This is a genomic window from Streptomyces sp. NBC_01142 (assembly GCF_026341125.1).
Classification (GTDB): Bacteria; Actinomycetota; Actinomycetes; order Streptomycetales; family Streptomycetaceae; genus Streptomyces.
Genome location: NZ_JAPEOR010000003.1, coordinates 1308375 through 1366045, shown reverse-complemented (window position 1 = coordinate 1366045; position 57671 = coordinate 1308375). Strand labels below are relative to the sequence as shown.

Below are 57671 nucleotides of genomic sequence, written 5' to 3'. Positions count from 1 at the left end.
GGTTGCGGCGGACCAGGAGCTGGTGGTGGCCGGGGCGGTCCTCGGCGATGTGGACCACGGCCCAGTCGTAGAAGCGATGTCCCTTCGCCCCGGTCCCGGCCGAGAGCTTCTGCCAGGCTCGCTTGGGCATCTTCTTGACCAGGGCGTCCGCTCGCATGCTTCCTCCCTTCGTGACGATCTGGTGGGCGCAGGCGACCGCGAGAACGTAGCCGACCTCGCGCTGTTCCAGCGCGGTCCGAAGAGTCGGGTTGCCGCCGTAGACCTCGTCGCCGGCGACCCATCGTGCGGGGACGCCGCAGTCCAGGGCGCGGGCGATCATCTGTGCGGCCAGGGCGGGCTTGGTGGCGAAGCCGACATGGTCGGGGATGCCGGCCGATGCACACCGTCGACGGTCCTCGGCCCAGGAACGCGGGACGTACAACTCCCGGTCGATGGCGGCGTGTCCGGCCTGCGCGGAGTAGACGAGGAAGACCGCGACCTGGGCGTTCTCGATCCTGCCCGCGGTGCCGGTGTACTGACGCTGGACTCCGACCGTCGCGATGCCCTTCTTCAGGTCGCCGGTCTCGTCCACGACGAGGACTGCCTCCTCGTCGGGCAGGTGGTCCACCACGTACGTGCGGATGTCGTCGCGGACTGCCTCAGCGTCCCACTTGGCACGGCCCAGTAGGTGCTGCATCCCGTGCGGGGTGGTGTCCCCGGCATGTTCGGCGATCGTCCAGCAGTTCTTGCGCGGCAGGTCCGACAGCAGACCCAGCACCAGCGAGCGGGCCCGGCGGCGGGGTTCCACCCGGGCGAACCGACCTGCGACACGTTCCATCAGGCGCTCGAACATCGCCTGCCATTGCTCAACACCTACGCTGTGACCTGCGGCCACCGCTTGATCCTTCGTTGTCTTCACAAACCACGATGATCTTCGGTGGCCGCGCCTTTGCCCAGACGGGCAGCTCACGACTCCCATCCCCGGATCGCCGGGCTCCGCCCGAGGATGGAGAGCCCCGAGGAATGGCTACGAGTTGAACGTGCGCGAAAGCCTTGGGGGTATCGGCATCGAGGCGGACGGCGGGACGACGGACCCCACCGCCTGGGAGCACCGGATGAAGCGCGCGCGTTCGGTCGTCGATGGCGCAGAGGACCAGGCAGGTCGGTCGGCGGGATATAGATCCGTCGAGCAAGTCTCCGCATCGCCATGACGAGAACACCCCGGGTTGCCCAGAGACAAGATCACGATCTACAACTGCCGTACTAGGCCCGCGCCTGGCTCGCGACAACCACACCGAACCTCGAACGAAAAGTGTCCGGCAGGCACCTGCCGGACCTTTCCTCGCTGCTTCTATGTTTCCTGGTTCAGCAGGACTTCCAGCGCAAGCTGATGGAGTCCACGTCGCCTGCTGCATGCCAGTTGACGTCGATTGTCGTACCTGCGGGTCCGGCTCGGTGGGAGTCTTCATAACGAGAGCCGTTATGAGTCCAAACACGCCAGAACGGGCACCGCCCGTCGCTCCTGTCATCCTTTACCCAGCCCCATACGTGATTTCCGCACCACGATATTTCTCCGTGGCCCTCGCGGATAGCAATACTCATGGGGCCGGTCGTGGTGCAGTCAGCTCTTTCGGCGGTCGCGCTTGCGCTAGGCGCTATGAACGCAGTCAGTGCCGCAGCCGATGCGAGCGTCATTGCGGCGAAACGTCTCGTCATGCTTTCTCCCCTTTTGGTTTGCTTGGTGGACTCAGGTTGCACCTCAATTAACCAGTGCTGGTAGCTATCTGACCTGCGGCGGCCGAAAGGTAGTAAGAAATGGCAAGAAAGAACTACTTGTCTAGCGGTCCGCGGTCCGCGGTCCGCTGTCCGTGATAAATCGTCGTTGCCGCCACGCGACGCCCTGACGTGGGCAGAGACAAAGTCGCGTGAGACGGTCGTGCCTTGAAGCCTCGCTTGATGTTGTCGGCCAGGAAACCCAGAGGTGCGGACGTGTCTCCTCCCCCGGCCAAAGCCGGGGGAGGAGACCGGCTGCCCAGGTCGACATCATCGAGCGCACCTCAGAGGCTCAAGATCAAGAAGTTGCGGCCTTTGGGCTTACCTGGGTCAACCCCTCGAGGAGTGGCGAACGATGGCCACACTCCGCCGCGAGGAAGACCCGCGGGGGCACGACGGCCCCCACCCCGGCGGACGTGGAGCCAGGTCAACTCCGTACCCCGCTGGTCCCCGAAGAAGTGCTTGCACTGGGGCTCGAAGAGGGGTCTGGCCCAAGTTGTGTGGCCCGATTACTCGTTGTAGCTGTTGATCTTTGTGGCGGGGGTTCGGAAGTCGCCTTGATTTCGCTCCTCGTATGGCTGAGGTGCTCGACATTCAGTCGCCGTGAACGAAGATCCGTCTCCAGTGCAAGAGCTGTTGTTCCCGTCGAACACGAAGGTCATGATCACGTCCGCCGAGATGGACGGCGAAGCGATACGCATCGAAGCACGATGCACCGCAAGCGACGCTTGTTGCCCGGCCTGCGGAGACTGGTCGGCTCAGATCCACGGCTCCTACCTGCGCTTCCCCGCGGACCTGGCCTGTGCCGGACGGCCGTGCGTACTCGCGCTGCGGGTCCGCCGGTTCATCTGCGCGAGCGCGGAATGCCCGCAGCGCACGTTCGTCGAACAGGTGCCGGGACTCACCCGACGCCATGGCCGGGCCACCGAGCGTCTGCGGTCCACGATGAGCAAGGTCGGGCTGGCACTGGCCGGGCGGGCCGGCGCCCGCCTCGCCGCGCACCTGGGCATCATGACCAGCCGCAATACGCTGCTGAGACGGGTGATGGACCTCCCCGACCCGCCTGCGACCCGGCCGAGGGCGGTCGGGGGCGACGACTTCGCACTGCGCCGCGGGCACGTCTACGGAACCGTGGTGATCGATGCGGAGACGCACCGGGTCCTGGACCTGCTGCCCGAACGGGACGCCGCCACCCTCGCACCGTGGCTGGCCCGGCATCCGCAGATCGAGGTCATCTGCCGCGACCGGTCCGGGGCCTACGCCGACGCGGCTCACACCGCCACACCACAGGCTCTGCAAGTCGCCGACCGCTTCCATTTGTGGCAGAACCTCGCCAACGCGGTCGAGAAGACGGTCGCCGCCCATCGCCCCTGCCTCCGTGACCTTCCCGTCCCGGCACTTCGGCCCGAACCTGAGTGGGAGACCACGGACGCGCCAGCCCCCGCGGACGACGAGCCGTCCGGAAAGTTCGCCGAACGCGCCCGGGTGCATCACGCGCTCGTCCACGACCTGCTCGCCCAGGGACTGGGGCTCCGGGAGATCGCCCGGCACCTGAGCTGGGGACGGCATACCGTCCAGCGGTACGCCCGCGCCGCCCGCTGGCAGGACATGGTCAAGGGCCGAAAGCGCCAACAGCCCAGCAAACTCGACCCGTTCAAGCCCTACCTGGCGCAACGCTGGGCCGAAACCGAAGGGAAGGTGACCATCCTCGATCTCCACCGCGAGATCACGGCCAGAGGCTTCCGCGGTCACTACTCCACCGTCCAGCTGGGGGTCCGCAAGGCCCTGCCCGCGTCGAACGGCACCCCGCCGGCGCCGGCCGCGCCGTCGATCCGCCAGGTCACCGGCTGGCTCACCCGGCACCCCGCAACTCTCACCGAAGAAGAGAAGATCCGCAGGAAGACGGTCCTGGACCAGTGCCCGGAGCTGGAGACGACCGCCCGTCTGGTCGGCTCGTTCGCCGAGATGCTCACCACGCTCGACGGCGGCCGGCTCACCGACTGGATCACCGGCGCCATGACCGCCGGCCTCCCCGGCGTCAGCACCTTCGCCGTCGGCCTGGAAGCCGACTTCGACGCAGTGACCGCCGGACTGACCACCGACTGGAACTCAGGCCCAGTGGAAGGGGCAGTGAACCGGATCAAGATGCTCAAGAGGCAGATGTTCGGCCGAGCAGGCTTCCCGCTCCTCCGGAAACGCGTCCTCCTCGCGTGACTCTGCGTAATCGGGCCACACAACTTGGGCCAGACCCTCGAAGAGGTGCTTACAAACACTTCTCTGAACTAGCCTCGCCGTTTCGCTTGAATACGGCGGCTGTTGCGGCGGAAACGCGAAAGTGCCTTCCTGACCTGGGACGATGAACCTTGCTGAGGGGTTCTGTCGGTCCAGGCGGAGGGCACTTTCTACGTGCAGGGTATCGGGTTGCGTCCCAAGATCCATGTCAGCGCCGATGGTTCGGGGGTGGTCGGTCATGCCAGGGCACGGCTGCTGGCGGATCTCGCCGATGCCATGGGGTTGACCGCCGCGTACTCCGCCGCGCTCAGGCCGCTTCGGCCGCGCGGGACGGGACATGACCCCGGTCGGATCGCCACCGACCTGGCGGTGATGCTCGCCGACGGCGGTGAGGCCATCGCGGACCTGGCCGTGCTACGGGACCAGGTAGGGGTGTTCGGCCCGATCGCCTCGACACCAACGGCCTGGCGGCTGCTCGCCGACGTCGACGAGACCGCCCTCGCCTCGCTGGCTTCTGCTCGCGCCCAGGCCCGGGAAGTCGCCTGGCTGCAGGCCGCCGAACACGGTGAGGGCATACCCGCAGTCCGCACCGCGGGGCGCTTGCTGCCCGGTCTGGTCCTGGATCTCGATGCCACACTGATCGCCTGCCACTCAGAGAAAGCGCAGGCCGCACCCACCTACAAGGGCGGCTTCGGGTTCCACCCGCTGCTGTGCTTCCTCGCCAACACCGGCGAGGCACTGTCCGGCCGGCTGCGGCCCGGGAATGCCGGCGCCAACACCGCGAGCGACCACATCACGGTGCTCGACCAGGCGCTCGGGCAGATCCCCGACGCCCACCGGCACGGCACCGACCTCCTCATCCGCACCGACGGCGCCGGATCCGCAAAAGCCTTCCTCGCTCACGTCCGCGACCTGCGCAAACGAGGAATCCGTACCTTCTTCTCGGTCGGATACGCCATCACCGAGCCGGTCCGACGCGCTATCCGGGCCATGCCCAGCCGTCTCTGGCATCCCGCCCTGGACCAGGACGGGACACTGCGTGCCGGGGCCGAGGTCGCCGAGCTGACCGGCATGGTCGACCTGGACGGCTACCCGGCCGGCACCCGCATCATCGTGCGCCGGGAGCGGCCGCACCCCGGAGCCCAGCTGTCCCTGTTCGACCAGGACGAGGGCCTGCGGCATCAGGTGTTCCTCACCGACACCCCTTCCCCCGGTGGTGGATCCGCCCAGTTCCTGGAGGTCCGTCACCGCGGCCATGCACGCGTCGAGGACCACATCCGGTGCGGCAAGACCACCGGCTTCGGCCGCTTCCCCTCCCGCGACTTCAACGTCAATGCCGCCTGGCTCGAACTCAGCCTTGCGGCGATCGACCTGCTGGCCTGGATGCGCGTCCTGCTGCTGGACGGTGAACTCGCGTCTGCCGAGCCGAAGAAGCTCCGCTACCGGCTGCTGCACGTCGCCGCACGCCTCACCCGCGGCGGTCGGCGTCTGCGCTTGCGGATATCGGCGACCTGGCCCTGGAGAGACGAACTCGCCACGGCATTCCATCGCCTCGCCGCACTGCCCCGACCCGCCGGCTGACCGGTAACCCCCAGCCCGCCCACGACCCGAAAGACCTCGGAGAACCCGACCCCCGCGCCGGGACTCCGCCATGCCCGAGCAGAGAAAACACTCGCCCACCCGACAGCTGACGATCAGCGACGCCTCATCACCCCCAACCGAAACAGCGAGGCTAGTGCCAGCGGAAGTGCTTGCAAACAGGACGGAGCTGCGGGGATAGCAGTGGGTGACGATCCGGGATGCGTGGGCGTCGCGGCGCTGATTCGCTGTTAAGGCCCACTCTCCCACCGAGATCCAGGAGTAATCATGAGCGTTGCAGGCGAATCCGGCGGCCGTGCACAGCAGATGCGCGCCAAGGCGCAGGAGATGAAGGACGCGGCCGAGCGCACCACCGACCCGGAAGAGCGCAAGCGGCTGACGGACAAGGCCCGCCGCCTGCAGGAGCAGCGAGCAGGAGAGCGGCATGGGCAGCCGCGGTATGGACCCCATGGAGTAGCAGCCCCGCCACACGCCGGCTGGTGGTCTCTTGCGCTTCTCGAGGCGTAGCAGGCCAGGGAGGGCGCGGCTTGACATCGATCGCGTGCCGGTCGTATGTGTGCCCTCGATCGTCCACGACGTACGGGATCCGTACCCCGTGCTTCTTCTTCAGCTTCGCCAACGACTTCTCCCCCACCCACCCGTGATGACCGTTCATCTGATCCTCCCCCAGCAGAACAGCCGCTCCGGTCGACTTGGCAGGGCTTCTTTCGCCATCCGAGGGCGCGGCATACCTGCTCGCCGCAGCCGAAGCGCGCCACCAGGCGCTCCCCCGCAACGCCCGGGATCAGGCGCGAGGCTGCTGCCGAGCAGGACCCCGGCCAGCGCGCCGCCGCTCAGAAACGGACCGTACGGAATCGCCGTCTTGCGACCCGCACGGCGCAGCAGAAGCAGGCCGGCCCCGTAGAGGGCGCCCAGGACCAGCCCCGCGAAGCCGCCGAAGAAGACCATGTCCCAGCCCGTACCGGGTGACGGCAGCCAGCGGCAGAGTCAGGACGTCCGGTGTTCTGCGGGCTCACGATGTTCCCGGATTTGCTCCGCCTCACCGACCTCGGTAGGCGATGCCCGACGCTCATGATGAGCTGGGCTCCTACCAGTGAGTGCGCCTGGTGAACCGGAGGTTCTCCAGATCGGGGGTCATCGTGGTGGCCGGACCGGACAAGGGCGGTTCGCGGACTCCAGTGGTCGACGGGCAGGAGCACGCGGTGAACGGGGTGTTTTTATCCAACAGTAAGAGCCGCCGCGGGAAGCTCACGAAGGACAAGCTCACGCGGTTGGCCGACCTTCGGTCTGAAATGGGCGGCGGCGTGACGTCGCCGTGCGGAGGCGGCCTCGGCCGTACTGCGTCCCGTCACGGGGACCGGGGCAGCCTATCCCGCACACTCCATTCCGGCACGGGCCGAGGGCAGCGTAGTCCGTCCGGGGAACGAAGCCCGACTCCGTCGCGGTCACGGACGGCTCGGGGCCTGGCTAAGAACGGCTAGTAACACAATGAAGTAGATCGGCTCCGAGTGCGTGCATGGTCGGGGAGTTGTGTGTGCTGTGGCTCCAGGGGGCGTCCCGTAGTAGGTACGGCAGCCTTGCGCGCAAGGTCTGCTCCTTGTGCTCGGACAGTCGGTAGGCTCCAGAGGTCAGCCTGTGAACAGGTTCTGCAGCGGAGCGTCCGGAGGTACTCGGCGGCATGCGTGGACGACCCAGCCATGAGCCCGGCACTCCTCGCATGTCGAGACATGACTGGTGGGGCGTTGTACTTGAGTCGCCCGATCCGCTGGCGCTCGCGCACTTTTACTCGGAACTGCTGGGATGGGAGATCACCAAGGAAGACTCTGATGGGGCAGCTGTCGCGCCGCCAGAAGGCGTGGGCTATATAGCCTTCCAGTTCTCGGGCGGATACGTCCCTCCGGTCTGGCCCGCCCAGGTGAACGTTCAGCGGGTCACGATGCACCTGGATTTCGAAGTCGTCGATCTGCAGGCTGCCGTGGCACACGCGCTGGAACTCGGTGCGCGGGAGTCCGAGCATCAGCCGCAGAACAACGTCAGGGTGATGCTCGACCCTGCTGGTCACCCCTTCTGCCTCTATGCGGATGGCGCCAGCTAACAGAGTGACCGAAGCTGTCGGCGGATGGCCCAGCCGCCTTCGTCACTCGCCACGCTCGGCTCGTGCCGCCCGGACGCTCGCCTCGAGGGCGGCCATCAGATGCACTGCTGGCACCGCCTCCGCTGGCGACTCGGCCAGCTCCCCGCCGCTGGCCCGGTCACCAGCCTGCCCGACCGGAACCGGGAGGAGGTTCCGTGCGACGGCTCGTTCGCCCTGTTCGAGCTGGGGGATCTGCTTCCTGGGCACCTTGCGGTCCTGGCACGAGCAGGCCGGCGCCGACGCGGCCGCGGGCATCGCTCTCGCGGTTATCCGCTTCACCGCGCAGATCCTCACCAAGGACCACGAGGACGTCGTCGACATCCTGCACCAGCTGAACGCCGTCGCCTTGGGTCAGGCGATGGAAGCGCACCCTGCACCGGCCGGTGCGCATCACAGCAGTGTAGTGCGCACCGCCGGGCGATGCACCGCACCGCGCGCATCGTGCATCTCACGAGCCGCATCGACGGACCAGAGCCGAGCCGGATGGCCGTGGGCAGGTGCGGGAGCGGGGCGGCTGCGGAATGCCTCTCCGCACCCACCCCACGATCCACGGCCCACGAAAGCCTCGCGCGAGACGGACCGCTTGGGCGAGGGCGCTGCAGCACTCGCAAGACGACGTCTGTCTCGGTCACTTACGAATGGTCCCGAAGGAAAGGCACGGACCTCCCACACCGGCCCAGCCGTGTCCGGCGTGCTGAGGGCGGATCGATGCTGGGTCTGTCGGCTCACCGGTCGCACCCGCCGGGCCGGTTCAGGTCGGCACGACGAGGAACTCGGGTCCGTAGGTCTTGGTACCGTCGCTGTCCGGCAGCGGCATCTGCATGAGTGACCGCGCGGGGGAAGCGAGCTGGTACATCTTGCCGATCGACGCACCCAGCTCTGTGGCAGACCCTGTCTCCCACGCCTTGTCGAGGTGTCCGAGCATGGTGGTGTAGGTCTGGTTGAACGTCGTGAGCAGTGCGGCCACGTCCGGAGCGGGGTCCGGCCATGAGGCTGTCGTGAGCCGGCCCATCGGGTAGGCATCGGGGAACGCGACGGGGTCGCCGTCGAACTTCCAGTCGGTTCCCGTCCACCGCAGCTTGTGCCCGTGGTAGAGCTCGCCGAAGCGGTAGTAGTGGGCCGGGGCGTCCCCGCCGCTCGGTGACTCCGGCGTGCCTTCGCCCTGTTCCTTGATCAGGGCGATGCTCTCCTCGATGACGCCGAGGTCGGTCATCGGCACGAGCTTGTTCGCCGCACCGACGTTGCTGGTCAGCTGCCTGGCGGGATCGATGGTGGGGTTGACGTGCTTGAAGGCGTCAAGGAGCGCGTCGTAGAACGCTCCGATCGTCGGCACACCCTCGCTGGTGAACGCCAGGGGGTGTTCCGGCATCTCGATCTCCATGAACACCTCCTTCACGTAGTTCTTCGTGAGGCCGGACAGGTACACGCTCAGCTGGGGCCGCACCCCGCCCGGCAGCCGGCCGGGATAGGAGATCTCCGTCGCGGCCTCGACGATGCGCGGCGTCCCACCGATCGCGGTGAGCATGTTGGAGACCAGCCCCATGTGGAACATCTCGTCGACGGCGATATGCGAAATGAGCCGAGCGGCTTCGGACGACGGTGCTGTGACCGACCAGTAGCCGCACAGGTACGGCGGGAGCGTCGAGAGTTCCAGTGCCACGGCCGCCTGCAAACCCTCCTTGAGCCACTGCAGGTCCCGTTCGGAAGTGGGGACCGTCATCAGCCGGACGATCTCGGGCGTTCCGGCAACTGTGCTGGTCATATGGTTTCCCTGCGTTGGATGTCGGGCCGATCCCGCCGTAGTGGGCAGCGGCCACGGGAACAAGCCGCTCCCGTCGCGACACTGACGCACGGACACACGCCACCGGACCGGGTCCGCACCAATCAACCGGAATGAGTGAACACCACCGCCTCCGGGCCCCGCCCGGCGCCCGGAGGCGGTGGGCTGTCGGTGCCGTTCCAGCAGGGGAGCGCAGGTGCGCGGGCCGGAGGCCGATCTGGCGGGCGGGGAGCGCCTGTACAGGCAGCAGATGGGTGACTTAATGAAGCTCCAGGGGCCCGTTCAGGTCGGGGACGTGAAGGACGGCCACGGAACCGTGCTCATCACACTCCGCTCGGGTGACGCGTACGAGTTCGCGCGCTGGGTACGTACACGGGTCGCGCGTGACGGGGCTCAGCAGACCTCGGCGCGCAGTCATGGCTGACGACTCGATCAAGGGGCCGGTCGGGTACCGCGGCAGCATCGAGACGCCAACCACCATCCGGGTCGGGGACCTGATCGTTCACGACCACGTGTACTTCGCGGTGGCAGACATGGTTTCTGCTCGCAACGGCATCAAGATCCTGCACTTCCAGGACCGCGAACCGCTCCTGGTCGAGGGCCCTACGACGATCTATCGGCGGCAGGTCGCGTACATGGTCTCGTTCGGCGAGATCGTCTACAGCCGCAGCTGCCCCACAGACTCCGCCCCTGCCGGCGGACCCCCGTTATCTTTTTCGCGGTCCTGCAATGGGGCCGCTGGCCTCCGGGCCCGGTATGACTGTGTCCCCTCTGTCGAAGTGATGACCTGGGGGGTGGTGTCGCCGGGCCCGTGGGGTGCCGTCGGAGACGCTGATGAGAGGTCCGGCCACCGCCTGGCCTGGCGCAATGCCGGGCAGTTCCCGGGCGGCAGGTCTGCATAACGTGGATGCGCGAGCACGGTGCCACCGCCGAGGCCGGCACGGTCAACCACCCGGGAGGGGTGCGATGTTAGAGGGCGTTTGATCTAGTGTCTCGTGATTCCGTCAGCGTTACTTGATCTTGTATGGCAGGGTCTTCTGGTGTGGAGCTCTCCGTGGAACAGGCCGCCGAGTTGCGGGAGTTGGTGAACAGTCGGGATGTTCCTGCGGACATGGCAACGCGGGGCCGGATCGTGCTGTGGTCGAGTGAGGGGCGTCGGCGCAAGGACATTGCCGAGCTGCTCGGGGTGTCGCTGCCGACCGTGGACCGCTGGAAGATCCGCTATGCCGAGCAGGGCCTGGCCGGGCTGGAAGGTGAGCGTCCTGGTGGCGCGCGGGAGCAGGTGCCGGCGCGGGTGCGGGCCCGGGTGATTGCGCTGACGCGCATGACGCCGCCGGACCGTACGGGGCTTTCGCACTGGTCCACGCGGGAGTTGGCGAAGTATCTGGAGCGGGCCGAGAACATCACCGTGTCCTGGCACTACATTGCGCGCGTCTGGCGGGAGGAGAGCCTGAAGCCGCACCGGTTGGGTACCTTCAAGATTTCCAAAGACCCCGCGTTCGCGGAGAAAGTGGCCGATGTGATCGGCCTGTATCTGGCTCCGCCGGGTGGCGCGGTGGTCCTCTCGATCGACGAGAAGACGCAGATCCAGGCTCTGGACCGGACCCAGCCGGTGCTGCCGGTCGCCTTCGCGGCGAGCGAGCAGCGCACCGCCGACTACGTCCGGCACGGCACCACGAACCTGTTCGCCGCCCTGAACGTGACCACCGGTGAAGTGCTCGGCGAGTGCAGGCCGACCCGGAACGGCAAGGATTTCCTGGCCTTCTTGAAGAAGGCGGTGAAACCGTACGCCGGGAAGGACATCCATGTCGTCCTGGACAACCTCTCGACGCACACCACACCCGAGGTCAAGGAGTGGCTGGTCAAGAACCGGCAAGTCCACTTCCATTTCACTCCCGTCGGTTCTTCGTGGCTGAACCAGATCGAGATCTGGTTCGGAATCCTCACCCGGCAATCCATCCGCCGCGGCACGTTCTCCAGCGTCAACGTCCTGATCAAACAGATCCGCGACTACATCAACTCCTGGAACACGACAGCGAAACCGTTCACCTGGACCGCGACCTCCGGCGAGGTCCTCGCGAAGGTCCGACTCGTCGCGACCAACGTGAAGAAACTCGTCAATAACAACTCGAACTGACATGAACAGAATCACGAGACACTAGGCAGATTGCCCTTTCTGCCCTAGTAGGTTCCTCGCCAGGTGAGGGTGGTCTCGTCCGTTATACGCTTGGCGAGGTTGTCGATCGAAGCGATATGGATCATCGCTTCGGAGCTGGCCGGGAGGGTCTCGTAGTCGCTGGCGAGGCGCCTGTGCATCATGATCCAACCCAGACTTCGCTCGACAACCCAGCGCATTTTCACGACATGAAAGCCGCGAACTCCGGGGTTTCTATTGACGACTTCGACGTCGATTCCGAGATCTGCGCCGTGCTCGACGACGGCGTTCTTGAAGCCGGTGTCGACCCAGCTCTTGGAGATGCTGGGGTAGGTCTTCTTGGCCTGGTTGAGAAGGCGTATTCCTACGGCGTTTTCCGAGAGGTTCGCGGCAGTGACGGTCACTGCGAGGATCAGGCCGATCGTGTCGGTGGCGATGCCCCGCTTCCGGCCCACGATCTTCTTGGCGACGTCCGTTCCCTGGCCGGTCAGGGGCACGTTGGTGGAGGTCTTCACGCTCTGGGTGTCGATGACGGAGGCCGTCGGTTCGGGTTTTCGGCCCTCTTTCACGCGGGCCAGTCCGGTCAGGTCGTAGTTGAGCTGGGCAAGGATTCCCTCGTCGCGCCGAGCGGCGTAGTAGGCGTAGACGGTGCCGTGGTTCGGAAAGTCGTGTGGGTGGTATTTCCAGGGGATTCCGGTGCGGTTGACGTAGAGAATCGCGTTGAACACGTCACGGAGGTCGACCTTGGCCGGCTGGCCGGTGGGCCTGCGGTCGAGCCGGGCCTTTCTCCAGGCCGTCAACGTCGGCTCGATCAAGGCCCATCGGGCGTCGGACAGGTCGCTGGGGTACGGCTTGCGCTGACTCACGTCGTAGCGTTGGCATGGACGCGGCGGACGATGTCGTTCCGCTGCCTGCTGGGCGTTTCTGCCTCATCTTCAAACCAGACGGACTTCACGCACGAGAAGCGGAGCAAACGGGTGGCCGGGTCAACGGCTCGACGGACGCGAAGGTGCACGCATGGGGCAAAAACCGTGAAAACCGTCGACCGTAGAGCTCACTTAACGACACAGACCACCTCCAAACGCCCACTCGGAGGGTGTTCGGTAGGGGATTCCACCCAACTGTCCGGTACGCGCGGTGGCGGAATGGACGTGGGTTCCATGATCTCGTAGCGGGCGCCGCTGTGGGGCTGTATTGACTATGTGGTGACTCAACGACGTGCGTATCCCTCGGACTTGAAGGACGACCAGTGGGAGCTGATCGAGCCGTTGCTGCTGGAGTGGCGTGCGGCTCGCGCTGAGGGTCGGGAGCCCACCACTGACCTGCGTGAGGTCGTCAACGCAATCCTCTATGTGGCCCGAACCGGCATCGCGTGGCGGTATCTGCCGCACGACCTGCCCCCGCACACGACGGTCTATGGCTACTTCCAGGCATGGGAGACGGACGGTACCGCCGAGGAGATCCACGACACGCTCCGTGAGCAGTTACGGAAGAAGAAGGGGCGCCGGATCCTGCCCACGGCCGCAGTGATCGACGCGCAGAGCGTCAAGGCCTCCCCGAATGCGCCGGACACCACGCAGGGCTTCGACGGCGGGAAGAAGGTCAAGGGCCGTAAGCGGCACATCGCCACCGACACCCTGGGACTGCTGCTGGTCCTGATCATCACGGCGGCCGGCGTGCAGGACACCAACGGCGGCAAACTCGTCGCCGACGAACTCGCCGCGAAGTTGCCCAGCGTGACAAAAGCCTGGGTGGACGCCGGCTACAAGAACAACCTGCCGGCACCGAGAGCATGAGGCCCGAGACGGGGCGATGTCAGAGGCTGACGATGACCAGGGCGATGTCGTCGTGAGCGCCGCCGCCGACACCGAGACGGGCCAGGACGGCGTCGGCGAGGCGCTTGGTTGCGAGTCTGCTGCACTGGGCGAGAGCGTCGGTCAGGCGGGCGAGGCCAACGCCGATGTCCTCGCCGCAGTGTCCGATCATGCCGTCGCTGTAGAGCAGGAGGGTGTAGCCGGGGGTGTAGGCCGCGCTGGCCCTGGGAATCGACGAAACGCGCTGGCCAGCACGCACACGCGGCCAATGAAGATCGCTTCCCGTGAACGTCTTGATCGTTTCCCACTGCCCAGGTGGCGCCGGTCTTCGGGCAGGCCGAGGTGACCTAGGTACGCCCCTTTTCAAGCAGGGTGGACACGCATCAGGTCGTGCGAACAAGCGGGCAGCCGTCACGGGGTCCGCGTGACGGGCAACGACTTCAGCACAGACCGTTGCTGAGCGTGGGACAGCGGGGACGTCGACAAGTGCTGCCCAAACCGGTTCAAGTGGCATGGGCGGACGCTACCGGGCCGCGCAATGCCGCATGACGGCAAAGGCTGACCTCACACGGTGAGCCGTTCCACGCCGTCGACGGCACCTCGTGTCCCGAGCATTCCTTCCATCTCACTCTCATGCTCGCCCGATCACGACGTGCCCTCGGCCGGAAGTTCCAGGCGAAGGTGGTAGCCGCCGTCGGCCGTGGGGCCGGAGGTGACGGTGCCGCCGAGGAGCGCGGCGCGCTGATGCAGGCCGACGAGGCCGTAGTGCGCGCTGGGGAGAGGGAGTGCGGGCCGTGTTGGTGCGGTATTGGTGACCGTGACACGGACGGTGCCGCCCTCGTGGGACATGCGAATCGTCGTGGTGGCGCCGGGGGCGTGTTTGCGTACGTTGGTCAGTGTTTCCTGGACGGTGTGGTAGATGGCGCGCTGGACGGTCGGGGGGAGGCCGTGGGGGAGGTCCGTCCGCAGTTCGGCCTCGATGCCGCTGTTGTCGACCAGCTGCCGCAGGTCGGCCAGGGACGGTTGCGGGGTCAGTTCCGTAAGGCGGCCGCCGGAGGCACGCAGGACGCTGACCATGTGCCGCAGTTCGTCCAGGGTCTGTACGCTCAGCCGCCGGATCGTGGCTGCGGCTTCCCTGACCTCGGCGTCCCGCGTGCCGACCTGGAGTGCTCCGGCCCGCACCGCAATCAGGCTGACCTGGTGGGAGACAACGTCATGCATCTCCCGGGCGAGCTGCGCGCGTTCCCCGGCCAGCACGGTCTGGTCGGTCAGCAGCCGCTCGTGGTCGCGCACCTCGGAGATCTCCGCGATCCGCAACGACAGATCACGCCGGGTCTGGACGAGCTGACCGAGAAAGACGGCCGCCCCCGCCGTCGCCCCTGTGTACCCCAGAGTGATCCAGGTCGACGTGTCCGAAAGGTCGAAGTTCGGAGACGGCCACGAGGTCATGTCGCCGATCGTGAACGCAATCGCGCAGACGGCCAGGAGAGTGCGGCGGGGGGTGAGGGAGGCCAGGGTGTACAGCGCGGCCAGCGCGGCGAATATCGCGTCGGAGAGCAGGACGGCGGGCAGGGTCAGCAGGTAGGTGAGCAGCGGCAGGCGACGGCGCAACAGAAGCGAGAGGGCAGCGGCCAGGGCGCAGGCCAGACGCAGCGGCTCGCCGGTATCGACATGGGCCCAGACATCGAGCAGCGCGACTCCGACGAGGGCGGCGTCCAGCACCGAGGCGGGCAGGCGGCGGGGGATCATCTCTCCTCCTGGTCCTGCGACGGCTTGAGAGGGCCGGCCCGGTCAGCGAGCAGGGCGGCCTGCACGCGGCTACCCACCTCCCCGGCGATGAGGAGGACGGTGAGTCCGTCGACGTCCGGCATCCGGATGTCCAGCAGCACGACCTCGAGACGTATCTCCTATGCCGTCCGGACCGCCTGGCCGCCGGGAACCGCCGCAACGAGGTCGATGTCGTCCGCCGCGTCGAGGCTGTGCCCGTACGGATCAGGGCCTCGTCGGCGACCGCCGTAACCCGAATCACACATGCTCCACTCGCCATCGGACCACTGTCCGATTCGTACCACGCCGAGGGACGTCCAGCGGGGGCCCGAGACCGAATCCGGCCGGGCGGCGGGGCTACACCAGTCGGTTGGCGGGGGCGTTCCGGACACCTGCCGGATGTTGGCTACCGGCAGTTTCCCCAACCCTGGGCGTATGAGGCACGACGTATCACCGGCCGTGCTGCCCGCGGCGGGCCGCTCATCGACAGGGCGCCTGATCGGCCTTGACCTGACCCGGGGCCTGGCGATCCTGGGTATGTTCGCGGCCCACGTCGGTCCCGAGCCCTCGGTGGGCGGCCCGCTGGGGTGGTTGATGGAGGTCGCCCGTGGCCGGTCCTCTGCCCTGTTCGCTGTGCTTGCCGGGTTCACCCTGGTCCTTCTTACCGGCCGGCCGCAGCCGCGGACCGGGCGCGCGGGGCGGCAGGCAGTGGTCAGGGTGCTGATCCGCGCCGCCGTTCTGATCGCCGTGGGCTACGCCCTCACCTGGCTGGACACCGATGTCGACGTGATCCTTGCCCAATTCGGCCTGCTCTTCGCCCTCGCCCTTCCGCTGTACCGGCTGCGCGCGGCCAACTTGGCCGTCATCGCCGCGGCGGCCGCGCTCGTCATGCCCCAGGTGCTGTATCTGATCCGGATCGCGGTGGAGGGCGGAAGCTGGGCCGATGCCGTCATCGCCTACGATCCGCTGGCCTGGATCACCGGCTCGGACGGTTCCGTCGAGCTGTTCGTCACCGGCCCGTACCCGGTGCTGACCTGGCTTCCCTTCATCATCGCCGGAATGGCGGTGGCCAAGCTCGACCTCGGCCGGCCCCGCGTTCTCAGCAAGCTCGCCGTGTGCGGCGGTGCGCTGGCCGTGCTCGGTTACGGAGGTTCGTGGCTGGCACTGCACCTGGTCCCGGGAGCACCGGCAGGCGTGAACGCGGCCACGGACACCTCGGCGGCGGCATCGGCGTGGTGGTCCGACGGCGTGGGCGAGGAGCCGGCCGCAGGCGTTCCCGCCTGGCTGCTGGTGGCCGCGCCGCACAGCCAAACGACCTGGTCCATCGTGGCCAACACCGGCGTCGCCCTGACGGTCATGGCTGCCTGCCTCATAGCCACCAACCGGTCGACGCGCCTGCGGTGGCTCGCCGCGCCGGTCACCGCGGTCGGCTCCATCGCCCTGACTGCGTATGTCGGCCACATCATCGCCATCAAGGTTCTGGGCACCGACGAGCTGCCGGACTCCGCCGCCCTGCAAGTGTTCATCTGCTTCGCCGTTGCGGCCATGCTGCTGGCCCTCGCCTGGACCCGATTCTTCCGCCGCGGACCGCTGGAGTACATGCTGCACGCCGCCACCACCACACCCGCCCGCCTCATCAACTGAGCGGCGGCAGCCACACCACCCGGTGTCATTCCGGGCCAGGAAGGAGGACAGTCGTATGAAGGTTCACCTGACATTGCTGTGTGCGACGGCCGGGGGTGCCGCCTTCGGCGACGGTCGCCTGAGTGAGCGCGGCCTGCGTGAGGCGGGCTCCGCCGGAGCAGCGCTCCGTCCGTACTCGCTGACCATCCGGGCTCCTTCCTCCCGCTGCGCTCAGATGGCTGACGCCCTTGGCATGGAGGCAACACTCGAGCCCGCGCTGCGCGACTTCGACTACGGCGAGTGGTGCGGCCGGACAGTCGGCGAAGTCACCGCCACCGACCCCCATGGGTTCACCGCCTGGCTCACCGACCCGGATTCCGCGCCACACGGCGGCGAGTCCGTACGTCAGCTCTGCCGGCGAACCGCGAACTGGCTGAGCAGCCTGCCGCCCGACACGGGCCGCGCCTTGGCCATCACCGAACCTGCCGTGGTCCGGGCCATTCTCGTCCTTGCCCTGTCCGCGCCGGCAAGAGCCTTCTGGCATCTCGATGTGCCACCCCTGTCCGCGCTCGCCTTCACGTGGCGCGGTGGCCGCTGGGACGTCCGGCTCGACCGAGCCACTCTTTATGAAAGTGCCAGCAGTCGTCCGTTGGAGTGCAGGGGGCCTGCTTTGGTCACATGACAGCTCGCCGGGAGCTGATGCGTGGCCGCTCAAGCTGCTGTTACTGCCCTACATGTGCGGACGGGGCCGGACGATTCCGATGGAGAACCGACAGAACTGTACTGACTGTGGGTGAACGACACATGGTTTCGTGGTTTCGTGGCCATACCAGAGTTCATGATTTTGTGACGTTCGGGTGGCGTGCCCCGGATGCTGTTCCAGGATGGGGCCGCCGTGCGTGGCCGCATGGGTCTGTGCCGACCGGAACGCCCTGGGGGAGGTGTCGTGATGGGCAATAGCGCTGAGGGTGCCACGGCCGCTCCGGCCGGCACGGCGTCCGCCGAGGACACCACGGCCGCGGGCACGCGTGCGGCGGCGGCCAGTACCGAGATGCTGTTGGCTGAGGTGCTGGCCGGAGTCATGCGTACCGAGCAGGTGCCAGTCGACAGCAACTTCTTCACCGATCTGGGTGCCGATTCCATGGTGATGGCCCAGTTCTGCGCACGGGTCCGCAAGCGGGCCGACTTGCCCACTGCGTCGATGAAGGACATCTACCGGCACTCCACGATCCGGAGCCTGGCCGCGGCGCTCACGGACATCGTCCCCTCTCCGGCGCCGACCGACGCGCCGTCCGACGTGCCGGCCGGGTCACCGTCCGGCACGTGGCGGTACGTGCTGTGCGGGGCGGCCCAGCTGCTGGCCTTCCTCAGTTTCTCCTGCCTCGGCGCCGTCGCCGCAATCCGCGGCTACCAGTGGATCCTGACCGGTTCCGGGACAGCCGGCCTCTACCTGCGGGCGGTCCTGTTCGGTGCAGCGGTCTTCTTCGGCCTGTGCGCCCTTCCCGTCGCCGCGAAGTGGATACTCATCGGCCGTTTCGCCCCACTGCGGATTCCCCTGTGGGGTCTCGCCTACCTGCGTTTTTGGTGCGTCAAGTCCCTGATCCGTACCAGCCCGGCCCGCCTGCTCACCGGTTCACCGCTGTACGTGCTGTACCTGAGGGCCCTCGGCGCACGCATCGGAAAAGGTGTCACCATCCTTTCCCGTACCGTTCCCGTCTGCACCGACCTGCTCTCCGTCGGCGACGGCACGGTCATACGCAAGGACGTGCTCCTGTCCTGCTACCGGGCCCACGACGGCTGGATCGAGACCGGCCCGGTAGCTTTGGGCGCGGGCGTGACCGTCGGCGAGCAGACCGTCCTCGACATCGAGACGTCGATGGGCGACGACGCCCAGCTGGGCCACGCCTCCTCCCTGCACTCCGGCCAGGCCGTACCGGCCGGTGAGGCCTGGCACGGCTCACCGGCGCAGCGGGCGGAAACCGACTACCGGGCCGTCGAACCCGCTACATGCGGCTCTGCGCGCAGAGCCCTCTACGGCCTGGGACAGCTGATGGCCGGGCTGCTGGTGTACCTGCCGCTGACGGTGGCCGGCGTCAGCATCGTCCTCACCGCGATGCCGCAGCTGAACCTACTGCCGACCACAGACCCGCCGGTCTTCACGAGCCGCGCGTTCTACATCGAGGCGCTGATCGCTTCCCTGGTGGCCTTCTTCGGGGGAACGCTCCTGGGCCTGCTGGCGGTGAGCACGCTGCCGCGGCTGCTCAGTCTCGTGATCAAGCCCGACAGGATCTATCCGCTGTACGGCTTCCACTACGGCATCCACCGGGCGATCATGCGGATGACCAACATCAGGTTCTTCACCACGCTCTTCGGGGACAGCTCCGCGATCGTCCACTACCTGCGCTGGCTGGGGTACGACCTGTGCCGCGTCGAGCAGACCGGTTCGAACTTCGGCACGATGGTCAAGCACGACACCCCCTACCTGAGCACGGTCGGCAGCGGAACCATGGTTGCCGACGGTCTGTCCGTCATCAACGCCGAGTTCTCCAGCACCTCCTTCCGCTTCTCCCGGGCCTCGATCGGGCCGCGCAACTTCCTCGGCAACAACATCGCCTATCCCTCACGCGGACGGACGGGCGACAACTGTCTGCTCGCGACGAAGGTCTTGGTCCCCATCGATGGGCCGGTGCGCGAAGGCGTGGGCCTGCTGGGCTCACCCAGCTTCGAGATCCCCCGCACCGTGATGCGTGACCAGCAGTTCGACCACCTGGCCAACGGCGACGAGCTGCGCCGCCGCCTCGCTGCCAAGAACAGGCACAACGCAGTCACCGCGAGCCTGCACCTGCTCGCGCGGTGGTTCCATTTCTTCGTACTCGCCCTCATCGCCATGGCCGCCGTCGACCTCTACCACGTCCATGGCGTGCCGGCGCTTGCACTGGCGAGCCTGCTCACTCTCACGTTCACCGTCTTCTACTTCACACTGATCGAAAGGGCAGTCACGGGATTCCGGCTACTGAAGCCGCTCTACTGCTCGATCTACGACCCCTCCTTCTGGCGACACGAACGCTTCTGGAAACTGACCTCACACCGCTACATGCAGCTCTTCAACGGCACCCCCTTCAAGAGCCTGGTCTGGCGGCTACTGGGCGCAAGGATCGGCCGCCGGGTCTTCGACGACGGCTGCACGCTGATCGAGCGAACCCTCGTCAGCATCGGGGACGGCTGCACACTCAACACCGCGAGCGTCATCCAGTCCCACTCGCAGGAAGACGGCGCCTTCAAGTCCGACCACGCCAGGATCGGCCAGGGCGTGACGCTCGGCGTAGGCGCGTTCGTCCACTACGGCACCACGATCGGCGACCACGCACAGCTTGCCGCCGACTCCTTCCTGATGAAGGGCGAGGAAATTCCCTCTCACGCAGGGTGGGGCGGAAATCCGGCCCGGGACTGTAAGAAGAACGGCCCTGTCTCACATTCGGTGGTGACGCAGAATCGCGAGGGTCGTTGACATTCGCGTGAAGGATGTCAATGAGATTGTGCAGATAGTCTTTTCGGGGCTGTCCCCGCTGGTCACCGAGGATGTGATCGACGAGGGCGAGCAGCTCGTGGTGCGGGCACGGACGCCGAAGGACACTGCGGTTTGCCCGGTGTGCGGGGCGTCGTCTGGGCGGGTGCACGGCTATCACTGGCGGACGGTGGCCGACGTACCGGTCGACAGCCGCCGGGTGGTGGTCCGCGTACGGGTGCGGCGTCTGGTGTGTCCTACGCGCGACTGCCGTCACACCTTCCGCGAGCAGGTGCCCGGAGTCCTGGAGCGATACCAGCGACGTACAGCTCGTCTGACCGGGCAGGTCAAGGCGGTGGTCAAGGAGTTAGCGGGCCGGGCGGGGGCACGCTTGCTGGCGATACTCGCGGTGGGCTTGTCGCGTCACACGGCCCTGCGCACCCTGTTGCGGATTCCGTTGCCCACAGGGCGGATACCCCGCGTGATTGGTGTCGACGACTTCGCTCTGGGCCGGCGGCACCGCTACGCGACCGTGGTGATCGACGTTGAGACGCATGAGCGAATCGACGTGCTGCCCGACCGCACCGCCGACACCCTGGAGGCGTGGCTGCGCGAACATCCGGGCATCAAGGTCGTGTGCCGTGACGGCTCCGCAACCTACGCCGAGGCCATCCGCCGCGCCCTGCCCGACGCAGTGCAGGTCGGTGACCGCTGGCATCTGTGGCACAACCTGTGCGAAGCCGCCCTGAGCGAGGTGAAGGCGCACAGCAACTGCTGGGCCACCGTGCTGGAGGCGCCCCTATACGACGGGCCCCGTGCACAGACCACGCTGGAACGCTGGCACCAGGTCCATGACCTGCTCGACCAGGGCGTGGGCCTGCTCGAGAGCGCCCGCCGGCTGCAACTGGCCCTGAACACCGTCAAACGCTATGCCCGAGCCGACCGGCCCGAGCGAATGCTCCGCGTCCCCAAATACCGTGCCAGCCTCGTCGACCCCTACCGCGAGCATCTGCGTAAACGCCGGGCCGAGGACCCCGCCGTCCCGGTCCTGCACCTCTTCGAAGAGATCAAGGCCCTTGGGTTCACGGGCTGTTTCAACCTCCTGCACAAGTACATCAACCAAGGCCGTGCGGATGCCGACCGCAGCCACATCCCTGGGGGCAGACTCGCCCGGATGTTGCTCACCAGGCCCAACAACCTCAAGGCCGAGCATCGCGATCTCCTGGCTCGACTCACCGCCGCCTGCCCCGAGATGACCCAACTGGCCTTCTGCATCGGGGACTTTGCCCAGCTCCTGACGCCTGACGCAGGACATGCCGATGCGCTCGCGCGCTGGATTGTCCAGGTCCGCGCAGCCGATCTGCCGCATCTGCACGCCTTCACCCGGGGCCTGGAGCGAGACCGCGACGCTGTGATCGCCGCGTTCACCCTCCCGTACAGCAACGGCCCGACCGAGGGCGTCAACACCAAGACCAAGCGGATCGCACGGCAGATGCACGGACGAGCAGGCTTCACCCTCCTTCGCCACCGCATCCTCCTCGGATAGCGACACCCTCCGTTACCACCGAATGTGAGACAGGGCCAGAAGAACGGTGTAACTCCTGATCATGGAGGATGCACTGATGGCCAGTAACAACACGCCTGAGGAAGAGAGTTCGGGGATTGGCGCCCCGCAGTCGGCGAAGGCTGTGGATGACCTGCTGATCGAGGAGTTGGTGGGCCGCGCTCAGGCCGAGGGACTGCAGCTGACCGGCGAGGGGTCTGCTGCAGCAGCTCACGAAACGACTCCTGGAGTCGGCTCTGGAGGGCGAGGTGACGGATCACCTCGGCTATGACCAGCACGACCCGGCAGGCAAGAACGGCGGCAACTCCCGCAACGGAACCCGCTCCAAAACGGCGCTGACCGAGGTCGGACCCGTCGAGATTGCCGTTCCCCGTGACAGGGACGAGTCGTTCGAGCCGAAGATCGTGAAGAAGAGGCAGCGGCGTCTGACCGGCGTCGACGAGATGGTCATCTCGCTCGCCGCGAAGGGCCTGACGACCGGTGAGGTCCAGGCCCACCTGAGAACGCTTCGGGGTCGTGCTCGTGCTTCTCGGCCGCCCCGCGTCGCACAGGGCAACGCCACCGGCAGCACCCGGGAAGCCGTCACCCGCGCCTTCGAACTCCTCGAACACGGCTGGACGGCAACCCGGCCCGGCGCCTGACGGGGTCGTGCGTGGGACGACGTACTCGACCCCGCGGCAGCGGGGTCGAGTACGCGTCACGCACTCAGCAGGTGATGGTGACCTCGTGGACCACCGGGTTGGCCGGGCGGGGGAACGAGGCCGCGCCGAAGGTGCCGCGGATGGTCGAGCCGCACGGGACGGTGGTGACCAGGCCGTGCACCTCGAGGTTCGACAAGGTGAAGATGACCGACTTGGTCTGGGTGCTGGGCGCGGCGCCGCTGCCGACGACCTCTGCGGACAGGGTCGTGATCAGTTCCTTCGGGGCGGGCGCCGGGCTGCCATGGGAGGGCGGGCCGGCGAAGCCGACCGTGCCGTAGAACTCGACGGTGTTACCGGTGACCGCGGCACACACCCGCGTGGACAGGCCTGCCTGGAGACCCGAGTGGCCGCAGGAGGTGACGGTCGCGACGGTGTCAACCGACTGCGCGGTGGCGCTGGCCGGGGTGATCGCGAAAACGGCCAGACCTGCGGTGCCGGCGGCGAGCAGAGCTAAGCGGTTCATGGTGGTCCTCCTTGAGGTGAAGCACCGTCCAGGGATTCCCGGATGGCGTGCATGACATGTGATATTTTACATGTCATCAGAACGCAAGTTGATCAAGGTCTGAACTCGTCCCGTCCGCCCCGTGGCCATCTCGCCCCCGTGCACGGCGACTTGGGCCCGCGTCCCGCTGCGGGAGCTGTTCGACAGGCTCCAGGCCAAGCACGGAACGGTGCTGGTGGTCGTCGGCCCAGATCCGCAAGGCCGGACGCCGTCGCCTCGTGACCTTGATACGTCCCAAAGCGCCGCGGATGGCGGAGCGACTGATCGAGGACGTCTTCACCGCACTCGACGAACAGACCGTCGTCGTCCCGGGAACGGATGCCGCCGCGCTGATCGTCCCAAGCCTCGCCAGCTCACTCCAATCCGTGCTTGACCAGCGCCGGTCCGCCCCCGAACCCCGGCACGTCATCCACCGTGACGTCCAGGCGCAGCCGCTTGAACCGCATCGGGTGCCGGAAGACGCCGCCCCGGTCCACGGCCCGGTCGGCGCTGACCTCCGCCACCAGATCCGGGCGGACGAGTGAGCTGTCTCGAGTTTCGTAGCGGCCGGTTTGTGTGGTTTCAGGCGGCGTTCGTGGTCGCCTGGGATCGGTAGTGCTGGGCCTCGAATTCCTCGGGCGGGAGGTAGTCGAGGGCGGAGTGCAGGCGCTCGGTGTTGTACCAGCCGACCCACTGGACGACGGCACGTTCTACCTGCTCAGCGTCCCGCCAGGGGCCTTGGTGCTCGATCAGCTCAGCCTTGAACGAGCCGTTGAGGGCCTCGGCCATGGCATTGTCGTAGCTGTCCGCGACGGAGCCGACGGACGCGGTCGCGCCGGCCTCCAGCAACCGCTCGCCGTAGCGGATAGACACGTATTGTGAGCCGCGGTCGCTGTGATGAATCAGACCCGAGCCCTTCTTGATTCCACGCCGCCAGAGCGCCATCTCCAGGGCGTCCAGGGGGAGATCGGTGCGCATGTGGGTGGCGAGCTGCCATCCGACGATCATCCGCGAGTACACGTCCAGGACGAAGGCGACGTAGACCCAGCCCGACCAGGTGCGGATATAGGTGAGGTCGGCGACCACAGCTGGTTGGGGCGGCTCGCGGTGAAGTGCCGGTTGACCAGGTCCGGCGGCCTGGGGGCGGACGGCTCGGGGATGGTGGTGCGGCGCCGCTGGCCGCGGATCACGCCTTCGAGGCTGTCTGCGCGCATGAGCCGCTCGATGGTGCAGCGGGCAGCGGTGATGCCCTCGCGCCGCAGCTGGCGGTGGATCCGCCGAGCTCCGTAGGTCTCGCCGGAGCTCGCGTGGATGCGGCGTATGTGCCCGATGAGCTGTTCATCGCGCAGTCGCCGGGCGGACTTGGGGCGCCTGCGGCGGGCGTTGAATGCCGAGACCGACAGGTCCAGCTCGCGCAGATCCTCGCCGACGGCATCGGCCGTCCTCGCTCCGGAAGACGCACCGCGGTTGAGGCTCATCGCGCCGAAGCGATGGCAGCGGGACACCGGGACGCTCAAGGCCGCGCTCAACGCGCTCGACCCGGCCAGCGCCGGCGCTTCGGCTGCGCTGGGCATTGGCGCGCCGGGGCGCAGTTGTTGCACGGAGACGCCGAGGGCGTCGGGCGGGCAACCAGCAGGAAGCGCCCGTCGGTGGTGTAGCGGCCGAGCAGAACGGTCTCCGGCCGGATGACGCTGGGTCTGGCGTAGGGCGCGGCGGCGCACTACGCCAGACCCGTACGCGTCAAGAGAGGGTGGTATGCGCCTTCTCGGACTCGATGAAAGGGGGCGACGCTAGGAATCTGTCGCTGACCCTGCCGGGCGTGGCTGTATGGGAGGACGGCGGGTGGGGCTCGACGCGCCGCCCAAGTACTTGCGGGCGATCTCGGCAGTGAAGCCCAAACCGGTAAGCATTGCACGGGACTTGGCGCTGTCGTAGCCGCGGTCCAGGTTGACGTTGACGCCTTCGGGCATCGCACCGACCTGGGCGCAGGCGGCCTCCAAGGTCGGGCCGAGCAGGGGCGAGTCGTGCCGGTTGGCGCCGTCGGAGACGATGCCGAGGGGAACGCCGCAGGCGTCGGAGGCGACCGAGCGTTTCAGCCCCTGCTTGCCCCCGGTCCACCGGTGAGCGTCCCGCCTTCTCGCCGCCCGACGGGGCCTTGGTGATGCATCCGTCGACCGAGATCTCGGCCAGCCCGAGCCCGATCATGCGGTCGTACGCTTCGAGGGCCAGGGCGTGGACCGTGTGCGCTATTCCCAGCTCAGCCCATTGTTTGACGCAGCGTCGGATGGTGCGGTCCGAGCATCCGGGGCTCGCGATCCGCTCGTATCCCGAGCCGTGGACCAGGGCGAGCACGACGTGCTAGAACACGACGCGATCCGAGACCCGGCGGCGGTGACACCCCAGCGGATGACTCGCCGAGTACCTTTCCCGCACGGGCAGGAGAGCGACGAATTGGTCCCACAAGGGTTCGAGCAGGCAAAATGGCACCGCAGGCACGGGTCCTCCGTGTGATCACTGAGCGTAGAGAACTCCATGATCACACGGACCCGTGCCTGTCTCACGTCCGGGACCCTCAACCGGCGGGCGACCTCACCATTTGCCGGTCGGTCTAAGCGCCTTGTGCCGTCGTGCGCTCCCTGCCTGGGCATCCGGCGGATGCCGCCCGGGACTTCCAGCAGATGCGCCCAGGCGCGCTCGCGGTCGATCTCGGCTTCGGGACGCTGAACCCGTGGCGTCTGTGTCGTCCTCATGACGACTCCTCCTGTCGTCCTACGGACGACGTTTTCAAGAGACGAAGACGCCTTGCCCGGCGGCCGGCCCGGCAATTGGAACGCGCGGAAGGAGGTTCGTTCCGGTTCGAATGCGTGGGCCGTGGGAACTGGTGTGCAGTCTGCGGGTCATGACCGCGCTGCAGGCCTCGGTCGCCGAGGCGAAGGAACGACGCGGCGAGGCCTCGAAGACCGGGGGGAGCCCGAGGGGTGCCTGACCGGCGGGGCGTACGGTCGAGACCGTGACCGTCCGTCGCGGCGAAACCGAAGATTTTTACCGGCACGCAATCAGGCGTGCAGTCAGGGGTTCACGCCGGTGTGTATTCCGGTGCGCAGGACATCGCCCGGCACCTCGACGGTAACGTCCTGCGTCTCCGGCACGTCCACCGGGACGGACGCCGACGGAACCGGCACCTCCGGCACCTCCGGCACGGACGGCACGGACGGCACGGAGACGGTCGGCACGGGCACCTCCGGCACGCGCGGCTCCTCGGGGACGCCCGGCGTGGTCAGCGGAAGCGGCGGCAGCTGCAGATCCTGCAGCGACGGTATGACGAGCGCCCCGTCGCCGGACGACCCGGTCCCGGGGGCGGCCGGCGTTGCGGCCGGGAGGGACTCCGCGGCCGGAGACATCGACCGCCCGCTGTCCGGTGCCCGCGAGTCCGCTGCCTGCGAGATGGCCAGCGAGTTGCGCAGCGCCCGACGTCCTGGCCAGCAGCGACTCGACCGTGCGGTAGCTGAGCCCCATCTTCATGGCGACCTGTCCGACGTCCAGGTCCTCCGACTTCAGCCAGAGCGCCTCCGCCTGGCGGGCGGGCAGTTCCCCGCTCCGCCGGGCCAGCCACTTCGCCTCGGCCCGGTCGCACACCGCCTCCTCGACGGGCACCGGGCACGGAGCGGCCAGCGTCGGGCTGCTGCGCACCTCGGCCTCGCGGGTGACCTGCCGGTAGCGGTCGACGCACAGCCGCATGGTCACCGTCGTCAGCCAGGCGCCCAGCCGCTCGTCGTCCAGGTGCGGGTTCTCGGCCTACGGCGTCCTCCGCGTCTTCCATGCTTATGGAGCGGCGGCGGGCCACCTTGAGCAACTGCTCGCGGTGGCTCCGCGCGCGCTGCCACCGCTCGTAGGCCGCTGGGTCCGGCCCGCCCGAATACGCAGAATGCATGTCCATCGCCATGAGGGCCCTTTGCGCTCACCCGCCGGTCCGTGCGTGCCCGGCGGGTGGCGACATTACCGCCCGGTATCCGGAATTGTGGAGGGGGAGGCGCTCATCGAGTCCTTGTGGTTGCCGGGAAGCGGCCCGGAGCCGGGCAAAACGCTGTCACCAGGCAGTTCGACATCGGTGTCGGGGAGGGGGAGGTGAGGCTCGTCGGGCTCCGAGCCGCCGCCCGGCTCGGTCGTCTTCGAGGGCGAGGGGGCGGGCGAGGACGGTGCGGCGGATGCGCCGCCCGCCCGCGTGGAAGCGGCCGAGTCGGAGGGCCGCGGCCGCTCCCGCGGGGTGGGCTTGGGATCCGAGCCGGGGGTTCCGCCGTGCTGGTCGGGCACCACGCGGTGACCCTCGAGGAAGTACAGGAACCAGGCCTTGACCGTACGCAGATAGGCCTGGGAGTGGTTGTAGCCGAGGATCGCGCGGTCCAGGTCGTAGGGGGCGGCGAGATCCCGTCCGTTCGCGCACAGATAGCGACCCGCGGCCAGCGCCGCGTCATGGATGCTGTGCGGATCGGCGATTCCGTCACCGTTGCCGTCGGCGCCCCACCTGGCCCACGTGGAGGGGATGAACTGCATCGGGCCGACCGCCCGGTCGTACACCGCGTCCCCGTCGTAAGCCCCGCCGTCGGTGTCCCTGATGAGGGCGAACCCGTTGCTGTCCAGCCGCGGCCCCACGATCGGTGTCAGGGTCGTGCCGTCCGCGTTCACCCGGCCGCCGTGCGCCTGCCCCGACTCGACCTGGCCGATCGCGGCCAGCAGCTGCCAGCGCAGATTGCAGCCCGGCACGCTGCGCGCGAGTTCCGACTCGGCCCCGCGGTAGGCGGCCAGGACGGTGGCGGGCAGCGCGCCGCCGGCCGCCGAGGCCGAGCCGTCCGCGGAGCGGTCCGCGCCCCGGCCGCCGTCGCGTGTCCGCAGCGGCGGGAGCTGGGTGCGGTACGGAGCGTCGCCGGAGATGCTGGGCCCCAAAGCGGCCGGGGCCGGCTGCGCCGGAGCGGAGGCGAGTGCCCCCGGCGCCTGCGATGCGGTCAGCGCCGCCATGGCCGCCGCCGCGGCCGCCGTTCCCCTGACTGCTCGGCGCTTGTGTCCTGACATGCCGAAGTCCCCTCCCCTGGTGCGTCGCCGTACCGGAGATGAGGGCCGGCACGGCTTCCGTCACCTGCTCTACGCGGCGAGGGAGCGGGTCCGTCGCGTGGATTCAGGCGATTTTCCGGGCCAGGGGGCAGTCGGCGGCCCGGACCGCCCGGCTACGTGGAGCGATTGCGAGTGGAGTTCACGACCGAGCCCTTCGATCTCGACGCGCCCGCCCATGCGGTGGTCGCCAGTGAGGTCATCCAGGCGGCCGAGCTGGACGCCGTGGACGTGGGCCCGTTCGGCAACACGGCGGAAGGCGGTGCGGACCAGGTGCTCACGGCCGTGGACGCGCTGCCGCGCCGCGCCCTGGAAGCGGGCGCCACCCGGGTCTCGCTGCAGGTCAACGTGATCGGGGAGGGCGAGAAGTGACCGAGCCGTCAGACCACCCTCTGGTCACCGCGTCACCACCAGTGTCACCTGCGCGGCGAGCAGGTGTTCCCGCAGGGGCCGCGATCCGGGCGCGGCGGGCACGCCGGAGGTGGATCACGTTGCCGCAGTTCTCGCACTCGACGTCGCGGGTCTCACCCCGTGACACCCACCCTCGAGCTGGCCCTCGCCTTCCACCAGGCCGTCCTGGAAGACCGTGACGGGCTGACCGCCACGATCTCCCAGGTGCGCGAGCTGACCCAGGGCGGGGACTACGCGTACTACATCGACATCCCATCCTTCATGGCTGGCCTCCCGCTTCCCGCCGGGCACGCGGCGCCGCAATGGCTGGACGGTGACCAGGCCACCCGGCGCGGTGGCGCGAGCTCGTCACCGCCCGGCGCAACTTTCTGCGCACCAGGCGGTAGACGGAACAGAAACCACGAAGGCCGGCCAGCAGGTGCCGGGCGGCCTTCGTTGAAGTCTGAACCCTGGGGGTGTGGCCTGCCCCTTTCGGGGCTACCAGGGCGACGATCCCAGGGTCTTCGCCCACTATGCCCCAGGGCCCAGGCCGAACAAGCGCAGGCCAGCTGACCGGGCGCCACACGGGGGCGGGGTCGACCGATAGCCAGCACAGCCAAGAGCCGGAATGACCGGTCAAGGGTGACCGAAGGTCATCGCCGAAGGCGCCCATGACGCAATGTTCCGTCTCTCATCATGACTAAGCGGGCGGTCCCGCAACACCCGAGTGACAAGGCACTGGCATTGATCACGACACCCGCCGCAAAACCACTCCCGAAGTCACGCCGAAACGACTCCCGCAGAAACCGACACAGCCAGCGCACCAAAGGGCGTGCCAAGAAGTGCCCACTTCCGTAAGCTGGTGTGCATGACGGATACGACTTACTCGATCGTGGAAGCCCGCGCCCGGCTGGGTGCTATCGCGCGCGAGGTCAGCGCCACCCGTGAGCCCGTCGCCATCACTGATCACGGACAGACCATCGCGATACTGGTCAGCCCCGCCGACGCCCTGGAGCTGCAGGAGATGCGGGCGCTGGCCGCCTACCGCGCGCGCCAGGCCCGGGGCGAGAGCGCCGGCGTTCCGCACGACGAGGCGTACCGCCGCGTGTTCGGCGGAGCTGAGGCGTGAGCTACGAGGTCATCTGGGAGCCCGAGGCCCTCGCCCAGGCGGAGCGGTTCGCTAAAAACGATCCCGCCGGGGTGCGGCAGGTGTTCGCCGCCGTCGACCGCCTCGCTGACGAACCGCGGCCCGAGGGCGCGTTCGGCAGTACCGACGTGCTGCGCATCCACGTCGGGATCTACCGCGTGATGTACGAGATCGGCGACCAGCAGGTCCGCGTCAGCGTCATCCACCTCGGCCGCCTGCGCTGAACGATGCCCGAAGTGGGGTGGCCTCATCCGTGAGGCCACCCCACTTCGCGTTTCGTTCCCCGGGTCACAATAGGACGGGAGGGCGGGGCTGAAGAAGTAGTCGGTCTCCTTCGCGGTGGCGGTGGCGGTGGCCGCCGCGGCCGGGCTGTCCCCGTCGACCGGGATGTGCGGGTAGACGCAGTCGATCAGGTCGTACGCCTGAGCGTCGTCGTCGCATCCGGAGTCGACGGCGGCGCAGACCGGTGTGCTGGATCCGCTGGCCTCGGTCCACTCCCGGCCAGTCGGGGTGCTACCCGGTGTGAGCGGAGCGGCGGGGTGGGTGGTTTCGCTGTGGGCCGTTCGCGTGACTGGCGAGTCTCGTTGCCGGCGCTGACCATGGCAGGAGCGACCTGCTAGGAGGCGTGCTGCTGCTGCCGGACAGGAACGAGGTCATACGCCTGCTGGCCCGCTATCGGGCTCAGGAACGCTTGGTATTGGCGTACCCCGGAGACCCCGAGGCGTGGAACAACCTCGAAAGCACCACCTACACGCTGTGTGTGCTCATGGGGGAGCGAACGGCGTCGGCCGCCGTGCTGGCCGCCGAACGGTATACGGCACGCCCGCGACTCCGCCGGCTGTCCCTGTAGTGCCGCTACGGCGGTGGGCGGACTGCCGTGGATCGAGGGCACCGGAGGATGCGCGAGTCGTCGAATGCCCACCACGCTCAGGGCCTCCGCTAGGGCGGAGGCCTCTGCGTGGGGGTCCAGGCCGAGCCCGGCCGTGCTGGCTGGGGATGCTGATCGGAAAATCGAGGTTCGGGAGGGCAGGCGGCAGCATCCGGGCCGCTTGCGGACCGGATGTCGGGGGCGAGTTCGGTCAGGCGGATCCTGGCCGCACTGGAGATGGGCCTATGGCAGCGCGATCGGGAAGGCAGTCCACACCAACCCGGGCAGCTGATCCATCACAGCGACCCGGGCAGTCAGTACACCTCGTTCAAGCTGGCCACCCATCTCCAAGGCGAGGGCAAAGCGGCGTCCATCGGATCGGTCGGCGACGCCTACGACAATGCCCTGATGGAGTCCACGATCGGTCTTTCAAGACCGAGTTGATCAAGCCTCAGCGGCCCTGGAAGACGCTGTCGAGGTCGAGTTGGCCACCGCCGAATGGATCGACTGGTACAACCACCGCCGACTTCACGGTGAGATCGGCCACGTCCCACCCACCGAATACGAAGCCCACCACTACCTGACAGCCACAAAACACCAGGTCACAGTCACGCCATAGAGTCTCGATCAAACCCGGAACGGTTCAAGGACAGCACCGAAGCGCACGGTGGAAGGGATCGGGTGTGACGTGGACACCGCCGGAACCCATGCTGAGCACTCCCGTGCCCGTGCCTGAGCTACGGCCGGGCTGGGCGGCGGAGCCCAAGTTATCAACAGGGTTTTGTGTTGTCCGTTGTCCATCGCGAGCTCGGCCTCTCTGCCCCGGCCAAGGCGCCTGCATGGGGCAGTGTTGGACGGCCAGGGGGCGTTGTCCGTCGAGGCTGGCACCGTGGTGCTGCGCTCACGCCGGGGCACCGACATGGGGCCGGCCTTCCCCGAGATCGTGGCCGCAGCCGGCGGCTGCCGGACGCGACCGCGATCGACTGCGTTATGTGACCTGTGGGGGTGTCTCAGCCCCAAGGTGTCTCAGGCGGCGCAGCTCCCATAGACGAGACGTGACGGGCGTCGCGGCCACGTGCCGCAGCGGCCGCTCAGAGGTGGCCGTCCAGGAACTTCCGTACCTCGGCGATGGTCATAGGCCCCGTGCCGTGCGCCACCGCCTCTCCCTCCTTCAGCAGGACGTAGGACGGGGCTCCGGTGATCCCGTATCGCTCGGTTGCGGCCGGACAACGCGTGATGTCGGCGCGGACGGCCGTCAGGCGGCCCGTGTAGTCGTCGGCGATGCCACCCACGACGAGGTCCATCACTCGGCAGGGCTCGATTGCCTTGGGCCATGTCCCGGTGAAGTATGCGAGGACCGGAACTCCGCTCATCCCGAGGATGAAATCGAACTCCGCGTCCTCACGGGGTCGGTGAACCCGCTTCTCCATGGAAGCTCCTGACCTCACGTTCCGTCATTCCATCCCCATCATCCCTCGCGCGGTGTGCCAGGCCGGCCCGGTCGGTCGTCCGGTTGATCTGTCGGAAGGGAGGCACGGAGCCGTCGCAGAACCACGGTGATCCCCGGCGCGAGCGGCCCGGCCCCCCGCCCCTGGTGACCCGGCCTGGCCGCCCCGCCGGTCACCCAGCTGCAGCCCGCCGCGCGCCCGTGGGTCAGCTCGTGCCAGGACAGCGCCCTCCGCGACGACATGAAAGCCGCTTTCCAGGGCATAGCGACCCAGATCACCGACCAGATGCTCGATGAGCGCGTCGACGAGCGGGCCGGTGCGCATCGTCCACCGGATCCAGTCGAGCCGTATCCGCCACCGCGCTTCTCAGAGACAGCGCCCCCGACGGGCTTCCCGAGGCCTTGTCTGGTCTTCACATCAACCCCCGGTCTCAGCTGGCTAATACCGCTCTTCCCCGGGCCGCATGAGCCAGCTGATGGCACCGAGAACGAGGCACGATTCCTGGACCGCTCGCGGACGCGGTCGTGGACGGTGAAGTACGCGTCAGCTGACCCGAGGACCGACCGCCAGCGTCAGTTCAAGGACCCGGTGTGGCGATGCGAGATCCGGAAACAGCTCCCGCAGCTGCGACATCCGGTACCGGACTGTCTGGGGATGGACGAACAACGCCGCCGCCACCTCGTCCCGCCTGCCCTGGTGCAGCAGCCACGCCCGCAACGTATCCTCCAGCCGCCGTGCGGTCGCGACAGGCAAGGTCCGCAACGGTGCGAGGGCTCGGGCACGCAGGTCTGCGAACGCGTCCACGTCGGCGCTCAGCACCAGCTCGGGCAGGTGGTCCTCGGTGTCGCGAATATCAGAGGAGAGGGAGCGCGCGCGCATGGCTCGTGCGTACGAGGCGGACGCACGAGTCCATGGCCGGGCCGGGCCGACCACGGCGGTGCGGTCGGTTAGCTGCCGCAAGAGATGTGATCGGTCGGCATCGGGGACGAGCAGCACACCGGTGGCGTCCGGCAGATCGTCGAGGACGAGGGTGCTCGAGTCGAGCGCGCGGTAGGCCGGCCGGGCCTGGGCTGCGGGCAGCAGGACCGCGGTCAGCGAAACCGGAGGCTGCCACCCGGCCCGTTGAACAGAAGCCAGCAGCACGTCCGGGCTCGCGCCGGCGAGGAGGTCGCGGGCCAGGTGTTCCAGGTGGCGCTCGTGGGCCCTGCCCCGGGCGGCCAGTTCGTCGGCGTGGCCCGCGGCGCTCGCGGCGGAGAGCTCGTCGATGTAGGCGAAGGTCAGCTCGGCGAACTTGGCGACCTCGGCGGCGGGCAGACCTGCGGGTACGGCACCCGCTGCCAGGCATCGCCAGGCCACGCGGGCGCCGACGCGGTAGGCGCTGAGTAGGGCGTCCATCGAACGGCCGTCGCGCACCTCGCCGCGGCCCAGCTCGTAGGCTGCGTCACCGGCGTCGCCGCCTGTGGCGTTCCCGCTCGCGAGGTCCAGGTAGTGCCCCAGGGCAGTACGGACGGCTCGGCGGATGGTGCCGCCCATGCGGCCCGAAAGGGCGTTGGCGTAGGGAGGGACCTCGTCGATGATCGCCTGGACGACCTCGTCGGCGGTGGTCTTCAGCGCGGCCCGAAGTGCGGTGACCGTCGTCTCATTGAGGGCCAGTTCGCTGGCCCTCCGGATTGCATGGCTCACGTTTTGTTCCCTGCGAACAATTCAGCCGACCAGATTTACGTCCTGCGGTCAGGACTTTACGCCCTGAGGCGCAGCAAGCTGGAGTCATGACGAGTGCAGCCCTCCGCAGCAGGGCGTGGAAACTGCTGGAGATGGTCACGACGCCGCTGCTGCCGTCGGACTACCTCGACCTGGTCAGCCCGCTGCGTGCGGGCGCTGACCTGCGTGGGCGCATCGAGGCCGTGCACCCCGAGACGGGTGACGCCGCGACTATCGTGATCAGGCCGGGACGGGGCTGGCGCGGCCACACAGCCGGTCAGTACGTGCGGATCGGGGTCGACATCGACGGGGTGCGCCTGTGGCGTGCCTACTCCATCACCTCGCCGACAAACCGCCAGGACGGCCGCGTCACGATCACCGTGAAGGCGATCCCGGACGGCAAGGTCAGCAACCACCTGGTCTGCAGGGCGAAACCAGGCACGCTGATCCAGCTCGACCAGCCGACCGGTGACTTCGTGCTGCCGCAGGCCAAGCCCGCCAAGGTGCTCTACCTGACGGCCGGCAGCGGCATCACGCCCGTGATGGGCATGCTGCGCGACATCGAGTTCGACGACGTCGTCATGGTCCACTGCGCGCCACAGCCGCAAGACGTGATCTTCCGCAACGAACTGCACGACCTGGTCGCGGACAAGAAGCTGCGGCTCACCGAGGTGCACACCGACACAGACGGCATGCTCGACATCGCCCGTCTCGACGAACTCGTGCCCGACTGGGCCGAGCGCGAGACCTGGGCTTGCGGGCCCGCGGGCCTGCTCGACGCCGCCGAAGAGCACTGGACCGAGCACGGCGTACAAGGGCGCCTGCACACCGAACGCTTCCGCCCCAGCATCGTCGTCGCCGGCGACGGTGACGGCGGCGAGGTCACGTTCAGCGCCACCGGCAAGACCGTCGACGCGGACGGCGCCACGCCGTTGCTGGACATCGGCGAGGAGGCCGGCGTGCTCATGCCCTCCGGGTGCCGCATGGGCATCTGCTTCGGCTGCATCACGCCGCTCAAGGCGGGCGCCGTCCGCGACCTGCGCACCGGCGAGATCACCGAGGCCGAGCCGGGCGTCCTCATCCAGACCTGCGTGTCCGCCGCGGCGGGCCCCTGCGACATCGAACGGTAGGAGCACCTTGACCGCCATCGACCCCACCGCCCACCTGACCGCGGAGCAGATCGAGGAGCTTGGCCGCGAGCTGGACGCGATCCGCGACGAGGTGATCGCCAGCCGCGGCGAGAAAGACGCCGCCTACATCCGTAAGGTCATCTCGGCGCAGCGCAAGCTCGAGCTGGTCAGCAGGGGCGTGCTGCTGTTCTCGATCTTCCCGCCCGCGTGGCTGCTCGGCACCGCCGGTCTGTCCGTGGCGAAGATCATGGACAACATGGAGATCGGCCACAACGTCCTGCACGGCCAGTGGGACTGGATGCGAGACCCGAAGATTCACTCCACCACCTGGGAGTGGGATCACGTCTCGCCGTCCGAGCAGTGGAAGCACTCGCACAACGAGCTGCACCACACGTACACCAACGTGATGGGCAAGGACAACGACCTCGGCTACGGCATCATGCGCGTCGACGAGGACCAGAAGTGGCACCCGTTCCACCTCGGCCAGCCGCTGTGGAACTTCATCAACGCCTGCTTCTTCGAGTACGGCATCGCAGCGTACGACCTGGAGCTCGGCAAGAACCTGCACAAGCGCCGCCGCAAGAACCCGGAGTTCCGCGCGCGGGCCAAGGCCGTCGGCCGCAAGATCCGCAAGCAGGTGCTCAAGGACTACGTGATCCACCCGCTGCTGTCGGGCCCGTCGTTCCTCACCACGCTCGCCGCCACGTTCACCGCGAACCTGGTCCGCAACATCTGGTCCCACTCGGTGATCATGTGCGGGCACTTCCCCGAGGGCGTGCAGGTCTTCGAGCGCCGGTCGATCAAGGGCGAGACGCGCGGCCAGTGGTACCTGCGCCAGATGATGGGCTCGGCGAACATCAGCGGCAGCAGGGCCATGCACTTCATGACCGGCAACCTGTCGCACCAGATCGAGCACCACCTGTTCCCGGACCTGCCGAGCAACCGGTACGCCGAGGTCGCGGTGAAGGTGCGCGCGCTGTTCGAAAATTACGAGCTGGAGTACGTCACCGGGCCGCTGCCCAAGCAGGTGGTCTCCGCGTGGCGCAAGGTCTTCCGGCTCTCGCTGCCGAACAAGAAGCCCAAGGTCAAGACGCCGGACCGCGAGCAGGAGCTCGTCGCGGCCTGATTCCCGGTATTGGTTCAGATCTTTCGGCCGTACCGGCGGCACCGCCGGGTTCGGTGAGATCCGTTGCGGACGGTGGGCGGCCGCGACATCAGACCGTACGACACGGGATCCGGGCAGCCCGGTGTCCGGCTGCGCTGCCTGGACGTGCGCCAGGAGCTCAGCACACAGCCCCCGGCGAGGTGTTGTAGTGCGCTGACCTGCCGTGGTCGGGCCGGTAGTCGGGTGCCTACGCGCACTCGGTTTGCCGACGGGCGGGCTGGGTGGAAGGCATGAGCTGTGACGTGGACACTGCCGGAACCGATGCTCGCCGCCCCTGTGTCCGACCCTGCGCTGCTGCCGGGTGGGCGGGTGAGCCGAAGTTATGGACAGGGTTCGGGTTTGTCCGTTGTCCGCTGTGAGGCGGGGACGGTGGTCAAGGCGAAGTGAGGCGACAGCGACGAACGGCTCGACTCCTGAGCTTGCCCGTTTAACCTCGGCGCGAGATGAGCTGGGCGAGTGCCTCTGTGGGCCAGCAGAGCCATGCAAGAAGTGGGCTCATGACCACGAACCAGTGGACACTGATTCGGCCCTGCTCCTTGTCCAGGATCGCTGGGGCCTCATCCCGGTAGACGTAGCGGAGGTATCGGCGGCGGACCGGCCCTCCGGCTATCAGCAGCACTGGTGAGGCGACAAGGACGGCCACCGGACCAGGACTCTCGCGGCGGTGAGCTTCGTCTTCTCCTCGTATCGCATGCGCTCAGCCTGTCGTCTAACCTCAACTCCTTGAAGGGGTGGGTATGGATCAGACGGTCTTCGAGTCCATCAGGTACTCAGCTGGGTGTCAGGACTGCGGTGCAGAGTTGGAGTGCTGGGGCGTCCAAGCCTTGGTCCACGGTTCCTTGCGCTGGGACACGGAGTCTAGGTGTTCAGCCTGCGGGTTTGGGATAGCTGACTGCGGCGGTGATCTGCCTTCCGAACTACGAGGTCGGCTGCTCTCCGAGCGGGGACCAGCCCACCTCCAGGTGGATCCGTCAGCGAGGAAGGCCGCGATCATGCGGGTTCTGCGGGCAGAACTTGGCATAGGTCTGTCGGAAGTCAAGACCCTGCTGGGGGAGGTCTTGGCGGGAGCCCACTCAGGCACGATGCCTGAGATGGAGTTCCTGGCCCGCAAGTTGCGGGAGTCTGGCGTCGATGCTGTTGCCGCTCGGCCGTAGAGGACCTGACCTGGCTATTCAGCTGATTCTCCGGGGTTTGGTGCCGACCTTGTGGTGTGCTGGGCGGGTGTATGCCTCGCCGGTGGCAAGGACGCGTCCGACGTCGTAGCGAGTGGCGGGCCGTCGGTTCTTCGAGCCGAGCGGGCGGCCGGGGCCGGGGCGGGTGGGTTTTGGTGCACCAGCTGGTGTTCCCAAACGCAAGTGAGAACGCGGCGGCGCCTCATGGGTCTGTGCAACCGCTACGGGACCTTCATCCCGAGGCAGTGGACTTCCAAGCAGCAGTGACACATCCTTCCTCCCAGTGCCACCATCCCTTGGCGTCACCGTGTTCCAAGAGCTGTCGGATTTTTGGCAAGTTTGCCGTCGGCGGGACATCCAGAGCCACCATCCGGTACTTCTCGATACCCTCGCCGGTCGTACCGAGGCTGTGGAAGATCTCCAGGACACTCTGACGAGCAGCGGCTGAGCCGCCGTCCTTCAACACGATCAACCGGATCGTGCAGTTCTCCGAAGCCCGAACCGTCTCCCCGGCCCAGCGGATGCCTTCACCGTCGACCTCCACCCGAATGATGTCGTCGCTGGCGACTCCGCGTACGAACCACGGTGTGTTGTCCAACCGCACGGTGCCATCCCCAAGGTCCACGGCCGGGCGGTCGGCCGCGTTCCCGAACCGGTGCGCGAGGCAATCGCACGACGACACGCGGGAGTTGGACACCGGCGACGACACCGCATAGAACTGCATCAACAGGGCATTCCTGGCAGTCGAGTTGGCTTCAGCAACCCTCGTGCTGCGCCGGAGGCCCCCTGTCTCCATGCGCGCCTCCGGTCAAGATCACCCGATCAGGCACCCCGTTCGATCACAGCGACCAGACCCAGCCGCGACGTCAAGCCGAGCTTCGCGTAGACATGTCCCAGGTGGTACTCGATCGTCTTGACGCTCAGGGTCAGTTCGCGGGCGATCTGCCGGTTACTCAGGCCCTGGGCGGCGAGTTGCGCGACAGTGACTTCCTGCGGGGTGAGCAGCGAGTGTAGGGGCTGGTCGGTGCGCGCGAAGGTGCGCCCGCAGGCGGCACATTTCCTGGTACGGCTCGGCCCCGGCATGGACGAAGAGCCCCCAGGCCGTGTCGAGCCGGGCGGCTGCCGCGCCGCGGCGGGAGGTGCGCCGGAGGAAGGAGCCGTGGGCGAAGTGCAGCAGGGCCGCTTCCCAGCAGTGGGGGTGCGGTGCGCAGTGGTCGAGGCCGGTGCGGAAGGCGTGGTCGGCGTGGTCGGGGTCGCCCTGGGCCGCGGCAAGCAGGCCCCGGCAGCGGGCGGCGGCGGCCAGGTCCGGCCAGCGTCCCCGTGCCGCCGCCAGCTTCTCGTACGGGGTGAGGACCGCCTCGGCCTCGTCCGTCCGGCCGGTCCGCAGCAGGGCCTCGATGAGCAGCTGCCGCCAGGGGAAGACGCCCGGTTCGTCGACGGCCGCCCGGTGTCCGGTGAGTGATCCGGCCAGTGGGCGCAGTGCCTCGACCACCGCCAGGTGGTCGCCCTGGGCCGCCCTGAGCTGGGCGAGGGCGGTCCGGGCGTAGCCCAGGTCGCTGGTGTCGGCGAGGAGTTCGGCATGGTGCAGGGCCTTGGTGACGTGTGTCTGCGCGGCGTCGAAGTCGCCTCGGCCAGACAGCGGTGCGGCTGCGACCGCGTGAGCCATAGCCAGCATGGAGCGGTGGTCGGTGTCCTCGGCGAGGGAGACCGCGCGGGCGCTGTGGGCGACCGCGTCGTTCCACCGTCCCGCGCGGTAGGCGGTGTCGGCGAGGTAGCCGAGGGCCGGAGCCACCAGGCCGCGGAGCCCGTGTGCGCGGTGTGCGACGACGACGTCCTGGAGATCGCGGCGCGCGGCGTCGTACGCCCCGTTCCACATCCGCAGCGCGCCCCGGGCGAAGAGCCCGTCCAGCTCATCGGGCCCCCGGTACGGGCCGTGCTCGGGCAGGCCGGAGACGACCTCAGCGGCCTCCTCCGGCCGGCCGCTCAGCGCCAGGCCGAGCGTGAGTTCGTCCCGGAGCAGGGAGACCCGCCCGCCGGGCCCGGCCTCGATGCCACGCCGGGCCCAGGCGACCGCTTCGTCCGCGTCACTCTCGATCAGGCACAGCCATGCCATCCGTTCGGCGATCCCGCGCGCGGTCTCCGGTCCGGTGCCGCTGCCGGACCCGGATGCCGTACCCGGTCCGGCACCCATGCCGGTGCCGAGCCCGTGCCAGGCCGCCGTCAATTCATGGCGGGCCTCGTTCTGACGCCCGGATTCGAGTGCGAGGTATCCGAGCACGCAATGCCGCGGACGGTGCCCGACAGTTCCTCTGCCTGGCCGATGTCGCCGGCGAGCAGCAGGTACTCCACCGCCTGGAGAAGAAGCTCGTCCCGGCGCTCAAGGTCGGCCCCGATCCGCGCGGCGGCGAGGAGCTGCGCGGCAGCCGCCGACCAGGCCCCGTCCGCCGCGTACCGTACGGCTGCCGCGCTCAGCTCGGCGGCCAGTTCGTCGTCCGGCGCGACAGCGGCCCGCACCCGGTGGTGCAGCGCCTCCCCCGGGTCCGTGACCAGCAGCGCCGCCGCCGCGTGCAGGGCGAGCCGGCGCCTAGCGGAGAGCCCCTGCCGCACCGCGGCCCGCTGCAGCGGATGCACGAACACGGCCTCGGGCAGCCCGTCGTGCCCCTCCCGCTCACTGAGGAGCCCGGCCCCGGCCGCTTCTTCCAGCGCCTCCAGTACGGCCGGGACGCCGCCGATCCGTCCGGCGAGGTGAAGCGGGCTGCTCATGCCGAGCACCGCGGCCCGGCCACCAGATCCCGAGCGGCCGGACCGCAGGCGGCGAGCCGGTCGTTGACCAGCTGGGCGTAGCTCCGCGGGACGGCGAGCAGCTCGCCGCCCCCGGCGAGCACCTCCGGCGGGAACTGTTCGAACAGGGCGCGGGTGTGCAGCGGATTACCGCGCGTGTGCGCCCGCAGCCGCGCCGCGGTCCGCCGCGACACCCTGGTGCCTTCGCCGAGCTCGACGATCTCCTCGACGCTCAAGCCTTCCAGGACCAGCCGCAGCGCGCTCTCCTCCTCCACCACCTTGCGCAGCCCGGCCGGAACCCGCACCGGGCCCGCCGTCCGCGCAGTGAGCACGGTCAGCACCTGGTCCACCCGCAACCGCCGCAGCGCGAAGGCCAGCGCGTGCAGGGACGGCGTGTCCGCCCACTCCATGTCGTCCACGACCAGCACGACACTCCGGCTGCGGTCCCGCTCCTGGAGCCGCCCGAGGCCGTCGAGCAAAGCAGCCCCGGCCCCCACCGGATCGGGCAACGGCGCCCGCCCGCGCACCACGCTCGCCTCCCGCACCCCGTCCCCGAGCCCGGCCGCCAACTGTGCGAGGACCCCGAACGGAAGGTCCGTCTCGCCTTCCGCCCCGCTCGCCCACAGCACCCCGCAGGCCGCCCCGGCCTCCCGTACGAACCGCCTGACCAGCGATGTCTTCCCGATCCCGGCCGGCCCTTCGACCAGCACCAACTGCGGCTCCCCGTCCCCGGCCCGCCGTAGCCGGTCCCGCATCAGCGCCAGCTGTTCCCGCCGCCCGAGAAACCGTTCACGCGAAGCCCGCTCCGCCATGAGGCCCCTCCCCCACCACGCCCCGCTCGCCCGCGCCGGCCGGCGGACCGGTTCCACGATGGTCCGCCGGGCACGGCGCGTTCAAGACGGTTCACGGTCAGGTCCTGACCGAGGCCCTCGTGCAGCACAGTTCGCTGCGGCCTTCCGCGCGGAACACCACCACGGCCCTTCCATCAAGCAGTTGTGCGAGGGACTGGGCTGGGGAGTCCGGCAGCGTGAGCTGCGGAACTTCATTACTCAGCGGCTGATCGCCAATGAATGGCTGACCAACACCGCGCCCGTGCCATGGACCTTGCGCCCAGGTAGAGCTGCCCAGGTCGGCGCGTCGCTCACTGCTTCAGCCGGCGCGCGCCAGAGGTAAAGAACGTCCACGTGCGACGTGATGGCCTGGCTGCGCAAAGGAATGTGTTCGGCGAGGGCTCTCTCGGGGAGGCCCGCGAAGCCAAGTCGGGTTCCGTGAACATCAACTGCCCCACCGCCAGTGGCTCCCGCGGCGATGATTGAGCCACTTATCCTCGCCGTATGCAGCAGCGAGGAAGGCGGCCTGCAGTCTCCTCGACTGCAGGGAAGCGGCGCCGGATTGAGGAGCAGATTCCGGTTCAGGAGATCATCGACCGCTATGTGGTGGATGGTGAAACCGCCCGGGAGATAGCTGAGGGATATGGCCTGAATGAGCGATATGTCTTCAGGCTCCTTGAGCGCCACGAGATACCCCGCCGAGGGACGCGAAAAGCTCTGGCCCTTTCAAACGGGGAGATCGCGCGCCGCTACGTTGAGGGGCGGGTGGAGATCCAGGCCATGGCTGCGGAGCTGGGTGTGAGCCGGCACACAATTGCCAAGCGTCTGAACGAGGCCCGCGTGAAGCGTTTCGTTGGCCACCGTGGGCGAGACCTCCCGGACGCGGAGATTGCCGCGCGGAACGGGGCAGGAGAGTCCGCCCGTGCGTTGGCCGCGGAGTTCGGTGTTTCCCACTCAACGATCCTGAAGCGGGTGGCCCGGCACCGGGACGCAGAGCTCCAGCGTACGAACAGTGGTTCACAGTCGAGTCGGTGAGACGTTCGATCCTCCCGTTTGCGCTACCCAGTGGTCACCTGAGGCTGTCCACTGACAACTTTGAGTGATAGATCGAGGTCACCGTTTCGGCCGGTTCTGGATCATGGTTGCCCCTCCCTGCCTCCGGCGTTTCGCCAGCCCGTGAGGGATAGGGTGGAGCCTTCCCGCGACCCGCCCCGGAGGTGCCTGCCCGGTGTCCGACAGCTTTGTTCACCTGCACAATCACACCGAATACTCGATGCTCGACGGTGCACAGCGGCTGAAGCCGATGTTCACGGAAGTCGAGCGCCAGGGCATGCCCGCGATCGCCATGAGCGACCACGGAAACATGTTCGGAGCTTACGAGTTTCAGCAGGTGGCCAAGAGCTTCGAGGGCGTGAAGCCGATCATCGGGATCGAGGCGTACGTCGCCCCGTCCTCGCGGCGCAACCGCAAGCAGGAGTTCTGGGGCCCCGGCGGCGTCAGGGCGATGTCGGACGACGGCGAGGGCTCGAAGGACGTCTCCGGTGGCGGTCGCTTCACCCATATGACGATGTGGGCGCAGAACGTCAAGGGACTGCAGAACCTGTTCTATCTGTCGACGGAAGCGTCGTACACAGGACAGTTCCCGGCCGGCAAGCCCCGTATGGACATGGAGCTGATCTCCGAGCACGCCGAGGGGATCATCGGGACGACCGGCTGCCCCTCAGGCGCGATCCAGACTCGGCTTCGTCTGAACCAGTACGACGAGGCGCGGGAGATCGCAGGCCAGTACCAGGACATCCTCGGGAAGGAGAACTACTTCCTGGAGCTGATGGACCACGGCCTCGACCTGGAGCGCAATGTCCGCGGGGGTCTGCTGCGTCTGGCGAAGGATCTCGACATCCCGCTCCTGGCCACCAATGACGCGCACTACGTTCTCGAAGAGCACGCCGACGCGCACGACAACCTGCTGTGCATCGGTGTGGGCAAGAACAAGGACGACCCGGGCCGGTTCAAGTTCAACGGCACCGGTTACTACCTCAAGACCGCCGCCCAGATGCGGGAGCTCTTCTCCGAAATCCCCGAGGCGTGCGACAACACTCTGCTGATCGCGGAGCGCATCGAGTCGTACGAGTCGGTCTTCGAGAACGTCGACGAGATGCCGAACTTCCCCGGCGTCCCCGAGGGCGAGACGCAGGAGTCATGGCTGCGCAAGGAGTGCCTCAAGGGCCTCGCCATGCGCTATGGCGATCCGATCCCTACCGAGGTCCTGGAGCGGTTCGAGACCGAGATGTCGGTCATCGGCCCGATGAACTTCTCCAGCTACTTCCTCGTCGTCGCCGACATCTGCCAGTACGCCCGCGACCAGAAGATCCCTGTCGGCCCCGGCCGTGGATCGGCAACCGGCTCGATCGTCGCGTACGCCACCCGTATCACCGAGCTGTGCCCGCTGGAGCACGGACTCCTCTTCGAGCGGTTCCTGAACCCCGAGCGCATCAACCCCCCGGATGTCGACCTCGACTTCGACGACCGTCACCGTGACCGGATGGTGCGCTACGTCGTCGACAAATACGGCGACGAGTTCACCGCCATGGTGAACACCTTCGGCAAGCTCAAGGCCAAGAACGCGATCAAGGACACATCGCGGCTCATGGGCTACCCGTTCTCTCACGGCGAGCGGATCACGAAGGCCCTGCCGCCGGATGTGATGGGCAAGTCCATCCCGATCAGCGGAATCTTCGACGAGAGCCACCCCCGCTACGGGGAAGCCGGCGAGATCCGGCAGATGTACGAGAACGAGCTGGACGTCAAAAAGGTCATCGACGGCGCCAAGGGCGTCGAGGGCCTGATCCGCAACACCGGTGTCCACGCAGCTGCGGTCATCCTGTCCAAGACACGGCTCACCGACCGAATTCCGCTCCACATGCGCGCCAAGGACGGCGTCAAGATCACCGGCTTTGACTACCCCAGTTGTGAGGACATGGGGCTGGTCAAGATGGACTTCCTGGGGCTTCGGAACCTCGGCGTGATCGACCACGCGATCCAGAACGTCCGGGAAAACCGCGGCATCAACATCACCACCGACACAGTCCCGCAGGACGGCGCCAAACCGATCCCCCTGGACGACGCCACCACCTTCCAGCTGCTGGCGCGCGGTGACACCTTCGGCGTGTTCCAGCTCGACGGCGGCGGCATGCGCACCCTGCTCAAGCAGATGGAACCCAGCCGGTTCGAAGACATCGCAGCAGCCCTCGCCCTCTACCGGCCTGGCCCCATGGCGGCGAACGCGCACACGAACTACGCGTTTCGTAAGACCGGCAAGCAGGAGATCCAACCGATCCACCCGGAGCTGGAAGGGGCCCTGGAGCCGATCCTGGGCAACACCTTCCACCTGCTCATCTACCAGGAGCAGATCATGGCCATCGCCCGGCAGCTCGCCGGGTACACGCTGGGCGGCGCCGACCTGCTGCGGCGTGCGATGGGTAAGAAGAAGCCCGAGGTACTGGCCGCGGAGTGGGACAAGTTCTCCGACGGCATGATGAACCAGAACGGCTATTCCAAGGAGGCCACCCAGGCTCTGTGGGACGTCATGCTCCCGTTCTCGGGCTACGCGTTCAACAAGTCCCACACCGCCGGATACGGGCTCGTCTCGTACTGGACCGCCTACTTGAAGGCGAACTACCCGGCCGAGTACATGGCGGCGCTCCTCACCTCCGTGGGGGACGACAAGGACAAGGCCGCGATCTACCTGGCCGACGCCCGGAAGCTGGGCGTCTCGGTCCTCCAGCCCGACATCAACGAGTCCGTCGCCAACTTCACCGCCATCGGCGACGACGTACGGTTCGGGCTCCGCTCGGTGCGCAACGTCGGCGAAGGCGTCATCGAGTCCCTGGTAGCCGCCCGCAAGTCCAAGGGCAAGTACACCTCCTTCCCCGACTTCCTCGACAAGGCCGACATCGGGGCCCTCAACAAGCGGGCCGTCGAATCGCTGATCAAGGCCGGCGCCTTCGACTCGCTCCAGCACACCCGCAAGGGGCTGTCGGCCGCGCATGAGGACGCCATCGACGCGATCATCCCGGTGAAGAAGCAGGCCGCGATCGGGCAGGACGACCTGTTCGGCGATCTCGTCGGCGACAGCAACGAGCCGGTCTTCGGCCTGGACTTCCCCATCGACGAGAGCGAATGGCCGCGCAAGCAACTGCTGGCCGCTGAGCGCGAGATGCTCGGCCTGTACGTCTCCGCGCACCCGCTGGACGGCACCGAGCACATCCTGTCCCGCAACCGGGACACCACGATCAGCGAACTTCTCGGCTCAGGCCGCATGGAAGGCGTCGTGCAGCTGTCCGGCCTCATCACCAGCGTGGACCGCCGGATGACCAAGCAGGGCAACCCCTGGGCAATCATCAACCTCGCAGACCGTGACGGCGAGATGGAGATCCTGTTCTTCCCGGCCACCTACACCCTCGTCCAGCACGCCCTGATCGCCGACTCCGTCGTCTCCGTCCAAGGACGCCTCAACGACCGTGACGGGGCCCTCAGTATCTTCGGGCAGGAGATTCAGACGCTGGACGTGTCATCTGCCGAGCACGGAGGCAGGCCCCCCGTGCAGCTCTTCTTCCCCGCCCACAAAATCAACCAGCGCACCGTTGGCGAGCTGAAGCGCATTCTCACAGCACACAAAGGCGAGAGCCCGGTGCGGATGCGTGTCCAGTCACCCGTCAAGACCACCGTGTACGAGCTGGGCTTTCTGGTGGACCCCACCTCGGTCGCCTCCGACATCAAGGGAACCTTCGGCCCGGACGCCTGGATGGGCGTGGCGTGAGCGAGCTGGAAGGAGGAGATTGTCCTCCAGCTCGCAGATCCGCCGAACTGCTCGCCGTGCGGCGGACCGGGCCTGCTCCTGGCCCAGTTCGCGCACTCGTGGAAGAACGCCCGCGGCGAGGACGTGAACGGCGTTCGGGGAGCGGTGTTGGGCCCGGAGTGCAACCGCGGTGAACAGGCTGCGGACGAGCTGCTGGCCCTCTTCGCGGTAGACGACCAAGTCAGCCTGTCCAACGTCGAAGTGTTCGGCGAACTCGTCGCCGCCTGGGTGGAGTCCGTACAGCTGCGACCCGGTGGACGAGAGTCTGCTCGCCGACGAAAAGGAACGTTGGCGGCGGGGAGAACTCTGATCCAGATCCTTGAACGGCCGGTACCGCTGTCACGCGGTACCGGCCGCTTTGCTGAACGGGCCCTACTTCTTCCTCTCTTCCGAACTCTCATCCGGAAGGTCGTCCGGGCCCTGCTCCTATACCTGCGCGCTGGCTCGCCAATGCCCGCCGTAGTCTGCCGACGTGCGCTACCTGGCAGAACCACTCATCCTCGGTGCCCTCAAGCGGGGGTGTGCCGTCGAGCAGTTCCTCGGACCGTCTGGAAGCGCCGAGCGGCCCGGAATCTGCTGGGTCGAGATACGGCCCAACCAAGGCACTTGCGAGGTCTACCTGCACTCCGCTCTCGACTGCGAACCCCTTACTGGTGACCTGGATTCGCTGCCACCGTTGTTTGACAGCGAGGAAGAGGACTTCGGCCTCCTTCTAGCAACCGCGAACGATCCGCTTGCTGCTTTGGACGCTGCCGAAACCAGGACCGGAGCCGTACGCGAACGCTGGGTAAATGAGTCCATGGCCGGTGACGAGTACTGCGATTACGTACTGGCCGACCGTCCCGCTGCGGCACCTGACGGCCGGCCGTGGCTCTCTCCGCAGCCTTCCTGATCACTGGCTTCACGGAAGTCCGGTCAGAGCCTGAATTTTCCTCACTGCTGCTCTTCGCCTGAGTTGGTTGATATTGCAACGATGTGGCGGGTGCTGGCCCCCGGCGGGTCGAGCGGGCCTGGAGGGCATGGGCGTTCTTGGCGTCGGTGCTCGATGGGCTCATCCCACCGCCTGGCTGCCGTCCAATGGCCGGATCTGACAGAAAGTCGTCATTGCGGCCATCGAGCCCGTGGCGGAATGATCAGCGCATGCTCCAACCGCACAGAGTCGTCATCGCGGCCTTCCCCGGCGTCGAACTGCTCGACGTCACGGGTCCGGCCGAGGTGTTCTCGGTCGCCACACGGGTCGCCGATGCCGGTGAGCCCGGATACGTCGTACGGATCGCGACGGCCGACGGCGGACCGGTGGTCACCTCCAGTGGCGTCCGGCTGATGGCCGATCTGACGCTGCAAGAGGTGGACGGCTACGTGGACACGTTGCTGGTGTCGGGCGCGGTCACCGTGGGCCGGGAGGGTGTGGAGCCGGTGCTCGACAGCGGGATCATCGACTGGCTGCGTGAAGCGGCGCCCCGAACCCACCGGATGGGCTCGATCTGCGCGGGCGCGCACCTGCTGGCCGCGGCGGGCCTGCTGGACGGCGTGTCCGCCACGACGCACTGGCTCACGGCCGCGCGGTTGGCCGCCGATAACCCAAGGGTCGCCGTCGATCCGGACCCGATCTTCATCCGTGCCGGCCGTGTGTGGACCTGCGCCGGTGTCACATCGGGGATGGACATGGCACTGGCGATGGTCGCCGAGGACCATGGCCAGGATCTCGCCCTGGCCACCGCCCGGATGATGGTCATGTACGTCAAACGCTCCGGCGGCCAAAGCCAGTTCAGTGTCCCGCTCGCCGTTCCGACCGTCACCGGCGACCACATCGACGACCTGCGCGTGTGGATCGGCGAGCACCTCACCGAAGACCTCTCCGCCGAAGCCCTTGCCGCACGACTACATCTGAGCGTGCGCCACTTTTCACGACTGTTCCGCCAGCGCACCGCCACCACACCGGCTGCCTACGTCGAGTCCGCCCGACTGGAGGCCGCCCGCCGATTGCTCCAGGAGAGCGACCGCAGCCTGCCAGAGATCGCCGCCATCAGCGGCCTCGGCTCAGTGGAGACCCTGCACCGCTCCTTCCAGCGTCGCTTGGGGACCACCCCCGCTGAATACCGGCGCCGCTTCCGCTAGCCCACGCATCCACCGACCGCTCACCCGCCGCGCACACCACCGCCCGGCGGAACGCAGCCACGCCCGCACGAACACCACGACACCACCAGGGAGAAAACTGTGTCCCAAACCAAGGTCGTCCCCATCCCGGTCATGGGCCGGCACAGCATCAACGCCTACCTGCTGCTGGGCCGACGGCCCGTCATCGTTGACGCCGGGACGCCCGGAAGCGGGCAAAGGATCTACGAGCAGATCGCCGCGCACGGCGTGGACCCGACCGACATCTCGCTGATCGTCATCACCCACGGCCACATCGACCACTTCGGCTCCGCCGCCGAACTGCACCGCCTGACCGGGGCACCGGTGGCAGGCCACATCGCGGACCTAGGACCTTTCCGCACCGGCCGGGTCCGCGAACCGTACCTGCCCACCGGGCCGATGGGCCGCCTCATGTCCAGGAACAAGAACCTGCACGTCCAGGCCGAACCGCTCGAACCCGACGCACTCGTCCGCGGTGAGACAGCCCTGGAGGACTTCGGGATCGCAGCGCGCATCATGCCCACCCCCGGACACACCGCCGGGTCGATCTCCGTGCTTACCGACCAAGGAGACCTCGTCGCCGGCGACCTGATCGCCAACTCCTTCATGGGCCTCATCCCGGGCCGCCCGGCCAACCCTCCCTTCCACGACGACCCATTGCACAACCTCGCCAGCCTGCGAAAGATGCTCGCCCTCAACCCCACCAGACTCCACGTCGGACACGGCACCGCGCTGGAACCCAAGCGGGTCCGACGGTGGGCCGCCCGGGAACACCACCGTCTGTCCCGGCTCAAAGCAGCCGGGCGAATCGCTACCCGCACGGACAACCACGCAGCCTAACGGCAGCCGCAGCAAAGGCGCCCCCTGCCGTCGCCCGCCCACGGCAAGCCCGGGACCCTGGGCGATGATCGGCATCATGGTCCGCCGGCTCACCCGAGGACGCCCGGCCAAACGGTCAGGACCACGGCCTCTCCGGCGGACAGCTCCGTAGTAGACGGTCAGGCACCCCCAGGCGTCAGGAGTCCTGGACGGCGGCGAACTCCTCGACCACGCTTCGTAGGTCCGGCGATAGGTCGGTGAGGCCGCCGACGATGACGTTCAGTTGGTTTGCGAGCTCCGGGTGAGCGCCCCAGACTGTCGGGCTCCTGGTCAGGACCGCGGACAGCAGGTCGCCCTCGTACATATCGCCTTCGGCCAGCGGGTTGTCACGAAGCACCTCGACCGCGAACGGAAGAAGCACCAGTAGCCCAACATCCTGCCCGATCAGCAGCCGCAGGTCCTCAACGGTCAGAGTCCCGATCGGCCGACTTCGCAGGGCATGCACCGTCGCAACGAGACGGGTGGCATCGGCTGGGGGAGCCTGCCAGCGTTCACGTTCAAGCTCCTCAAGGGACCGAGCACGGTCGATGAATCCAGTCACCAGCCGATTCTCTCGCAGATGCAAGATCTCGAACGCGGTCCCAAGGACCGCTTCTATTAAGCGCGGCCTCGCAGAGCGTCACCTCGACTGTAACGAAGGCTCGCTGGGCCCGGGAGGTGGGCGGTTCGCCGACGATGCCGCACTGTTCGGCCTCGTTGCGGGCTGAGAAGGAAGCCGTGAATAGGCGCGGTGCCGGCGGGGTCGGTGGCCAGATCTTGGCGGGCGCCGTGCCCAAGCGACCAGTCGACATATGTCTTTCGCCCTGCAGGAGCCGAGTGTTGGACAGATCTCATGTGCGGAAGACGAGAAGCCCGTCGGCCGGGGCCTGGTGGCTCCAGGAATGATCGAGTGGGTGGGGGAGTTCACCCGCGGTTGTCGATGTGGGTGTTGTGTAGGTGTGCGGAAGGGCGAGACAGGGCTGCTCCATCGCATCGGTGGGGACCGGTGCGGCATCGAACAGGTAGAGGGCGGAGCTTGCAGCTTCGGTGGCCAGGTGGGGGCCTGGCGTGGGCGAGAGCGCCGCCTGTTGGATGGCCTTCGCGGTGAGTGGAGTACGGAAGATGCTGCGCAGGTGTTCGAGGGTGCCCGCCGTGATGACGCTGTTCGCAGAGTCGAGCAGCGTGCTGGTCTCTTCCTGCGGGCCGTCGGGCGGGAGGGCACCGGCAAGCAGGAGGGTGAGCAGGACGGGCACTTGCGTGCCAGGGCTTCGGTCGCAGGCTTCAGGCGACCGGCGCTGGTGAGGGGCAGGGACAGGGCGAGGCTGCCAGCGTCGGTGCCGATGGTGATGGGTACGGCAGAGCAGACCACGCGGGGGGAGTATTCGCGTAGGTCGAAGACGGGTTCGTTGGGGGCAAGGCGGTCGAGAGTATCGAAGAGGGTGCGGCCGTTGGTGATCGTGCGTCGTGTGAGCCTCGCAGTAGCGGCTGAGGTAGACAGCGGCGCCGATGCTGTCGCGGGCGAGAGCCAGGGTCCGTTGGAGTTGGATACCGGTGCGGGCCGGGTGTGGTGAGGCGGTCGATTGCGGGCCCGGGCGCGTAGATGGCGTCAGCCAAGGGCTGCGCGAATTCCTCCTCGCAGAGCATGGTCAGGATCGGGCGCAGTCGCTCTTGGGGGTGGCGGTTTTGTGGCGGGCGAGGTGGTCGGCCCGGGTGTCGTGGTCGAGCTGGGTGAGCAGGTGACGGCGAAGTCCACATCACGCAGATGGCCGACGGGCCCGTCACCCCCGCCGTCAACGAATGGGTCGACTTGGACCTTCCCGCGCAGCCGGTCGTGGAACTCGGCGATCAGCCCGGTCTCCCGCCATCGGCGGAAGAATGCGTGACCCGGTCCCAGGCCGGGAAGTCCACCGGCATCGCTCGCCACTTGATCCCGTTGTCCACGAGATACCGGATCGCGTCGATCATCCAATGCCCCGAAGTTAAGGGCCTGTTGCCGGTGTCAAGGGATCGGGGAAGGTGATCTTGTAGGTGCTCGGTGCGGTGCGGATGAGCCGGCCGTTGCGGGCCCAGTAGCAGAGTTGTGCATTGAGGCGGCTCAGGGGGAGTCCGGAGTTGGCGAGGTCGAGACGCAGTGTGATGTCACGGGCGTGCATGGCCTTGTTGGAGTTCGCGGCCAGGATCTGGCAGACCCGGCCCCAACGGCCCGTGGGAGCCTGGTCTGGATCGTGCGCACTGGACAGGGACGGTGGGTGCACGGTGATCGCGATGCCGGTGATCGGTGTGCTGCCGCGGGGGCGACCGTCACGATTCCAGATGTTGTAGCGGGAGGTTCCGCACTTGACGATGCGGGCGGACAGCCGCATTCGGCGCCTGGGAAGCAGCGCCTGCAGGACGCGGGCGCCGATGTGTCCCACCAGGTCGGAGCCGTTACTCGGCCCCGACGCTGAGGTCGTTCCGATGAGGCTGACGATCGCGTCACGGGCGGCCTCCAGAGCGACGGTGAAGCCGGCCCGGTCCGGGTCGCAGCCGGGCGTTGTCTCCACCGCGGTCACCATCACCGAGCGCAAGGCTTGGTAGAGCGTGAGAAGTCCCCACATTTCCTGCTCGAGGCCCACTGGGTCCTTCGATCGGAGAACTCGGCCCTTGAGTAGAGTGTGACGGAGCGCCAGGTAGGTGATCTCGATCTCCCAGCGTTCGTGATAGAGACGCACCAGGTGGTCGGCGGGATCGGTGCGATGGTCGGTGAGCGTGGTCAGCAGGCGGTAGGTTCCGCCGAAGTCGCCGCCGTCGGCGGTGCGGGAGCGGATCTCGGCCTCGATCATCCGCAACGAGAGGCCTGCGATCCGCGTCAAGTAGGAGCCGCCGGGCAGTAGCGCCAGCACTGGTGGGCGTCGGACGCTGGTGGCGCGAATCAGGAATTGCGCCCCTTGAGCCGCGATGTCTGCGAGTAGTTCATTGCTGTCGAAGGCGCGATCCGCCAGGAGGAGCATGTCCGAGCTCAGGTGGCCGACCAGGTCGTGGGCGTAGTCGGCCTCGCCCTTGGTCGCGGGGCCGAAGTCTGCGGCGATGAGGCCGCGTGTGCCGGTCTCGCACAGGGTCATGAGCATGATCCGGGGGTAGCCTGCCGGACCGTGGCGGCGCTCGGTGCGGCCGAGCCAGGACCGGTTGCGCTCGTGGTCGGGGACGTTCAAGCTCCCGCAGCCGTCGAAGGCGACCGTGCGCCAGCGTCGGTAGCGCACTCCAGGTGTGGACGGCTGAGCCAGCGGGCCGGCCAGCACGTCGAACAGCCGCTTGAGCGGGGCCACGCCGACCCGCCGACGCAGATCACGAAGTGCCTTCTCTGACGGCCGCGGCACGACAGCGGCGAGCCCGGCCACGAGCTTGCCCCACACCATTCCGGCACCCAGATGCTCGAACAGGCCGAGTGCGAGCACGAAGTACACCCCGACGCGCGAGGGGAGGCTCCGTAGCCGCCGCTCTCGGGCTCCGGTCTCGTCCAGCACCGCATCCACCAACTCGGGTGGGATGACCTGCGTCAACTCACCGATATGTCCAGGCGCGAACACGTCGGTTGCGCGCATGACAGACTGAGCCACCGGGCCTCTGCTTTCTCAGGAAGATCTTGGTCGATCCCCTGGATAGCAGAGGCCCTTCCCGTATCTCGCGCACCTTGACACCGGCAACAGGCCCTTAACTTCGGGGCATTGGTCCAGCATCTGACGGTGGCAGTAGCCCTCGGGCTGTCCTCCCCGACCGCGCAACCACCCCGGCACCGGCAGCAGCGGCCGGACCGCCGCCCACTCCGCGTCCGTCATGTCCGACGGATACCGACGGTCTCGCAGGCGATTGTCGGCAGCGTTTCCGAACCGGTGAGCCAGACAGTCACACTCCCGAGTGCCCGCGGTGGACTGCACGGGCATCGGCACGCAAGACTGCGACACCAGGGCCTCCTGATGCTCGGTGATTCGACACCAGCGAGCTGTTCAGGAGGCCCTCCTCGCATGCACCGAGCACCCGACGACCACCCAATCGAGACGGCTGTTCGATCACCAAGTCCCAAGAGCAGTACGACAAAAGCTACTTACCCGTCGGGATGCTCCGGCAGGGCGAGCCAGTCCGACCAGGAGATCTCGCGGCCGATGAAGCGCGGCTGCTCGAACGGCCAGTCGGCGGCGATCCACTGCGGCACCAGCGCGTCGAGGGCCTGCTCGACCTTGCTGCCCACCAGCTCGTCCACCACCCACCAGGAGATCTCGCCGTCCGCGCCGGCCCTCTCCGGTGGGTCGATGTAGACGCAGCCGAGTAGAGCTGTCTCCGCCGCGTCGAACAGCGCATAATTGAAAGACTGGTGTGCGGCGATCTCCTTCTCGTGCCGCAACAGGTCGGCCTTGTCGGCCTCGTAGGTCATGGTGGCCGCGGGCCAGCCCCAGGCCGGGCCGAAGATGGTCCACAGCCGCTCGCGCGAACCCATCACAGCCGGATAGTCGAGCGGGGTGTCCGCCTCCCGGATCGGCCGCAGGTGGTGACCACCGCCCGGCAGCGGTACCAGGACGGGGTGGACGAAGTCATCGGGAAGCCAGCTCATGGCGCCCGACCGTAGCAGCGCGCGGCCGTCCGATCCCCTGGATTTTCCCCGTATACCGCCAGGCCCTGCTCTCATGCCGGGCAGGGCCCGCGATCCCCCGATCGAGACTCCCGTTCGATCGACAGACTCCATGATCGGTATAGCAACGGCTTCTCAGCTTGTTCTTTATCTTCCGGTCTCGAATGGTGTCTCGAACTGAGTCGCTCACCTGGGGATTCGCCGGACGCGGGGGCGGCCTTCGCCTGATCATGTGCTCCGACCAAGGTGCACGTGACCACGACGAAGGCCGTGAGGGTGAGTCTGCTGCCTGATGCTGTCCGGAGGGAAGCGTTCGCGGAAGCGTCACGCTTCCGGGGAGAGTTCTACGAGTGTCTGACCGCTCGGCGCGACGAGTTGTTCGAGTTGGCGGACGCGGTGCTGTGTGCGGACGGTGCGGTGAAGTCCCCGGTGGACTTGACGCTGTTGCCCGAGCATCGTCGTGGGCACGGAGCGATGTACGGCGGCTTGAACCACGGCCGGCTCGACGTCGGTCGGCTGCGGGCGTTGCTGGCCGGGCTGTCGCTGCCGCGTTTCGACGGCGGGCGCCTGGTGCTGGCGGTCGATGTGTCGCCGTGGCTTCGTTCGGACGCGCCGTGTTCGGCGGAGCGGCTGTTCTGCCACGTCTACGGCCGGGCGAAGACGGCGTCGCAGTTCATTCCGGGCTGGCCCTACTCCTTCGTGGCCGTGCTGGAGCCGGGTGCCACGTCCTGGACCGCGATCCTGGACGCGGTGCGGCTCGGCCCTGCGGACGACGCGACCGCGATCACCGCCGCCCAGTTGAGGGGTGTCGTCGAGCGGCTCATCGCCGCAGGCCAGTGGCAGACCGGGGACCCGCATATCGTGGTCGTCAGCGACGCGGGCTACGACGTCACCCGCCTGGCCTGGGTCCTGCGCGACCTGCCGGTCGAGCTGGTCGGCCGGGTCCGCTCCGACCGCGTGATGCGTCTGCCGAAGCCGCCGAGGATGCACGGCGTCAACGGCCGGCCGCCCAAGCACGGTCCGGAATTCCGCTTCACCAAGCCGGAAACCTGGCCCGAGCCCGCGATCACCACGGTCACGGACACGACCAACTACGGCAAGGCCGAGACCCAGGCGTGGGACCGGGTCCACCCAAGGCTCACCCACCGCTCCTCCTGGCTCGACCACGATGGTGAACTGCCGTTGGTCGAGGGGACGTTGATGCGGTTGAAGGTCGAGCATCTGTCGAAGGACCGGGATGCCCCGCCGGTGTGGTTATGGTCCTCTAAGAGCGTGTCTGAGATCGGGTTACGGGGTGATTTTCCGTAGTGGTCGGGGTCCTTGGCGGGTGGCGGGTCGGCCTCGGGTGAGTCGGCGGAGTATCAGGTCGGTCATGGCCCAGCGGATCATGGTTTCGGAGTGGGCCGGGTTGCGTTCGTAGTCGCAGGCCAGGCGGCGGCGTGTGGTGATCCAGGCGAACGTGCGCTCCACCGCCCAGCGCTTCGGCTGGACCTTGAAGCCGCGCTGTCCGGGGTCCTTGCGGACGATCTCCAGCGTGCGGTGCAAGACGGCAGAGGACCACTCGACGAGTCGGCCGGCGAAGCCCTGGTCGGCCCAGATCTTCTCGATGGTTGGGTGGTCCAGGCGGGTCCACAGCAGGGAGCGCTTGGCTCCGTCGCGGTCCTGGACGCTTGCGGCCAGCACGTGCACGGCCAGGAGGAGGCCGAGGGTGTCGGTGACGATGAACCGTTTGCGGCCCTTGGTCTTCTTGCCCGCGTCGAAGCCGCTGGTGGACTTCGGCACCGTGTCGGCCGCCCGCACGGACTGCGAGTCGACCAGGCCCGCGGACGGCTCAGCGGAACGGCCGTCGGCCTCGCGGACCTTGACCCGCAGCGCGTCGTGGACGCGCTCCACGGTGCCGTCGTCGTGCCACCAGGTGAAGTACCAGTACACCGTCTGGAAGGGCGGGAAATCCTTGGGCAGATACCGCCACTGGCACCCGGTCCGCGCCAAGTACAAGATCGCGTCCACGATCCGCCGACGCGGGTGCTTCTCCCGCCGCCCGCCCTTGCGACCCGTCCTTGGAGCAGGCAGCAACGGCTCAATCAACGCCCACTGTTCATCCGTCAGATCAGACGGGTAACCATCCCCAGCAGCACTCACACACCACTCAACGAGTCACCCATACAGCCGATACGGCGGATCTCAGACACGCTCTAATACTGCAACGGTGCTTGCCGTGACGGTTGGGCAGGTCGGTCGTTTATCAGGTCATGGGTGGGGAACTTGCTGATGCCCGGTCGTGGGCCGGTGAACTGAAGGCCTTGCACGAGCGGTTCGTGCACCGTTTCTCCAGGTCGGAGCCGCGGGAGTCGGCTCTCGCCTATATGCGGGGGCTGATAGCTCCGCTGGAGCGGAAGAACGGCTGGACGCTTGCCGAGGAGGCCGGGCATGGCGGCCCGGACCGGATCCACCGGCTGCTGAACCGGATCGACTGGAGCGCGGACGAAGTCCTGGACGACGTGCGGGACTACGTCGTCGAGCACCTCGGCGATCCGGATGCGGTGCTGATCGTGGACGACACCGGGTTCCTGAAGAAGGGCATCCGCTCGGCCGGGGTCCAGCGCCAATACTCCGGAACCGCCGGCCGGACGGAGAACTCCCAGATCGGGGTCTTCCTCGCCTATGCCGGCGGACGCGGCCGCACATTGATCGACCGCCGCCTCTATCTGCCCACCTCATGGACCGATGACCGCGACCGGTGCCGGGCCGCGGGCATCGACGACACGGTCGCCTTCGAGACGAAAGTGGTGATGGCCAAGGCCATGGTCCGCCGGGCGATCACGGACCGGATCCCGTTCCGGTGGGTGACCGCCGACGCCGCCTACGGCTTCTCCAAGGGCTGGCGTTCTGAGCTGGAGCGGGCGGATGTCTTCCACGTGATGGCCACCACCCGGCATGACACCGTCGTCACCCGCTGGGCCATGGACCACCCCGTTCACGATCTGTTTCCCGGGCTGTCCCGGCAGAAGTGGAAGCGCCGTTCCTGCGGCAACGGCGCCCACGGCCCGAGGGTCTACGACTGGGCGAGGGTCGAGGTCCGTCCCTGGCACCGCGAGGACCGTCGTCACTGGGTGATCGCCCGCCGAAGTGTCCGCCGGCCCGAGGAGATCTCCTACTACATCGCCTACTGCCCGGCCGACACCACACTCGACGAGCTGATCCGCATCGCGGGCAGCCGGTGGGCGGTCGAGGAGTGCTTCCAGACCGCGAAGCAGGAGTGCGGCCTGGACGACTACCAGGTCCGCCGCTACGACGGCTGGCACCGCCACATCACCCTGGCCATGGCCGCACACGCCTGCCTCACCGTCCTGCGGGCCCGTGAACTCGACACCGGGAAAGCAGAAACGGATCCTCCCAGCTCATACCCCTGACCCTCCCCGAACTCAGACGCCTGATCACCCGCCTCACTCGACCCCGCCCAAGCACCGACCACGTCCTGCACTGGTCACACTGGCGCCGCAGACGACAACACCAAGCCCGCATCAGCCACTACAAACGACGCGGCCACACACCACCAGAAGCCAACAAACCATCAGAGCAAAGACCGTTGCAGTACTAAGACCGGCGCAACCCCGGACGACGTGGACCGCTTCTGGCAGGCATTTCTCCGTCGCTTCGATCTGGAGCACACCTTCCGCTTCGCGAAGCAGACCCTGGGCTGGACCACTCCGAAACTCCGTACTCCCGAGGCGGCGGACCGCTGGACCTGGATCCTGATCGTCGCTCACACCCAGCTCCGGCTCGCCCGGCCGCTCGCCGCGGACCTCCGCCGGCCCTGGGAGAAACCCGCCACCTCCGACCGGCTCACCCCGGCCCGGGTCCGCCGCGACTTCCGGCACATCCGCCCGAAGACCGAGAGGCTGTCGCACGGCTCCTGCCCGGTGAAGGTCAAGAGTGCTTCTTGGGCGTGTGGTTGATGAGCTTGTTGAGGTTGTGCACCGTGCCGAGGAGCTTGATCTCGGCGTCCACCGCCTGGCGGCCGCGGTAGTTGAGGTGCCGTCCGAAGCGTTGGAAGATCCGGGCGAATCCCGGCTCGACCAGGGCACTGCGTTGACGGTACTGGGCCCGTCCTGTTGGGGTGGCGAGGCGGGCCGCCATGTCCTGCTGGCCGGCAGGGGCCTGCTGACGTTTCGCGGGAAAGCCTGCCTGGTCGGCATCGCTGGTGACCGAGACCAGTAGCGGGAGGTCGGCGAGGGCCTCGAAGGACGCGGCGGAAGCGTACCCGCTGTCGGCGAGCCAGAGTTGGATGTCGCCGGGGAGCCGTGCGGCCTGGTGATTGTGCTGGGTCTTCTTCACCATCGGAACGAGGGCCGTCCTGTCCGAGGGATTGTC

The 57671-nt window shown here is 67.7% G+C and carries 48 protein-coding genes and 13 pseudogenes (2 of these 61 cut by a window edge); 32 read left to right on the top strand and 29 right to left on the bottom strand.

Going from position 1 to position 57671, the window contains the following annotated elements:
* Positions 1 to 817: the 5' portion of an IS701 family transposase gene (locus tag OG883_RS40380; protein WP_266552140.1), read on the bottom strand. 293 nt of this gene lie to the left of the window's left edge; 817 of the gene's 1110 nt are visible here — the first part of the coding sequence; it begins with the start codon at positions 815 to 817; its stop codon lies beyond the left edge, outside the window.
* Between the two features lie 1595 nt (positions 818 to 2412).
* Here OG883_RS40380 and OG883_RS40375 point away from each other — a divergent pair.
* The 4 genes and pseudogenes from OG883_RS40375 to OG883_RS40360 all read left to right on the top strand — a co-directional run bounded on the left by OG883_RS40375 (position 2413) and on the right by OG883_RS40360 (position 7678).
* Complete coding sequence (locus OG883_RS40375; protein WP_266552138.1) at positions 2413 to 3966, top strand: ISL3 family transposase; 1554 nt, start codon at positions 2413 to 2415, stop codon at positions 3964 to 3966.
* Between the two features lie 207 nt (positions 3967 to 4173).
* The gene (locus OG883_RS40370) at positions 4174 to 5565 is read left to right on the top strand and encodes an IS1380 family transposase (RefSeq protein ID WP_266552135.1); all 1392 of its coding nucleotides are present in this window, start codon (positions 4174 to 4176) and stop codon (positions 5563 to 5565) included.
* 285 nt (positions 5566 to 5850) lie between these two features.
* Positions 5851 to 6040: pseudogene (locus tag OG883_RS40365) on the top strand (DUF6381 family protein).
* 1260 nt (positions 6041 to 7300) lie between these two features.
* Positions 7301 to 7678, top strand: a complete 378-nt coding sequence (locus OG883_RS40360) for a VOC family protein (RefSeq protein WP_266552132.1) — start codon at positions 7301 to 7303, stop codon at positions 7676 to 7678.
* A gap of 42 nt (positions 7679 to 7720) precedes the next feature.
* Here OG883_RS40360 and OG883_RS40355 read toward each other — a convergent pair whose 3' ends face one another.
* Complete coding sequence (locus tag OG883_RS40355; protein WP_266552129.1) at positions 7721 to 7996, bottom strand: hypothetical protein; 276 nt, start codon at positions 7994 to 7996, stop codon at positions 7721 to 7723.
* Positions 7997 to 8468: 472 nt separating this feature from the next.
* The gene (locus tag OG883_RS40350; RefSeq protein WP_266552126.1) at positions 8469 to 9479 is read right to left on the bottom strand and encodes a ferritin-like protein; all 1011 of its coding nucleotides are present in this window, start codon (positions 9477 to 9479) and stop codon (positions 8469 to 8471) included.
* Between the two features lie 268 nt (positions 9480 to 9747).
* Between OG883_RS40350 and OG883_RS40345 the strand changes: the two genes are divergently transcribed.
* The 3 genes from OG883_RS40345 (at position 9748) to OG883_RS40335 (ending at position 11634) form a co-directional block, all read left to right on the top strand.
* Positions 9748 to 9921, top strand: coding sequence for a hypothetical protein (locus OG883_RS40345; RefSeq protein WP_266552123.1), 174 nt, complete (start codon positions 9748 to 9750; stop codon positions 9919 to 9921).
* The gene (locus OG883_RS40340; protein ID WP_266552120.1) at positions 9914 to 10399 is read left to right on the top strand and encodes a hypothetical protein; all 486 of its coding nucleotides are present in this window, start codon (positions 9914 to 9916) and stop codon (positions 10397 to 10399) included. Before OG883_RS40345 ends, OG883_RS40340 begins: the two co-directional genes overlap by 8 nt.
* Positions 10400 to 10521: 122 nt before the next feature.
* The gene (locus OG883_RS40335) at positions 10522 to 11634 is read left to right on the top strand and encodes an IS630 family transposase (protein ID WP_266540984.1); all 1113 of its coding nucleotides are present in this window, start codon (positions 10522 to 10524) and stop codon (positions 11632 to 11634) included.
* Positions 11635 to 11678: 44 nt separating this feature from the next.
* On the opposite strand, the gene OG883_RS40330 is transcribed toward OG883_RS40335, so the two are convergent.
* Complete coding sequence (locus OG883_RS40330; protein ID WP_266552117.1) at positions 11679 to 12518, bottom strand: IS5 family transposase; 840 nt, start codon at positions 12516 to 12518, stop codon at positions 11679 to 11681.
* A 369-nt stretch (positions 12519 to 12887) separates the two neighbouring features.
* Here OG883_RS40330 and OG883_RS40325 point away from each other — a divergent pair, with 369 nt between their 5' ends.
* Positions 12888 to 13448: an IS5 family transposase gene (locus OG883_RS40325; RefSeq protein WP_266552114.1), complete on the top strand. Its 561-nt coding sequence runs from the start codon at positions 12888 to 12890 to the stop codon at positions 13446 to 13448.
* Between the two features lie 19 nt (positions 13449 to 13467).
* Here OG883_RS40325 and OG883_RS40320 read toward each other — a convergent pair whose 3' ends face one another.
* From OG883_RS40320 to OG883_RS40310, 3 genes and pseudogenes are all read right to left on the bottom strand, one after another.
* Positions 13468 to 13725 carry a SpoIIE family protein phosphatase gene (locus tag OG883_RS40320; protein ID WP_323181058.1) on the bottom strand — a complete coding sequence of 86 codons (258 nt, stop codon included), beginning with the start codon at positions 13723 to 13725 and terminating at the stop codon, positions 13468 to 13470.
* A 386-nt stretch (positions 13726 to 14111) separates the two neighbouring features.
* Positions 14112 to 15215: a sensor histidine kinase gene (locus OG883_RS40315; protein ID WP_266552111.1), complete on the bottom strand. Its 1104-nt coding sequence runs from the start codon at positions 15213 to 15215 to the stop codon at positions 14112 to 14114.
* A 92-nt stretch (positions 15216 to 15307) separates the two neighbouring features.
* Positions 15308 to 15495, bottom strand: a pseudogene (locus OG883_RS40310) (DNA-binding response regulator); the annotation flags it as partial.
* A 173-nt stretch (positions 15496 to 15668) separates the two neighbouring features.
* On the opposite strand from OG883_RS40310, the gene OG883_RS40305 reads away from it, so the two are divergent.
* The 5 genes and pseudogenes from OG883_RS40305 to OG883_RS40285 all read left to right on the top strand — a co-directional run.
* Positions 15669 to 16877: a DUF418 domain-containing protein gene (locus tag OG883_RS40305; protein ID WP_266552108.1), complete on the top strand. Its 1209-nt coding sequence runs from the start codon at positions 15669 to 15671 to the stop codon at positions 16875 to 16877.
* A 55-nt stretch (positions 16878 to 16932) separates the two neighbouring features.
* Positions 16933 to 17538 carry a histidine phosphatase family protein gene (locus OG883_RS40300; RefSeq protein WP_266552105.1) on the top strand — a complete coding sequence of 202 codons (606 nt, stop codon included), beginning with the start codon at positions 16933 to 16935 and terminating at the stop codon, positions 17536 to 17538.
* Positions 17539 to 17907: 369 nt separating this feature from the next.
* Entirely contained in the window at positions 17908 to 20364 is a 2457-nt protein-coding gene (locus OG883_RS40295) for a Pls/PosA family non-ribosomal peptide synthetase (protein WP_266553267.1), read from the top strand.
* Between the two features lies 1 nt (position 20365).
* Entirely contained in the window at positions 20366 to 21907 is a 1542-nt protein-coding gene (locus OG883_RS40290; RefSeq protein WP_266553264.1) for an ISL3 family transposase, read from the top strand.
* 76 nt (positions 21908 to 21983) lie between these two features.
* Positions 21984 to 22515, top strand: a pseudogene (locus OG883_RS40285) (transposase); the annotation flags it as partial.
* 115 nt (positions 22516 to 22630) lie between these two features.
* Here OG883_RS40285 and OG883_RS40280 read toward each other — a convergent pair.
* Complete coding sequence (locus OG883_RS40280; RefSeq protein WP_266552102.1) at positions 22631 to 23089, bottom strand: hypothetical protein; 459 nt, start codon at positions 23087 to 23089, stop codon at positions 22631 to 22633.
* A gap of 218 nt (positions 23090 to 23307) precedes the next feature.
* On the opposite strand from OG883_RS40280, the pseudogene OG883_RS40275 reads away from it, so the two are divergent.
* Positions 23308 to 23514, top strand: a pseudogene (locus OG883_RS40275) (IS110 family transposase); the annotation flags it as partial.
* Positions 23515 to 23689: 175 nt separating this feature from the next.
* Here OG883_RS40275 and OG883_RS40270 read toward each other — a convergent pair.
* The 4 genes and pseudogenes from OG883_RS40270 to OG883_RS46950 all read right to left on the bottom strand — a co-directional run bounded on the left by OG883_RS40270 (position 23690) and on the right by OG883_RS46950 (position 26665).
* Complete coding sequence (locus OG883_RS40270) at positions 23690 to 24340, bottom strand: IS3 family transposase (RefSeq protein WP_266553261.1); 651 nt, start codon at positions 24338 to 24340, stop codon at positions 23690 to 23692.
* Positions 24340 to 24585: pseudogene (locus OG883_RS40265) on the bottom strand (IS3 family transposase); the annotation flags it as partial. The gene OG883_RS40270 and the pseudogene OG883_RS40265, both read right to left, overlap by 1 nt.
* A gap of 390 nt (positions 24586 to 24975) precedes the next feature.
* Positions 24976 to 25603: pseudogene (locus tag OG883_RS40260) on the bottom strand (transposase); the annotation flags it as partial.
* Between the two features lie 546 nt (positions 25604 to 26149).
* A complete protein-coding gene (locus OG883_RS46950) occupies positions 26150 to 26665 on the bottom strand; it encodes a hypothetical protein (protein ID WP_323181079.1) in 516 nt (171 codons plus the stop codon).
* On the opposite strand from OG883_RS46950, the gene OG883_RS40250 reads away from it, so the two are divergent.
* On the top strand, positions 26628 to 26825 hold the full coding sequence (locus tag OG883_RS40250; protein ID WP_266552096.1) for a hypothetical protein: 198 nt from the start codon (positions 26628 to 26630) through the stop codon (positions 26823 to 26825). The two genes, OG883_RS46950 and OG883_RS40250, sit on opposite strands and share 38 nt — an antisense overlap.
* A gap of 278 nt (positions 26826 to 27103) precedes the next feature.
* Here the strand turns inward: OG883_RS40250 and OG883_RS40245 are convergent, their stop codons facing one another.
* Complete coding sequence (locus OG883_RS40245; RefSeq protein WP_266552093.1) at positions 27104 to 28174, bottom strand: lytic transglycosylase domain-containing protein; 1071 nt, start codon at positions 28172 to 28174, stop codon at positions 27104 to 27106.
* A gap of 171 nt (positions 28175 to 28345) precedes the next feature.
* On the opposite strand from OG883_RS40245, the gene OG883_RS40240 reads away from it, so the two are divergent.
* From OG883_RS40240 to OG883_RS40220, 5 genes and pseudogenes are all read left to right on the top strand, one after another.
* The gene (locus OG883_RS40240) at positions 28346 to 28582 is read left to right on the top strand and encodes a hypothetical protein (RefSeq protein ID WP_266552090.1); all 237 of its coding nucleotides are present in this window, start codon (positions 28346 to 28348) and stop codon (positions 28580 to 28582) included.
* 886 nt (positions 28583 to 29468) lie between these two features.
* On the top strand, positions 29469 to 29729 hold the full coding sequence (locus OG883_RS40235) for a type II toxin-antitoxin system Phd/YefM family antitoxin (RefSeq protein ID WP_266552088.1): 261 nt from the start codon (positions 29469 to 29471) through the stop codon (positions 29727 to 29729).
* Complete coding sequence (locus OG883_RS40230) at positions 29726 to 29971, top strand: type II toxin-antitoxin system RelE/ParE family toxin (RefSeq protein ID WP_266552085.1); 246 nt, start codon at positions 29726 to 29728, stop codon at positions 29969 to 29971. The genes OG883_RS40235 and OG883_RS40230 overlap by 4 nt, the downstream gene beginning before the upstream one ends.
* Before the next feature lie 401 nt (positions 29972 to 30372).
* On the top strand, positions 30373 to 30597 hold the full coding sequence (locus OG883_RS40225) for a DUF5133 domain-containing protein (RefSeq protein WP_266552082.1): 225 nt from the start codon (positions 30373 to 30375) through the stop codon (positions 30595 to 30597).
* Between the two features lie 306 nt (positions 30598 to 30903).
* Positions 30904 to 31234, top strand: a pseudogene (locus tag OG883_RS40220) (integrase core domain-containing protein); the annotation flags it as partial.
* A gap of 472 nt (positions 31235 to 31706) precedes the next feature.
* On the opposite strand, the gene OG883_RS40215 reads toward OG883_RS40220, so the two are convergent.
* Positions 31707 to 32045, bottom strand: coding sequence for a co-chaperone YbbN (locus tag OG883_RS40215; RefSeq protein ID WP_266552079.1), 339 nt, complete (start codon positions 32043 to 32045; stop codon positions 31707 to 31709).
* A gap of 561 nt (positions 32046 to 32606) precedes the next feature.
* Positions 32607 to 33746: a CdaR family transcriptional regulator gene (locus OG883_RS40210; protein ID WP_266552076.1), complete on the bottom strand. Its 1140-nt coding sequence runs from the start codon at positions 33744 to 33746 to the stop codon at positions 32607 to 32609.
* Between the two features lie 86 nt (positions 33747 to 33832).
* Between OG883_RS40210 and OG883_RS40205 the strand changes: the two genes are divergently transcribed.
* Together OG883_RS40205 and OG883_RS40200 are read left to right on the top strand one after the other, a co-directional pair.
* The gene (locus OG883_RS40205; protein WP_266552073.1) at positions 33833 to 34894 is read left to right on the top strand and encodes a ferredoxin reductase; all 1062 of its coding nucleotides are present in this window, start codon (positions 33833 to 33835) and stop codon (positions 34892 to 34894) included.
* A gap of 7 nt (positions 34895 to 34901) precedes the next feature.
* The gene (locus tag OG883_RS40200; protein ID WP_266552070.1) at positions 34902 to 36020 is read left to right on the top strand and encodes an acyl-CoA desaturase; all 1119 of its coding nucleotides are present in this window, start codon (positions 34902 to 34904) and stop codon (positions 36018 to 36020) included.
* A 1211-nt stretch (positions 36021 to 37231) separates the two neighbouring features.
* Here OG883_RS40200 and OG883_RS46945 read toward each other — a convergent pair.
* The 6 genes and pseudogenes from OG883_RS46945 to OG883_RS40175 form a co-directional block, all read right to left on the bottom strand.
* Positions 37232 to 37399 (bottom strand): annotated as a pseudogene (locus tag OG883_RS46945) (transposase); the annotation flags it as partial.
* Between the two features lie 64 nt (positions 37400 to 37463).
* Positions 37464 to 38027, bottom strand: a complete 564-nt coding sequence (locus OG883_RS40195; protein ID WP_266552067.1) for a DUF4265 domain-containing protein — start codon at positions 38025 to 38027, stop codon at positions 37464 to 37466.
* A gap of 26 nt (positions 38028 to 38053) precedes the next feature.
* Positions 38054 to 38188 carry a LuxR C-terminal-related transcriptional regulator gene (locus OG883_RS40190; RefSeq protein WP_266553259.1) on the bottom strand — a complete coding sequence of 45 codons (135 nt, stop codon included), beginning with the start codon at positions 38186 to 38188 and terminating at the stop codon, positions 38054 to 38056.
* On the bottom strand, positions 38181 to 39509 hold the full coding sequence (locus OG883_RS40185) for a lipopolysaccharide assembly protein LapB (protein ID WP_266552064.1): 1329 nt from the start codon (positions 39507 to 39509) through the stop codon (positions 38181 to 38183). The genes OG883_RS40190 and OG883_RS40185 overlap by 8 nt, the downstream gene beginning before the upstream one ends.
* The gene (locus tag OG883_RS40180; protein ID WP_266552062.1) at positions 39452 to 39994 is read right to left on the bottom strand and encodes a hypothetical protein; all 543 of its coding nucleotides are present in this window, start codon (positions 39992 to 39994) and stop codon (positions 39452 to 39454) included. Before OG883_RS40180 ends, OG883_RS40185 begins: the two co-directional genes overlap by 58 nt.
* Complete coding sequence (locus OG883_RS40175) at positions 39991 to 40824, bottom strand: ATP-binding protein (RefSeq protein ID WP_266552060.1); 834 nt, start codon at positions 40822 to 40824, stop codon at positions 39991 to 39993. Before OG883_RS40175 ends, OG883_RS40180 begins: the two co-directional genes overlap by 4 nt.
* A 522-nt stretch (positions 40825 to 41346) precedes the next feature.
* Between OG883_RS40175 and OG883_RS40170 the strand changes: the two genes are divergently transcribed.
* The 6 genes and pseudogenes from OG883_RS40170 to OG883_RS40150 all read left to right on the top strand — a co-directional run bounded on the left by OG883_RS40170 (position 41347) and on the right by OG883_RS40150 (position 48676).
* Positions 41347 to 41877, top strand: a complete 531-nt coding sequence (locus OG883_RS40170; RefSeq protein ID WP_266552058.1) for a hypothetical protein — start codon at positions 41347 to 41349, stop codon at positions 41875 to 41877.
* A 193-nt stretch (positions 41878 to 42070) separates the two neighbouring features.
* On the top strand, positions 42071 to 45661 hold the full coding sequence (gene dnaE, locus OG883_RS40165; RefSeq protein WP_266552055.1) for a DNA polymerase III subunit alpha: 3591 nt from the start codon (positions 42071 to 42073) through the stop codon (positions 45659 to 45661).
* An 18-nt stretch (positions 45662 to 45679) separates the two neighbouring features.
* Positions 45680 to 45940, top strand: a pseudogene (locus OG883_RS47110) (DUF6300 family protein); the annotation flags it as partial.
* Positions 45941 to 46172: 232 nt separating this feature from the next.
* Positions 46173 to 46592, top strand: a complete 420-nt coding sequence (locus OG883_RS40160) for a hypothetical protein (RefSeq protein ID WP_266552052.1) — start codon at positions 46173 to 46175, stop codon at positions 46590 to 46592.
* Between the two features lie 248 nt (positions 46593 to 46840).
* Positions 46841 to 47818 (top strand): GlxA family transcriptional regulator, encoded by a 978-nt coding sequence (locus OG883_RS40155; RefSeq protein WP_266552049.1) that lies wholly within the window; start codon positions 46841 to 46843, stop codon positions 47816 to 47818.
* 99 nt (positions 47819 to 47917) lie between these two features.
* On the top strand, positions 47918 to 48676 hold the full coding sequence (locus OG883_RS40150; RefSeq protein WP_266552047.1) for an MBL fold metallo-hydrolase: 759 nt from the start codon (positions 47918 to 47920) through the stop codon (positions 48674 to 48676).
* A 175-nt stretch (positions 48677 to 48851) separates the two neighbouring features.
* On the opposite strand, the gene OG883_RS40145 is transcribed toward OG883_RS40150, so the two are convergent.
* Positions 48852 to 49280 carry a contact-dependent growth inhibition system immunity protein gene (locus OG883_RS40145; protein WP_266552045.1) on the bottom strand — a complete coding sequence of 143 codons (429 nt, stop codon included), beginning with the start codon at positions 49278 to 49280 and terminating at the stop codon, positions 48852 to 48854.
* A 265-nt stretch (positions 49281 to 49545) separates the two neighbouring features.
* Entirely contained in the window at positions 49546 to 49947 is a 402-nt protein-coding gene (locus tag OG883_RS40140; RefSeq protein WP_266552043.1) for a hypothetical protein, read from the bottom strand.
* Positions 49948 to 50413: 466 nt separating this feature from the next.
* Between OG883_RS40140 and OG883_RS40135 the strand changes: the two are divergent.
* Positions 50414 to 50501 (top strand): annotated as a pseudogene (locus OG883_RS40135) (IclR family transcriptional regulator); the annotation flags it as partial.
* A gap of 38 nt (positions 50502 to 50539) precedes the next feature.
* On the opposite strand, the gene OG883_RS46940 reads toward OG883_RS40135, so the two are convergent.
* The 4 genes and pseudogenes from OG883_RS46940 to OG883_RS40120 form a co-directional block, all read right to left on the bottom strand.
* Entirely contained in the window at positions 50540 to 50764 is a 225-nt protein-coding gene (locus tag OG883_RS46940; protein ID WP_323181078.1) for a transposase, read from the bottom strand.
* Positions 50674 to 52290, bottom strand: coding sequence for an IS4 family transposase (locus tag OG883_RS40130; RefSeq protein WP_266552041.1), 1617 nt, complete (start codon positions 52288 to 52290; stop codon positions 50674 to 50676). The genes OG883_RS46940 and OG883_RS40130 overlap by 91 nt, the downstream gene beginning before the upstream one ends.
* 153 nt (positions 52291 to 52443) lie before the next feature.
* Positions 52444 to 52536 (bottom strand): annotated as a pseudogene (locus tag OG883_RS40125) (IS5/IS1182 family transposase); the annotation flags it as partial.
* A 239-nt stretch (positions 52537 to 52775) separates the two neighbouring features.
* The gene (locus OG883_RS40120) at positions 52776 to 53279 is read right to left on the bottom strand and encodes an N-acetyltransferase (protein ID WP_266552038.1); all 504 of its coding nucleotides are present in this window, start codon (positions 53277 to 53279) and stop codon (positions 52776 to 52778) included.
* Positions 53280 to 53573: 294 nt separating this feature from the next.
* Here OG883_RS40120 and OG883_RS40115 point away from each other — a divergent pair.
* A pseudogene (locus OG883_RS40115) lies at positions 53574 to 54569 on the top strand (transposase); the annotation flags it as partial.
* A gap of 15 nt (positions 54570 to 54584) precedes the next feature.
* Here OG883_RS40115 and OG883_RS40110 read toward each other — a convergent pair.
* Positions 54585 to 55439, bottom strand: a complete 855-nt coding sequence (locus OG883_RS40110; RefSeq protein ID WP_266537907.1) for an IS5 family transposase — start codon at positions 55437 to 55439, stop codon at positions 54585 to 54587.
* A gap of 110 nt (positions 55440 to 55549) precedes the next feature.
* On the opposite strand from OG883_RS40110, the gene OG883_RS40105 reads away from it, so the two are divergent.
* Together OG883_RS40105 and OG883_RS40100 are read left to right on the top strand one after the other, a co-directional pair.
* Complete coding sequence (locus OG883_RS40105) at positions 55550 to 56710, top strand: IS701 family transposase (RefSeq protein ID WP_266533120.1); 1161 nt, start codon at positions 55550 to 55552, stop codon at positions 56708 to 56710.
* A gap of 183 nt (positions 56711 to 56893) precedes the next feature.
* Positions 56894 to 57187 (top strand): annotated as a pseudogene (locus tag OG883_RS40100) (transposase); the annotation flags it as partial.
* Between the two features lie 40 nt (positions 57188 to 57227).
* Here OG883_RS40100 and OG883_RS40095 read toward each other — a convergent pair.
* A protein-coding gene (locus tag OG883_RS40095) for a transposase (protein ID WP_266552026.1) crosses the window boundary here: on the bottom strand, positions 57228 to 57671 show its 3' end. The gene runs 1050 nt beyond the window's last position; only the last 444 of its 1494 coding nucleotides appear in the window; the start codon falls outside the window, past its right edge; it ends in the stop codon at positions 57228 to 57230.

Coding starts and splice junctions, on each gene's coding strand:
- OG883_RS40375 (WP_266552138.1), top strand. CDS start 2,413: ATGATCACGTCCGCCGAGATGGACGGCGAAGCGATACGCATCGAAGCA.
- OG883_RS40360 (WP_266552132.1), top strand. CDS start 7,301: ATGTCGAGACATGACTGGTGGGGCGTTGTACTTGAGTCGCCCGATCCG.
- OG883_RS40350 (WP_266552126.1), bottom strand. CDS start 9,479: ATGACCAGCACAGTTGCCGGAACGCCCGAGATCGTCCGGCTGATGACG.
- OG883_RS40345 (WP_266552123.1), top strand. CDS start 9,748: ATGGGTGACTTAATGAAGCTCCAGGGGCCCGTTCAGGTCGGGGACGTG.
- OG883_RS40340 (WP_266552120.1), top strand. CDS start 9,914: ATGGCTGACGACTCGATCAAGGGGCCGGTCGGGTACCGCGGCAGCATC.
- OG883_RS40335 (WP_266540984.1), top strand. CDS start 10,522: ATGGCAGGGTCTTCTGGTGTGGAGCTCTCCGTGGAACAGGCCGCCGAG.
- OG883_RS40315 (WP_266552111.1), bottom strand. CDS start 15,215: ATGATCCCCCGCCGCCTGCCCGCCTCGGTGCTGGACGCCGCCCTCGTC.
- OG883_RS40305 (WP_266552108.1), top strand. CDS start 15,669: ATGAGGCACGACGTATCACCGGCCGTGCTGCCCGCGGCGGGCCGCTCA.
- OG883_RS40300 (WP_266552105.1), top strand. CDS start 16,933: ATGAAGGTTCACCTGACATTGCTGTGTGCGACGGCCGGGGGTGCCGCC.
- OG883_RS40295 (WP_266553267.1), top strand. CDS start 17,908: ATGCTGTTGGCTGAGGTGCTGGCCGGAGTCATGCGTACCGAGCAGGTG.
- OG883_RS40280 (WP_266552102.1), bottom strand. CDS start 23,089: ATGAACCGCTTAGCTCTGCTCGCCGCCGGCACCGCAGGTCTGGCCGTT.
- OG883_RS40250 (WP_266552096.1), top strand. CDS start 26,628: ATGGCGACCTGTCCGACGTCCAGGTCCTCCGACTTCAGCCAGAGCGCC.
- OG883_RS40245 (WP_266552093.1), bottom strand. CDS start 28,174: ATGTCAGGACACAAGCGCCGAGCAGTCAGGGGAACGGCGGCCGCGGCG.
- OG883_RS40235 (WP_266552088.1), top strand. CDS start 29,469: ATGACGGATACGACTTACTCGATCGTGGAAGCCCGCGCCCGGCTGGGT.
- OG883_RS40215 (WP_266552079.1), bottom strand. CDS start 32,045: ATGGAGAAGCGGGTTCACCGACCCCGTGAGGACGCGGAGTTCGATTTC.
- OG883_RS40205 (WP_266552073.1), top strand. CDS start 33,833: ATGACGAGTGCAGCCCTCCGCAGCAGGGCGTGGAAACTGCTGGAGATG.
- OG883_RS40195 (WP_266552067.1), bottom strand. CDS start 38,027: ATGGAGACAGGGGGCCTCCGGCGCAGCACGAGGGTTGCTGAAGCCAAC.
- OG883_RS40180 (WP_266552062.1), bottom strand. CDS start 39,994: ATGAGCAGCCCGCTTCACCTCGCCGGACGGATCGGCGGCGTCCCGGCC.
- OG883_RS40175 (WP_266552060.1), bottom strand. CDS start 40,824: ATGGCGGAGCGGGCTTCGCGTGAACGGTTTCTCGGGCGGCGGGAACAG.
- OG883_RS40170 (WP_266552058.1), top strand. CDS start 41,347: ATGCAGCAGCGAGGAAGGCGGCCTGCAGTCTCCTCGACTGCAGGGAAG.
- OG883_RS40155 (WP_266552049.1), top strand. CDS start 46,841: ATGCTCCAACCGCACAGAGTCGTCATCGCGGCCTTCCCCGGCGTCGAA.
- OG883_RS40120 (WP_266552038.1), bottom strand. CDS start 53,279: ATGAGCTGGCTTCCCGATGACTTCGTCCACCCCGTCCTGGTACCGCTG.
- OG883_RS40105 (WP_266533120.1), top strand. CDS start 55,550: ATGGGTGGGGAACTTGCTGATGCCCGGTCGTGGGCCGGTGAACTGAAG.